This window comes from Marseilla massiliensis (assembly GCF_016899955.1).
Taxonomy (GTDB): Bacteria; Bacteroidota; Bacteroidia; order Bacteroidales; family Bacteroidaceae; genus Prevotella; species Prevotella intestinigallinarum.
This window is the reverse complement of sequence record NZ_JACJJL010000001.1, coordinates 57,672-115,342: the sequence shown is the minus strand read 5'-3', so window position 1 is coordinate 115,342 and position 57,671 is coordinate 57,672. Positions and strand designations below refer to the sequence as shown.

Annotated in this window: 50 protein-coding genes and 1 tRNA gene (1 of these 51 only partly in view); 30 read left to right on the top strand and 21 right to left on the bottom strand. The window is 53.4% G+C overall.

Annotated features, from left to right (window positions below; all coding sequences use genetic code 11):
* The first annotated feature begins 25 nt into the window (after positions 1 to 25).
* The 6 genes from H6B30_RS00475 (at position 26) to H6B30_RS00450 (ending at position 5,547) form a co-directional block, all read left to right on the top strand.
* Positions 26 to 913, top strand: a complete 888-nt coding sequence (locus tag H6B30_RS00475; RefSeq protein WP_205106817.1) for a carbohydrate kinase family protein — start codon at positions 26 to 28, stop codon at positions 911 to 913.
* Between the two features lie 413 nt (positions 914 to 1,326).
* Positions 1,327 to 1,752, top strand: a complete 426-nt coding sequence (locus tag H6B30_RS00470) for an Hsp20/alpha crystallin family protein (protein ID WP_205106815.1) — start codon at positions 1,327 to 1,329, stop codon at positions 1,750 to 1,752.
* 288 nt (positions 1,753 to 2,040) lie between these two features.
* The gene (locus H6B30_RS00465) at positions 2,041 to 3,372 is read left to right on the top strand and encodes an MATE family efflux transporter (RefSeq protein WP_205107123.1); all 1,332 of its coding nucleotides are present in this window, start codon (positions 2,041 to 2,043) and stop codon (positions 3,370 to 3,372) included.
* A gap of 5 nt (positions 3,373 to 3,377) precedes the next feature.
* Positions 3,378 to 3,707 carry a hypothetical protein gene (locus H6B30_RS00460; RefSeq protein WP_205106813.1) on the top strand — a complete coding sequence of 110 codons (330 nt, stop codon included), beginning with the start codon at positions 3,378 to 3,380 and terminating at the stop codon, positions 3,705 to 3,707.
* Positions 3,670 to 4,227: a four helix bundle suffix domain-containing protein gene (locus H6B30_RS00455; RefSeq protein WP_205106811.1), complete on the top strand. Its 558-nt coding sequence runs from the start codon at positions 3,670 to 3,672 to the stop codon at positions 4,225 to 4,227. The genes H6B30_RS00460 and H6B30_RS00455 overlap by 38 nt, the downstream gene beginning before the upstream one ends.
* Positions 4,228 to 4,338: 111 nt before the next feature.
* Entirely contained in the window at positions 4,339 to 5,547 is a 1,209-nt protein-coding gene (locus H6B30_RS00450; protein ID WP_205106809.1) for a THUMP-like domain-containing protein, read from the top strand.
* Positions 5,548 to 5,571: 24 nt separating this feature from the next.
* On the opposite strand, the gene H6B30_RS00445 is transcribed toward H6B30_RS00450, so the two are convergent.
* Positions 5,572 to 6,657: an OmpA family protein gene (locus tag H6B30_RS00445; RefSeq protein ID WP_205106807.1), complete on the bottom strand. Its 1,086-nt coding sequence runs from the start codon at positions 6,655 to 6,657 to the stop codon at positions 5,572 to 5,574.
* A gap of 183 nt (positions 6,658 to 6,840) precedes the next feature.
* On the opposite strand from H6B30_RS00445, the gene H6B30_RS00440 reads away from it, so the two are divergent.
* The 5 genes from H6B30_RS00440 (at position 6,841) to H6B30_RS00420 (ending at position 13,179) form a co-directional block, all read left to right on the top strand.
* Complete coding sequence (locus tag H6B30_RS00440; RefSeq protein WP_205106805.1) at positions 6,841 to 7,986, top strand: N-acetyltransferase; 1,146 nt, start codon at positions 6,841 to 6,843, stop codon at positions 7,984 to 7,986.
* Entirely contained in the window at positions 7,983 to 8,258 is a 276-nt protein-coding gene (locus H6B30_RS00435; protein ID WP_205106803.1) for a hypothetical protein, read from the top strand. Before H6B30_RS00440 ends, H6B30_RS00435 begins: the two co-directional genes overlap by 4 nt.
* 9 nt (positions 8,259 to 8,267) lie before the next feature.
* Positions 8,268 to 10,238, top strand: a complete 1,971-nt coding sequence (locus H6B30_RS00430) for a DNA topoisomerase IV subunit B (protein ID WP_205106801.1) — start codon at positions 8,268 to 8,270, stop codon at positions 10,236 to 10,238.
* Between the two features lie 287 nt (positions 10,239 to 10,525).
* Entirely contained in the window at positions 10,526 to 12,109 is a 1,584-nt protein-coding gene (locus tag H6B30_RS00425) for a S41 family peptidase (protein ID WP_205106799.1), read from the top strand.
* Positions 12,110 to 12,441: 332 nt separating this feature from the next.
* The gene (locus H6B30_RS00420; RefSeq protein WP_205106797.1) at positions 12,442 to 13,179 is read left to right on the top strand and encodes a hypothetical protein; all 738 of its coding nucleotides are present in this window, start codon (positions 12,442 to 12,444) and stop codon (positions 13,177 to 13,179) included.
* 140 nt (positions 13,180 to 13,319) lie between these two features.
* On the opposite strand, the gene ybeY is transcribed toward H6B30_RS00420, so the two are convergent.
* The 5 genes from ybeY to H6B30_RS00395 form a co-directional block, all read right to left on the bottom strand.
* Positions 13,320 to 13,733, bottom strand: coding sequence for an rRNA maturation RNase YbeY (ybeY, locus tag H6B30_RS00415; protein WP_205106795.1), 414 nt, complete (start codon positions 13,731 to 13,733; stop codon positions 13,320 to 13,322).
* Between the two features lie 5 nt (positions 13,734 to 13,738).
* Positions 13,739 to 14,221: a pantetheine-phosphate adenylyltransferase gene (gene coaD, locus H6B30_RS00410; protein ID WP_205106793.1), complete on the bottom strand. Its 483-nt coding sequence runs from the start codon at positions 14,219 to 14,221 to the stop codon at positions 13,739 to 13,741.
* Between the two features lie 201 nt (positions 14,222 to 14,422).
* Positions 14,423 to 15,466: a Holliday junction branch migration DNA helicase RuvB gene (ruvB, locus tag H6B30_RS00405; protein WP_205106791.1), complete on the bottom strand. Its 1,044-nt coding sequence runs from the start codon at positions 15,464 to 15,466 to the stop codon at positions 14,423 to 14,425.
* Positions 15,467 to 15,677: 211 nt separating this feature from the next.
* Positions 15,678 to 15,779, bottom strand: a complete 102-nt coding sequence (locus H6B30_RS00400; RefSeq protein WP_205106789.1) for a smalltalk protein — start codon at positions 15,777 to 15,779, stop codon at positions 15,678 to 15,680.
* A gap of 68 nt (positions 15,780 to 15,847) precedes the next feature.
* Positions 15,848 to 16,294, bottom strand: a complete 447-nt coding sequence (locus H6B30_RS00395) for an HU family DNA-binding protein (protein ID WP_205106787.1) — start codon at positions 16,292 to 16,294, stop codon at positions 15,848 to 15,850.
* A gap of 281 nt (positions 16,295 to 16,575) precedes the next feature.
* Between H6B30_RS00395 and H6B30_RS00390 the strand changes: the two genes are divergently transcribed.
* A complete protein-coding gene (locus H6B30_RS00390; protein WP_205106785.1) occupies positions 16,576 to 17,451 on the top strand; it encodes a mechanosensitive ion channel family protein in 876 nt (291 codons plus the stop codon).
* A gap of 16 nt (positions 17,452 to 17,467) precedes the next feature.
* Here the strand turns inward: H6B30_RS00390 and H6B30_RS00385 are convergent, their stop codons facing one another.
* The 3 genes from H6B30_RS00385 to H6B30_RS00375 form a co-directional block, all read right to left on the bottom strand.
* On the bottom strand, positions 17,468 to 17,902 hold the full coding sequence (locus H6B30_RS00385; RefSeq protein WP_205106783.1) for a D-Ala-D-Ala carboxypeptidase family metallohydrolase: 435 nt from the start codon (positions 17,900 to 17,902) through the stop codon (positions 17,468 to 17,470).
* A 54-nt stretch (positions 17,903 to 17,956) separates the two neighbouring features.
* Positions 17,957 to 18,388, bottom strand: coding sequence for a hypothetical protein (locus H6B30_RS00380; protein ID WP_205106782.1), 432 nt, complete (start codon positions 18,386 to 18,388; stop codon positions 17,957 to 17,959).
* A gap of 471 nt (positions 18,389 to 18,859) precedes the next feature.
* Positions 18,860 to 20,092, bottom strand: a complete 1,233-nt coding sequence (locus tag H6B30_RS00375) for a M16 family metallopeptidase (protein ID WP_205106780.1) — start codon at positions 20,090 to 20,092, stop codon at positions 18,860 to 18,862.
* A 185-nt stretch (positions 20,093 to 20,277) separates the two neighbouring features.
* Between H6B30_RS00375 and H6B30_RS00370 the strand changes: the two genes are divergently transcribed.
* Positions 20,278 to 21,222 carry a carbohydrate kinase family protein gene (locus H6B30_RS00370; RefSeq protein WP_205106777.1) on the top strand — a complete coding sequence of 315 codons (945 nt, stop codon included), beginning with the start codon at positions 20,278 to 20,280 and terminating at the stop codon, positions 21,220 to 21,222.
* 88 nt (positions 21,223 to 21,310) lie between these two features.
* The gene (locus H6B30_RS00365; RefSeq protein ID WP_205106775.1) at positions 21,311 to 22,495 is read left to right on the top strand and encodes an FprA family A-type flavoprotein; all 1,185 of its coding nucleotides are present in this window, start codon (positions 21,311 to 21,313) and stop codon (positions 22,493 to 22,495) included.
* Between the two features lie 448 nt (positions 22,496 to 22,943).
* On the opposite strand, the gene H6B30_RS00360 is transcribed toward H6B30_RS00365, so the two are convergent.
* The gene (locus H6B30_RS00360) at positions 22,944 to 23,465 is read right to left on the bottom strand and encodes an LOG family protein (protein ID WP_205106773.1); all 522 of its coding nucleotides are present in this window, start codon (positions 23,463 to 23,465) and stop codon (positions 22,944 to 22,946) included.
* Between the two features lie 166 nt (positions 23,466 to 23,631).
* Between H6B30_RS00360 and H6B30_RS00355 the strand changes: the two genes are divergently transcribed.
* Positions 23,632 to 25,467: a DEAD/DEAH box helicase gene (locus H6B30_RS00355; RefSeq protein ID WP_205106771.1), complete on the top strand. Its 1,836-nt coding sequence runs from the start codon at positions 23,632 to 23,634 to the stop codon at positions 25,465 to 25,467.
* A 114-nt stretch (positions 25,468 to 25,581) separates the two neighbouring features.
* Here the strand turns inward: H6B30_RS00355 and H6B30_RS00350 are convergent, their stop codons facing one another.
* Positions 25,582 to 28,305, bottom strand: a complete 2,724-nt coding sequence (locus H6B30_RS00350) for a hypothetical protein (protein ID WP_205106769.1) — start codon at positions 28,303 to 28,305, stop codon at positions 25,582 to 25,584.
* A gap of 779 nt (positions 28,306 to 29,084) precedes the next feature.
* Between H6B30_RS00350 and H6B30_RS00345 the strand changes: the two genes are divergently transcribed.
* The 3 genes from H6B30_RS00345 (at position 29,085) to H6B30_RS00335 (ending at position 34,077) form a co-directional block, all read left to right on the top strand.
* The gene (locus H6B30_RS00345; protein ID WP_205106768.1) at positions 29,085 to 31,094 is read left to right on the top strand and encodes a BCCT family transporter; all 2,010 of its coding nucleotides are present in this window, start codon (positions 29,085 to 29,087) and stop codon (positions 31,092 to 31,094) included.
* A gap of 321 nt (positions 31,095 to 31,415) precedes the next feature.
* On the top strand, positions 31,416 to 32,057 hold the full coding sequence (locus H6B30_RS00340; RefSeq protein WP_205106766.1) for a leucine-rich repeat protein: 642 nt from the start codon (positions 31,416 to 31,418) through the stop codon (positions 32,055 to 32,057).
* Positions 32,058 to 32,067: 10 nt separating this feature from the next.
* Positions 32,068 to 34,077 (top strand): hypothetical protein, encoded by a 2,010-nt coding sequence (locus H6B30_RS00335; protein ID WP_205106764.1) that lies wholly within the window; start codon positions 32,068 to 32,070, stop codon positions 34,075 to 34,077.
* Positions 34,078 to 34,212: 135 nt separating this feature from the next.
* Here H6B30_RS00335 and H6B30_RS00330 read toward each other — a convergent pair whose 3' ends face one another.
* From H6B30_RS00330 to H6B30_RS00320, 3 genes are read right to left on the bottom strand one after another with little or no spacing between them, the layout of a single operon-like run.
* Complete coding sequence (locus H6B30_RS00330; protein ID WP_205106762.1) at positions 34,213 to 35,004, bottom strand: CPBP family intramembrane glutamic endopeptidase; 792 nt, start codon at positions 35,002 to 35,004, stop codon at positions 34,213 to 34,215.
* A 14-nt stretch (positions 35,005 to 35,018) separates the two neighbouring features.
* Positions 35,019 to 36,008, bottom strand: coding sequence for a riboflavin biosynthesis protein RibF (gene ribF / locus H6B30_RS00325; RefSeq protein ID WP_239483421.1), 990 nt, complete (start codon positions 36,006 to 36,008; stop codon positions 35,019 to 35,021).
* A complete protein-coding gene (locus tag H6B30_RS00320) occupies positions 36,005 to 38,590 on the bottom strand; it encodes a calcium-translocating P-type ATPase, PMCA-type (protein ID WP_205106760.1) in 2,586 nt (861 codons plus the stop codon). Before H6B30_RS00320 ends, ribF begins: the two co-directional genes overlap by 4 nt.
* 350 nt (positions 38,591 to 38,940) lie before the next feature.
* Here H6B30_RS00320 and H6B30_RS00315 point away from each other — a divergent pair.
* A tRNA-Ile gene (locus H6B30_RS00315) sits at positions 38,941 to 39,014 on the top strand.
* Between the two features lie 151 nt (positions 39,015 to 39,165).
* Positions 39,166 to 40,434 carry a phage integrase SAM-like domain-containing protein gene (locus H6B30_RS00310; RefSeq protein WP_205106758.1) on the top strand — a complete coding sequence of 423 codons (1,269 nt, stop codon included), beginning with the start codon at positions 39,166 to 39,168 and terminating at the stop codon, positions 40,432 to 40,434.
* 96 nt (positions 40,435 to 40,530) lie between these two features.
* On the opposite strand, the gene H6B30_RS00305 is transcribed toward H6B30_RS00310, so the two are convergent.
* Positions 40,531 to 41,883 (bottom strand): AAA family ATPase, encoded by a 1,353-nt coding sequence (locus tag H6B30_RS00305; protein ID WP_205106756.1) that lies wholly within the window; start codon positions 41,881 to 41,883, stop codon positions 40,531 to 40,533.
* A 636-nt stretch (positions 41,884 to 42,519) separates the two neighbouring features.
* Here H6B30_RS00305 and H6B30_RS16505 point away from each other — a divergent pair.
* The gene (locus H6B30_RS16505; RefSeq protein ID WP_262896789.1) at positions 42,520 to 42,654 is read left to right on the top strand and encodes a hypothetical protein; all 135 of its coding nucleotides are present in this window, start codon (positions 42,520 to 42,522) and stop codon (positions 42,652 to 42,654) included.
* Position 42,655: 1 nt separating this feature from the next.
* On the opposite strand, the gene H6B30_RS00300 is transcribed toward H6B30_RS16505, so the two are convergent.
* The 6 genes from H6B30_RS00300 to H6B30_RS00275 form a co-directional block, all read right to left on the bottom strand.
* Positions 42,656 to 44,491, bottom strand: coding sequence for a DEAD/DEAH box helicase family protein (locus tag H6B30_RS00300; protein ID WP_239483420.1), 1,836 nt, complete (start codon positions 44,489 to 44,491; stop codon positions 42,656 to 42,658).
* 374 nt (positions 44,492 to 44,865) lie between these two features.
* Positions 44,866 to 45,069 carry a hypothetical protein gene (locus H6B30_RS00295; RefSeq protein WP_205106752.1) on the bottom strand — a complete coding sequence of 68 codons (204 nt, stop codon included), beginning with the start codon at positions 45,067 to 45,069 and terminating at the stop codon, positions 44,866 to 44,868.
* A gap of 23 nt (positions 45,070 to 45,092) precedes the next feature.
* Complete coding sequence (locus tag H6B30_RS00290) at positions 45,093 to 46,067, bottom strand: BT4734/BF3469 family protein (RefSeq protein WP_205106750.1); 975 nt, start codon at positions 46,065 to 46,067, stop codon at positions 45,093 to 45,095.
* Positions 46,068 to 46,258: 191 nt separating this feature from the next.
* The gene (locus H6B30_RS00285) at positions 46,259 to 46,696 is read right to left on the bottom strand and encodes a hypothetical protein (RefSeq protein WP_205106748.1); all 438 of its coding nucleotides are present in this window, start codon (positions 46,694 to 46,696) and stop codon (positions 46,259 to 46,261) included.
* Between the two features lie 209 nt (positions 46,697 to 46,905).
* The gene (locus H6B30_RS00280; RefSeq protein ID WP_205106746.1) at positions 46,906 to 47,259 is read right to left on the bottom strand and encodes a hypothetical protein; all 354 of its coding nucleotides are present in this window, start codon (positions 47,257 to 47,259) and stop codon (positions 46,906 to 46,908) included.
* 250 nt (positions 47,260 to 47,509) lie between these two features.
* Positions 47,510 to 47,851 carry a hypothetical protein gene (locus H6B30_RS00275; RefSeq protein WP_205106744.1) on the bottom strand — a complete coding sequence of 114 codons (342 nt, stop codon included), beginning with the start codon at positions 47,849 to 47,851 and terminating at the stop codon, positions 47,510 to 47,512.
* Positions 47,852 to 47,983: 132 nt separating this feature from the next.
* Between H6B30_RS00275 and H6B30_RS00270 the strand changes: the two genes are divergently transcribed.
* From H6B30_RS00270 to H6B30_RS00230, 9 genes are all read left to right on the top strand, one after another.
* Positions 47,984 to 48,166 (top strand): hypothetical protein, encoded by a 183-nt coding sequence (locus tag H6B30_RS00270; RefSeq protein ID WP_205106742.1) that lies wholly within the window; start codon positions 47,984 to 47,986, stop codon positions 48,164 to 48,166.
* A gap of 491 nt (positions 48,167 to 48,657) precedes the next feature.
* The gene (locus H6B30_RS00265; protein ID WP_205106740.1) at positions 48,658 to 49,332 is read left to right on the top strand and encodes a hypothetical protein; all 675 of its coding nucleotides are present in this window, start codon (positions 48,658 to 48,660) and stop codon (positions 49,330 to 49,332) included.
* Positions 49,333 to 49,419: 87 nt separating this feature from the next.
* Entirely contained in the window at positions 49,420 to 52,035 is a 2,616-nt protein-coding gene (locus tag H6B30_RS00260) for a UvrD-helicase domain-containing protein (RefSeq protein ID WP_205106738.1), read from the top strand.
* A gap of 364 nt (positions 52,036 to 52,399) precedes the next feature.
* Complete coding sequence (locus tag H6B30_RS00255) at positions 52,400 to 52,714, top strand: hypothetical protein (protein WP_205106736.1); 315 nt, start codon at positions 52,400 to 52,402, stop codon at positions 52,712 to 52,714.
* Between the two features lie 1,177 nt (positions 52,715 to 53,891).
* Positions 53,892 to 54,059, top strand: a complete 168-nt coding sequence (locus H6B30_RS00250) for a hypothetical protein (protein ID WP_205106734.1) — start codon at positions 53,892 to 53,894, stop codon at positions 54,057 to 54,059.
* Between the two features lie 306 nt (positions 54,060 to 54,365).
* Positions 54,366 to 55,373, top strand: coding sequence for a DUF3871 family protein (locus H6B30_RS00245; protein WP_205106732.1), 1,008 nt, complete (start codon positions 54,366 to 54,368; stop codon positions 55,371 to 55,373).
* 135 nt (positions 55,374 to 55,508) lie between these two features.
* On the top strand, positions 55,509 to 56,279 hold the full coding sequence (locus tag H6B30_RS00240; protein WP_205106730.1) for a Sak single strand annealing protein: 771 nt from the start codon (positions 55,509 to 55,511) through the stop codon (positions 56,277 to 56,279).
* A 60-nt stretch (positions 56,280 to 56,339) separates the two neighbouring features.
* On the top strand, positions 56,340 to 57,272 hold the full coding sequence (locus H6B30_RS00235) for a PD-(D/E)XK nuclease family protein (protein ID WP_205106729.1): 933 nt from the start codon (positions 56,340 to 56,342) through the stop codon (positions 57,270 to 57,272).
* Positions 57,273 to 57,451: 179 nt separating this feature from the next.
* Positions 57,452 to 57,671, top strand: partial view of a hypothetical protein gene (locus H6B30_RS00230; RefSeq protein WP_205106727.1) — the start only. The gene runs 1,157 nt beyond the window's last position; the window shows 220 of its 1,377 coding nt (coding positions 1-220); it begins with the start codon at positions 57,452 to 57,454; its stop codon lies off the right edge, out of view.

Below are 57,671 nucleotides of genomic sequence, written 5' to 3'. Positions count from 1 at the left end.
GATGTTTTAAAAAATGATATAAGGAATGGATAGATCAGACAATTTCATCGTGGGGCTCGGCGAGGCACTGTGGGATGTGCTTCCCGACGGCAAGAAGCTCGGCGGGGCGCCGGCCAACTTTGCTTACCACACGAGTCAGTTTGGCTTCAACTCTATGGCCGTGAGCGCCGTTGGCGACGACAGGCTGGGCGACGAGACCCTGGCCGCCCTCGACAGCCGTGGGCTTGCCTACAGCATGGCGCGCGTGCCTTATCCCACGGGTACGGTGACGGTGACGCTCGACGCCAACGGCATACCGGCATACGACATACGCGAGAACGTGGCTTGGGACAACATTCCGTTTACGCCCGAGCTGGCCGACGTGGCAGCCAACTGCCGTGCGGTGTGCTGGGGGTCGCTTGCGCAGCGAAACGTGGTGTCGCGCGAGACGATAAACCGTTTTCTCGACGCCATGCCCGACGGCGGCGGGCGGCTTAAGATATTCGATGTCAACCTGAGGCAGCACTTCTATTCTGCCGAGGTGCTGAGAGACTCTTTTCGTCGCTGCAACGTGCTGAAGATAAACGACGAGGAGCTGGTGGCCATTGGCAGGCTGTTCGGATACCCAGGCCTTGACATGCAGGGCAAGTGCAGGCTGATGCTCGGCAAGTACAATCTTGACGTGCTTGTGCTTACCTGTGGCGTCAACGGCAGCTATGTGTTTACGCCTGGGCATGTGTCGTTTCAGGCCACGCCGCGAGTTGAGGTGGTTGACACTGTGGGGGCAGGCGACTCGTTTACGGGGGCGTTCTGCGCCGCCATGCTGCGCGGCATGGCTGTGGAAGAAGCCCACAAGGTGGCTGTGGATGTATCGGCATATGTGTGCACTCAAAGCGGAGCTATGCCGAAGCTGCCGGAGAAGGTGATTGGCTGATAGGGCTGGGAGGACTGGGAGGGCTGAGAGAGCTGAGAGGGCTGGGAGAGCTGAGAGAGCTGGGAAGACTGGGAGCTCTGGGAGGGCTGGGAGCTCTGAACTGTAGAATTGTTGTGGCAGTACTCTCAGTACTCCCAGAGCTCCCAGTCTTCCCAGCTCTCTCAGCTCTCCCAGCTCTCCCTGTCTTCTTGTCACCAAAGCTTAATTATTTTAATCTTTGCTGACTATTTGTCACTGTTTGTCGTGGTTTGGCGTGTTTTTTGTCGGGTGGCACGTTAGTTGCACTTACGTTATCGGGAGTTGCGAGCAAAAGCGAGGGCTTCCAGCAGGCCGAGGGGCCGGGCCGTATGGTTGGGCTGCCGGGGCCGCTACATTAACAACAAAGGGCAAAACAAAAAATAGGAGGATTGATTATGTTACCAGTATTGAACAGAAACTCATGGATACCTGATGTGTTCAGTGATTTCTTTGACACCGACTTCATGCCGCGCACCAAGGCTACGGCACCGGCCATCAACGTGAAGGAGACCGACAAGGCTTACGTGGTTGAGGTGGCTGCGCCGGGATTGAAGAAGGAAGACTTTGAGGTCAACATCGACGATGACGGCAACCTGCACATCAAGATGGAGAGCAAGGCCGAGAAAAAGGATGAGGACAAGAAGGAGCACTACCTGCGCCGTGAGTTTGCTTACAGCAAGTATGAGCAGACGCTGCTGTTGCCCGACGACGTGGTGAAGGACAAGGTGGCTGCGCATGTCGACAATGGCGTGCTTACCATTGACCTGCCTAAATGCGAGGAGGCTGCCAAGAAGGCCTGCCGCAAGATTGAGATTGGTTGACGCCATGGCCTTTTGGCCTGGGCCAGGATGGTAAGGCGTGGTTTTCTTGACTGGGTTTTTAAGTTATATATGGTGCTTTCCCCGCTGCGGACATCGTTCCGCGGCGGGGATTTTTCATTCCAAACGGCATTCGGCCACCACTGTTCGTCCTGTTGCCGTCGACCGGTCTGTGGCTTGAAGCATGGGTGTGGCGGCGTTGGCCCATGGCTCTTTATTGTCCTTCCAGCCTAAAAAACGCGCAGTGGCTTGCCTGTTTGGTGTCATTGTGCTAACTTTGCGCCCGCTATGATGAAATATGCTTTCTCGAGGCATTATTCGCCTTTGATTTCGCTTGGGGTGCCAATTGTTGTAGGGCAGATAGGCAACATCGTGCTCGGTTTTGCCGACACGCTCATGGTGGGGCACCACAGCATGGAAGAGCTGGCGGCAGCCAGTTTTGTAAACACCATGTTCATGCTTTTCGTTATCTTTGCCATGGGCTTCTCGTACGGTCTGACGCCCTTGGTGGGCTACAGTCACGGGCGTGGCGAGACGGCGGCCATAGGTGCCACGGTGCGCGCCGGGCTTGTGGGCAGTACGCTGCTGGCGGTGCTGCTGCTTGTTGTGCTGTCGGGCCTTTACTTTGGGCTCCACCTGTTGGGCCAGCCCGACGAACTGTTGCCGCTGATGCGCCCTTATCTGCTGGTTAACATGGTTTCGCTCCCTTTTGTGTGCTGGATGAACACTTTCAAGCAGTTTTTCGATGCCGTGGGTGACACGAAGACCCCCATGGCCGTGCTTGTTGGCGGCAATGTGGTGAACATTGCAGGCAACTGGCTTCTCATATACGGTGTAGGGCCGTTCCCTGAGCTTGGGCTGCTCGGTGCCGGCATCTCGACGCTGGTATCCCGCGTGGGCATGGCCGCGGCCTTCGCCCTGCTGTTCTTTTTCTCACCGCGGTGTTCGGCCTACAGCGAGGGGTTCCGTGCGGGCGGCCTCGACAGGCATCTGTTGTGGCGTGTCAACGCCCTGGGTTGGCCTCTGGCCTTGCAGATGGGCATGGAGTCGGCTGCATTCTCGCTCTCGGCGATACTGGTGGGTTGGATAGGTACCACGGCGCTCGCCGCCCACCAGGTGATGCTCACGGTATCGCAGCTGTTCTACATGGTGTACTACGGCATGGGGGCAGCCGTGGCCGTGCGCGTGAGTTACTTCAGGGGGCAGGGCGACCTGTCGGCGGCGCGGGCCACGGCGTCGGCCGGTTTCCGCATAATCCTTGTCATTGCTTGTGTGGTGGCTGTGCCCATATTCCTGTTGCGCGGTCAGCTGAGCCTTTGGTTCACCGACAGTGGTGAGGTGTGTGCCCTGGTGGCCCAGACGGTGATACCGCTCATGGCTTATCAGTTTGGCGACGGGTTGCAGTGCACGTTTGCCAACGCCTTGCGCGGCATGGCGCATGTTAAGCCTATGATGTATATTGCCTTTTTCTCTTATTTCATTGTGTCGCTGCCGCTTGGCTGGTTTCTTGGCATAAGGCTGGGGTATGGCCTGGTGGGGGTGTGGTGGGCTTTCCCGGTGTGCCTGACGTGCGCCGGGGTGCTTTATAGGATGGCTTTTGAGAGGAGGCTGAGGGAAGGGTGAGAGTGATGGGAGAGCTGGGAGAGCTGGGAGTGCTGGGAGGACTGGGAGAGCTGGGAGAGCTGGGAGGACTGGGAGTACTGGGAGAGCTGGGAGTGCTGGCTACCTCATCATCAAAATGCAGCTTTATGGCGTTATGCCGCAAGGCAAATTCGTCTTGGCTTTTCTTTTATTGGCTTATTTGTATGGTTTTTGCGGCTTGGGCGTATTTTCTAAAGAAAAAAGCTTTGCTGTTGCTTGATTTTGGCTATATTTGCATATTGTGTCTGACAATCTTAATGTTAACGAAATCAATGTCTTATGCCGAATGCTTTCTTACCGCAGTTGGGACATTATGAGGAACTGATAGCTTACAAGAAGGCTGAGTGTATATATGATGTCACTTACTTTTTTGTAAACCACTATCTTTCCAGGGGAGACCGGACGGTTGACCAGATGTTGCAGGCTGCACGCAGCGGCAAACAGAACATTGTGGAGGGCAGTGCGGCGGCAACGGCATCGCGAGAGACTGAAATTAAGCTGTACAATGTGGCCAAGGCCAGTCTGCAGGAGTTGCTGGCCGACTATGCTGACTATCTGCGTGTGCGCAACCTTGAGCTGTGGCACAAGGAATCGCCAAAGGCTGTGCAGACGAGGAGGGTGTGCAGGGAGCACCCTGACTCGGCTTTCTACCGTGAGCGGATGGAGGGGCGCTCGCCCGGGGCTATTGCTAACATTGCCATTGTGCTCATCCACCAGGCTGACTATCTGCTGGCCAGGCTTATCGATACCGCCAAGAAACGATTCCTGGAGGAAGGGGGGATAAGGGAACAGATGACCCGGGCCCGACTGGAATACAGGAAGGGAAAGAGGGGGTGAGGAGTGCTGGGAGAGCTGGGAGCTCTGGGAGAGCTGGGAGCTCTGGGAGGACTGGGAGCTCTGGGAGACCGGATGGTGGGGCTTTGAGCTCTGAAACCATAAACTACTGTCATGAATCAAGAAACTTTATCATTTATCAATGAACATGCCGGTGACGATGTGCGCCGGCTGGCTTTGCAGGGCGGGCGGCATCCGGGGGTGGACATGCCTTTTGCCCTTGACCAGATTGCCGGGCGGCAGATGGCGCGGCGCAAGTTGCCGTCGTGGGCTGCCGTTGACGGCATTGTATATCCGCCTCACCTGTCGATGGAGCAATGCTCGGGCGAGGCTGCTGCTGCATACAAGGCTGCTGTGGCACGCAGGGTGGCCGGCGGCGGGCGGTTGGTGGACCTCACCGGCGGCTTTGGCGTCGATTTTGCCTTCATGGCTCCTGCCTTTGCGTCGGCGACGTATGTGGAGCGGCAGCCTGGGCTGTGTGCCATTGCCTCGGCCAATTTCGGGCTGCTGGGCCTTGGCCAGGCGGAGGTGGTGTGCGCCGATTCCGCCGAATATCTGGAGCGCATGGGCCCGGCGGGCCTGATATATGTTGACCCTGCCCGCCGTGATGCGGTTGGCGGGCGCACTTTTGCCGTGAGCGACTGCACGCCCGACGTGGCCGCGCTGCGCGGCACGATGCTTGCCAAGGCCGACAGTGTGATGGTGAAGCTGTCGCCCATGCTCGACTGGCGCAAGGCCGTGGCCGACATGGGTGGCGAGGTGGGCGAGGTGCACATTGTGTCGGTGGGCGGCGAGTGCAAGGAGCTGCTGCTTGTGATGGGCAAGGGCTGTGGCGTCGGGTTGTCTGTGCATTGCGTGAACGACGGTTCGGACTTTGCTTTCGATGCCTCAGGGATTGGCCCCGTGCCGTCCACGCCCTGCGGCTTTGCAAGTCTTGATGGGCTTCGGGGCATGATGGTCTACGAGCCCAACGCCTCGGTGATGAAAGCCGGTTGCTTCGGGCTGTTGGAGCGCCGCTTCGGTGTGAGAGCCCTGGGCCGCGACAGTCACCTGTTTGTGTCGGGCGGGCCCGTTGACGGTTTTCCGGGGCGCGGCTTCGTGATAGAGCGGGCCACGACGATGAACAAGCGATTGTTGCGCGAGGCGTTGTCGGGCATCGGCCGTGCCAACGTGGCTGTGAGGAACTTCCCCTTGACTGTGGCCGAGTTGCGCCGCCGCCTGAAACTGGGCGAGGGTGGCGGCGTTTATGTCTTCGCCACCACCCTCGCAGACAGGACCCACGTCCTGCTCGTGTGTTCAAAGGCCACCCCGGTCAGGGGCTGACCCCAGCGTGTTGCCTTTCCGGTGTCACTTTACCGGGCCGATGATAATGACGCAGCGGTTCTTGTCGTTGTCGGCAAACGGCTGCACGGTGTCGCCCTTGGCGTCGGTGATTATCCGTGAGGCATTGATGCCATAGTTCTTCACCAGTTCGTCCTTGAACTTGTTGGCGCGCTCCTGCGAGTACTTCTTGTTTATCCTGGCGTTGCCGGTTCCCTTGTCGGCGTATCCCGTGATGCTCACCTTGGCCTCGGGGTTGCGCTTCATGAACTCGGCCACGGCCTTGAGCTCTTCGGTAGCCTTTGCCGGGTCGGACTGGCGTATCTGGTAGAACACCTCCTCCTTCAGCGTCTCGGGCTTGGGCTCTGGCTTCGGTGCCGGTGTGGGCTGGGGCTTGGGCGCCGGTGTGGGCTGCGGCTTGGGCTCCGGGGCGGGTTCGGGCGCAGCCTTGCGCTGGTTGTACTTGTGGCCGAAGCGGAAGCTTACGCCGAGTTGTGCCGTAATCATCCAGTCGTCGCTGTTGTTGTATTTCGAGTTGAACCTGTCGTCGAGGCTGTTTGCCGTCACCTCGAGCGACACGCCCACGGGTTTCGTCACGTCGGTCTCGATCCTTATTCCGGCCCTGATGTTATGGCTCAGCCGGGTGCCGTCCCATGCGAATGGCATGTTGAGCTCCGGGTTGTCGGCCAGCTTGAGAGCCTCGTCGTTGCCCCACGAGGTGTTCAGTCCGACACCTCCGATGAGCATGGCGTTGACGGCGTGGTTTTTCTTGCTGAAAAGCTTGTTGAGGTTAAGCATCAGGTCGATGTCGGTGGTAATGTAGTTCCACTTGTAGTAAGAGCTCAGCCCGGCCCTCTCGAACCCGCTCTTGCCCTGCCATCCGCTCACGTGCAGCCTGGCTCCCACGGCAGGGGCGAAAAACCTTCCGAACGACAGCGATGTCATCGGCGTTATCAACTTGCTGTTCTTTGCATCGGTGGGCGTGAACTGCATGCCGCCCTGCGCCTCCACGAAATTGTAGGATTTCAGCCCTTCGTTGCCGTTGTCCTGCGCCATTGCCGGTGCGGATAAGAGCAAGCCAAGAGCAAGCGCGAACATAGTCTTGTTATTCATTGTCCCAAATTTTGATGTTGTTTCGCAATCGTCTTGTTTGGCTACAAAAATACTCTAAAATGTTGAAATTTCCAAATATTTCTTTCTCTTTTTGATTTTTATGCCTACCTTTGCAGTGGGCGCGGCGGAATCGTCAAGCTTCCCCATGCGCCACGTGTTTTAAAAGTAAACATTGCTTTCAAAATGTCATCAGTAAGAATTGTAAAAGTGGCCGACCGCAAGGGCCTCGAGGAATTCATCCAGTTTCACTATGACCTGTACCGGGGCGACCCTTATGATGTACCCAACCTTAGGAGCGACGAGCTGCGCACCCTGTCGAGGGACAAGAACGCCGCTTTCGACTTCTGCGAGGCAGACTATTTCCTGGCCTACAAAGACGGTCGCGTGGCGGGCCGCGTGGCAGCCATCGTCAACAACCGCGCCAACGAGCGCTGGCAGCGCAAGAGCGTGCGCTTCGGCTGGATTGACTTCGTCGACGACCGCGAGGTGTCGTCGGCCCTGTTGAAGGCTGTCGAAGACTGGGGCCGCGAGAGGGGCATGACCGAGATAGTGGGCCCGCTGGGCTTCACCGACATGGACCCCGAGGGCATGCTGACCGAAGGCTTCGACCAGCTGGGCACCCAGGCCACCATATACAACTACCCCTACTACCCGCAGCACATCGAGTCCATGGGCGGATGGGAGAAGGACAACGACTACGTGGAGTTCAAGATGTTCGTGCCCGACGAGATACCCGACAAGTACACCAAGGTGGCCCGTATGGTTGAGCAGCGCTACAACCTGCACGTGAAGAAGCTCACCCGCCGCGAGGTGCTGCGCGAGGGCTACGGCCAGAAGATATTCGAGGTGATAAACGAGACATTCAAGGACCTTTACGGTTACTCGCAGCTCACCCCGAGGCAGATAGACCAGTATGTGGACATGTACCTGCCCATGGCCGACCTCAACCTCATCACCCTGGTGGAAGACTGGAACGCCGACCGTAAGCTGGTGGGTGTGGGCATCACCATCCCGTCGCTGTCGAGGGCATTCCAGAAGTGCCGCGACGGCAGGCTGTGGCCATTTGGCTGGTGGCACGTGCTGCGGGCCCTGAAGTTCCACAAGACCGAAGGTGTCGACCTGCTGCTCATGGGCGTGCTGCCTGAGTACCGCATGAAAGGGGCCAATGCCCTGATGTTTGCCGACCTGATACCTTGGTACAGGAAGTACGGCTTCAAGTGGGGCGAGAGCCAGGTGGAGATGGAGACCAACGAGAACGTGCAGAGCCAGTGGCAGTATCTGGACAAGGTGCAGCACAAGCGCCGGAGGTGCTATAGGAAGGGATTGTGAGAGGACTGGGAGTTCTGGGAGTTCTGGGAGGGCTGGGGGCTTTGGGAGTTCTGGGAGTTCTGAGAGTTCTGAGAGGGCTGGGAGTTCTGGGAGCCCTGGGAGTTCTGAGAGCCCTGGGAGTTTTGGGAGTTCTGGGAGCTCTGAAACAGATTGAGCGGCGTAAACAGCTCTCTCAGCACTCCCAGCTCTCTCAGCACTCCCAGCTCTCTCAGAACTCTCAGTCTTCCCAGCTCTCCCAGTCCTCCCATCAATTAGCCTTCTCTATCAAATAACCAGCAAGCATGAATGAAAACGACATAAACACAGACATCATTGGAAATGGCGGGCAACAGCCCGTGGAATACACAGACGACAACATACGCCACCTGTCCGACATGGAGCATGTGAGGACAAGGCCGGGCATGTATATAGGGCGGCTTGGCGACGGCTCGCTGCCCGAGGACGGCATCTATGTGCTGCTCAAGGAAGTCATCGACAACTCCATCGACGAGTTCAAGATGCACGCCGGCGACCGCATAGAGGTTGACATCGAAGACAACCTCCGCGTCAGCGTGCGCGACTACGGCCGCGGCATACCGCAGGGCAAGCTCATCGAGGCCGTCAGCGTGCTCAACACCGGCGGCAAGTATGACTCCAAGGCTTTCAAGAAGAGCGTGGGGCTAAACGGCGTGGGCGTCAAGGCCGTCAACGCGCTCAGCTCGCGCTTCGAGGTGAGGTCGTACCGCGACGGAAAGGTGCGCCGGGCCACGTTTGAGCGTGGCGTGCTCACCTCAGACTCCACCGAGGACAGTACCGACGAGAACGGCACGTACATATTCTTCGAGCCTGACGCCACACTGTTCACGGGCTACTCCTTCCACGCCGACATCGTGGAGACGATGCTCCGCAACTACACATACCTGAACACCGGGCTGGCAATAATGCACAATGGCCGCCGCATACTCAGCCGCCACGGCCTCAAGGACCTGCTCAACGACACCATGACCACCGACGGCATATACCCCATCATACACCTGACGGGCGAGGACATCGAGATTGCCTTCACCCACACCAACCAGTATGGCGAGGAGTACCACTCGTTTGTCAACGGACAGCACACCACGCAGGGAGGCACCCACCAGAGCGCGTTCAAGGAACACATTGCCCGCACCATCAAGGAGTTCTACGGCAAGAACTTCGAGTACACCGACATACGCAACGGGCTCGTGGCCGCCATAGCCATCAACGTGGAGGAGCCCATGTTTGAGAGCCAGACAAAGATAAAGCTCGGTTCGCTCACCATGGCGCCGGGCGGCGGGGTGAGCATAAACAAGTATGTGGGCGACTTCGTGAAGACCGAGGTGGACAACTACCTGCACAAGCACGCCGACGTGGCCGACGCCATGCTTCAGAAGATACAGGAGAGCGAGAAAGAGCGCAAGGCCATGGCCGGGGTGACCAAGCTGGCCAGGGAGAGGGCCAAGAAGGCCAACCTGCACAACCGCAAGCTGCGCGACTGCCGCATACACTTCAGCGACGCCAAGAACGACCGCAAGGAGGAGAGCTGCATCTTCATCACCGAGGGCGACTCGGCCAGCGGGAGCATCACCAAGAGCCGCGACGTAAACACCCAGGCCGTGTTCTCGCTGCGCGGCAAGCCCCTCAACTCGTTCGGGCTCACCAAGAAGGTGGTTTACGAAAACGAGGAGTTCAACCTGCTGCAGGCCGCGCTCGACATCGAGGACGGCCTTGACACGCTGCGCTACAACAAGGTGATTGTGGCCACCGACGCCGACGTCGACGGCATGCACATACGGTTGCTCATCATCACCTTCTTCCTGCAGTTTTTCCCCGACCTGATAAAGAAAGGCCATGTCTACGTGCTCCAGACACCGCTGTTCCGCGTGCGCAACAGGCGCACCAAGATAAAGAACCGCGCCGTGGTGGCCGCTGCCGACGCCAGGGCCGACGCTGGCAAGAAGACAGACTTCATCACCCGCTACTGCTACACTGAAGACGAGCGGGTGCGCGCCATTGCCGACCTTGGCCCCGACCCGGAGATAACCCGCTTCAAGGGTCTTGGCGAAATATCGCCCGACGAGTTCAAGCACTTCATCGGGCCCGACATGCGCCTCGAGCAGGTCACTCTGCACAAGACAGACCAAGTGCAGAAGCTGCTTGAATATTACATGGGCAAGAACACGCCCGAGCGCCAGAACTTTATCATAGAGAACCTTGTAATAGAGGAAGACCGCCCGGAGGAAGAGGATTAAGTATTAAGTTATTAATGATTAAGGATTAAGGGGAAGGTGATGGGAAGTATTAAGTATTAATGATTAAGGGGAAGATAATGGGAAGTATTGAGTATTAATGATTAAGGGGGAAAAGGGGAGGAAGCCGTGCCGGCGGATAGTTGCGGCCATAAGTCGAAACTATTGTCTTAACTCCTTAACTCCCTGACTCCTTAACTCCAAAATAACTCCTTCTAACTCCTTCTAACTCCCCAAATAACTCCTTCTAACTCCAAAACACCTCCTTCTGACTCCTTAAAACGAAACCAATGAAACCATCAAAGATAATAGCCGCCGCACTGCTGTTGCCATCTCTTGCCTCGGCCCAGTTGCGGATAAACATGGGGCCCGACAGCCCTATGCGCAAGCTACAGATAGCCGAGGTAGCCATCAACAGCCTATACGTAGACAGCGTCGACGAGCATAAGCTCGTAGAAGACGGCATACGAGGCATGATAGAAAAGCTGGACCCCCACTCATCATACTCCACGGCCAAGGAAGTGAAGGCACTCAACGAACCGCTGGCCGGCAACTTCGAGGGCATAGGCGTTCAGTTCAACATGATAGAAGACACCCTGCTCGTCATCCAGCCCGTCAGCGGAGGGCCTTCGGAGCGCGTGGGCATCGTTGCCGGCGACCGCATCGTGACAGTCAACGACACCGCCATAGCAGGCGTCAAGATGCCCCGCGAGGAAATAATGAAGCGCCTGCGCGGCCCCAAGGGCACACAGGTGCGCCTCGGCGTGACAAGGCGCGGCATCTCCGGCCGGCTGTCGTTCACCGTCACCCGCGACAAGATACCCGTCGAGACCATCGACGCCGCCTACATCATACGTCCCGGTGTGGGGTATGTGCGCATAGGCAGCTTCGGCGCCACCACCCACGCCGAGCTCACCTCGGCCATGCAGCGGCTGCGCAAGGAAGGCATGGAGAGCCTCGTGCTCGACTTGCAGGACAACGGCGGCGGCTACCTGCAGGCAGCCGTCGACGTGGCCAACGAGTTCCTGGCCAAGGGCGACCTCATCGTCTACACCTCCGGCCGCGCGGCCCCCCGCGTAGACTACAAGGCCAAGGGCGACGGCAGTTTCACCAGCGGCCGCGTGGTGGCCCTGGTCAACGAGTACACGGCCTCGGCGGCCGAGATTGTCACCGGAGCGCTGCAAGACCAGGACCGCGGCACCGTGGTGGGCCGCCGCACCTTCGGCAAGGGCCTCGTGCAGCGCCCCATCGACCTGCCCGACGGTTCGATGATACGCCTCACCGTGGCCCACTACTACACGCCGGCCGGCCGGTGCATACAGAAGCCCTACGTGAAGGGCGACGCCAAGGACTACGCCATGGACGTTTACAACCGCCTGAAGCACGGCGAGCTGACAAACGCCGACAGCATACACTTTGCCGACTCGCTCAAGTGCTACACCCTCCGCCGCCACCGCACCGTGTATGGCGGGGGCGGCATCATGCCCGACCTCTTCGTACCGCTCGACACCACCGTTTACACACGCCTGCACCGCGAGCTCTCGGCCAAGAGCATAGTGCTCAACGCATACCTGCACTATGTAGACCGCCACCGCAAGTCGCTGAAGTCTGCCTACAAGACGTTTGCCGCCTTCAACAAGTCGTATGCCGTGCCCGGTGCCCTCACCGACAGCATCATCAGCCAGGGGCGCCGCCAGGGCATCGAGCCCAAGGACACGGCCGAGCTGGAGCGCACGCTGCCATACCTTAGGCTGCAGCTCAAGGCGCTCGTGGCTCGCGACCTGTGGACCATGAGCGAGTATTTCGCAGTGATGAACGAGCAGAACCCCATCGTGCTCGAGGCCGTCAGGCTGCTGGAAAAGGAGGATGACTGACGGCTGTCGTGCCGGGTTTCACAGCCGGTCGACGTACGCACAGGTGTTTTTCACCGCGCGTACGTCGACCGGCTGTTTTTTGTTGTGGGCATTGGGCCGCAGGCCCGGCTGTTGTCGCCCGGGTTGGCGCGGGCTGTGCCACAGCGCGCGGCACAGCGGTTAAATAAACATAAAAAAACGCTTGTATGTGTTCTCTTTTACTGCTATTTTCATAAATTTGCCCTGTTTTTGTGACAAAGTGCAATGTTTTGGTTCATATTTGGACACAACCATTGGGTAAGATAAGAAAAGAGAGAACATCAAACATTAATAACAAAACTTGTTAGAGCATTATGAAGAAACTGTTTACTTTGTGTGCTGCAGCCATCATGGGCAGTGTGATGGCCTTTGCGCAGAGCGATTACACCCCGACCGAAAACGTTTTCCAGTTTGTTGACGAGGACGGGGCTGTGGTGGCCGACGGAACAACATGGGAGGTGTATGAGAAGCACGACAGCTTGATAAATATCCCGGGGCTTGACCCCATAGACCAGGGCACGATGGTGCTTTCCGGCCTGTCGGTGAAGAATACTGCCGAGGGAGATGTATATTGTGCCGTAGACTATCAGGTGACACAGATAGACGGTGGCACTTTCCAGATATGCTTCCCCTCTCAGTGCCAGGCATCAAGCGGTGTGACCGATGTGCTGAGCACCGATGCCGGCATTGTGTCTGCCGGGTCAACGAAGGACATGCTGACGGAGTGGGTGATAAGGCCGGCCAATGGCAATACCGAGGTTACCGGTGTATGCAAGGCCACGTTGCAGCTCAAGACCATGCGCCAGGTGCAGACCGGCGAGGTGGGCGGCTACCCCATCTATGGCTATGAGCTTGTGGCCATGGGCCCGAAGGTGGACATCATATTCCACAACGACGGCACTAACGCCGGCATCTCCGGCGTGGCCCCTGCCGGTAAGCAGGAGGCTGAGGCTTACTACTCGCTCGACGGACGCCGCAGGGATGTGCCGCAGAAGGGCCTGAACATTGTGAAGTATGCCGACGGCTCTGCCAAGAAGGTGATTGTGAAGTGATGGGCTGAAGCAAGCCCGGGGGTTCCGCCCCGGCCGCCACTCTATCGAGGGCGGCCGGGGCGGATTTTTTTCTGGGAGAGCTGGGAGGACTGGGAGAGCTGGGCTGTTGGCCGGAAGCCCGGCTGGGCTTCCGGTGTGGACTATTTGAGCATGGCCAGTGCTTGGTTTTCGGCGGCCTCCATCTGTTCGCGCTCGCCGGGGCCTTTGTCGTTGATGCCGCAGAGGTGGAGGATGCCGTGAATGATGACGCGGTGGAGCTCGTCGGAGTATTCCTTGCCGAAGAGCTCGGCGTTTGACCTTACGGTGTCGAGGCTGATGACGATGTCGCCGTTGATGCGGTCGCCCTCGTCGTAGTCGAATGTGATGATGTCGGTGTAGTAGTCGTGGCCGAGGTACTCGCGGTTGACCTCGAGCATCTTCTCGTCGCCGACGAACATGTAGCCTATCTCGCCCACGCGACGGCCGTATAGCCCGGCCACGGCTTTTATCCATGCCGTGGTCTCTCGTTTCTTTATTGACGGCATCTTGACGCCGTCTGCGTTGTATGTTATCATAATCGTTACTTTGATGTTGCTTGCCTGGGGGTGTGCTGCTCTTGGGGCGGGACGGGTATGAACTCGCTTGCGTCTTTGCCGAAGTGTATCAGTTCGCGTACCATGCTCGACGACACGCTCTCGTATTGTGGCTCGGCGTAGAGCAGTATGGTGTCTACACCGCCTATCTTTCGGTTGATGTCGGCTTGCTCGCGCTCGTACTCGAAGTCTTTGATGCTTCGCACGCCCTTGATGATGAACTGGGCTCCCTCGCGACCGGCGAAGTCGATGGTGAGGTCGTTGTATGACTTTACTTCTATCTTTGGCTCTGAGGCGTAGAGGGCCTCTATATGCTGGAGCCTCACCCGGGTGCTGTACATGTATTTCTTTCGCTCGTTGATGCCGACGCCGATGACTATCTTGTCGAACAGGGGCAGGGCCCTGCGGACGATGGCGTGGTGGCCGGTGGTGAATGGGTCGAAGCTGCCTACGAATATTCCTATTTTCATTGTTGGATGGTTTTTTGAGGGGAGGGCTGGGAGAGCTGGGAGAGCTGGGAGCTTTGGGAGCTCTGGGAGGTCTGGGAGGACTGGGAGAGCTGGGGGCTTTGGGGCACAGCCTGTGGCTGCGACTATTGGCCAGAGCGGATTTCGCCCCTTACCTTTAATTTTTCATTTTTTATCCTTCATCCTTAGCACTTAATCCTTAATTTAAATTTTGTCGTCGAACAGCGATTGCTGCATTATGTTGCCGGAGTAGGGGTTGCGCCCGAAGTGGCGGTAGGCCAGTTCGGTGGCCATGCGCCCCCGGGGCGTCCGTTTGATGAATCCCTCCATGATGAGGAATGGCTCGTATACCTCTTCCACCGTGCCGGAGTCTTCGCCTATGGCGGTGGCTATGGTTGACACCCCTACGGGGCCTCCCTTGAACTTGTCGATGATGGCCAGCAGAATCTTGTTGTCGGTCTCGTCGAGGCCGAAGCTGTCGATGTTGAGTGCCGAGAGCGACAGCGTGGTTATGTCGATGTCTATGCGCCCGTTGCCCTTCACCTGCGCGAAGTCGCGCACCCTCCTGAGCAGGGCGTTGGCTATTCGTGGCGTTCCGCGGCTGCGTCGCGCTATCTCCATGGCGGCCTCGTCGTCTATGGGCACGTTGAGTATGCCTGCCGACCGCTTGAGTATCTTCATGAGCGTGTCGGGCTCGTAGTACTCCAGGTGCAGGTTGATGCCGAAGCGTGCCCTGAGCGGCGCGGTGAGCAGTCCGCTGCGCGTGGTTGCCCCCACGAGGGTGAACGGGTTGAGGTCTATCTGTATCGACCGTGCCGAGGGCCCCTTGTCGATCATGATGTCTATGCGGTAGTCTTCCATGGCCGAGTAGAGGTATTCTTCGACCACTGGCGAGAGCCGGTGTATCTCGTCGATGAAGAGCACGTCGTTGCGCTCGAGCGAGGTGAGTATGCCGGCCAGGTCGCCGGGCTTGTCGAGCACCGGCCCGCTGGTAATCTTGAATCCCACCCCGAGCTCGTTGGCGATGATGTTGCTCAGTGTGGTCTTGCCGAGTCCCGGCGGCCCGTGCAGCAGCGTGTGGTCGAGCGGTTCGCCGCGGTACTTGGCTGCCTCTACGAACACCTCGAGGTTTTCGACCACCTTCTGCTGCCCGCTGAAGTCGCCGAAGCGCAGCGGGCGCAGGGCGTTCTCAAACTCGCGCTCGGCTGCCGAGACATGCTCCTGCCTTATGTCAAAGTCTGCGTCCATTGTATGTAGTGGTTTGCTTATCGGTGTGCAAACTTACAAATATTTTCCGAGATACGCGCCTTTGCCGGCTTCAAAAGTGAGTTTTTTGCATGCCCGTGGCCCAAGCGGGCGGCCCCCGCCGCGGGCGCTCCGTGCACGAGAGTGCAGCGGTCGCTTCGCGGCGGGGGCCTGCGTTTTCCTGTTGGTCAGGCTGCCTCGGGCAGCCCCGGTATCAGAATGCCGCCTTTGCGGCGGTGGCTCCCAGTGCTCCGAGCAGAGCCGAGGCCACGGCGATGATCACCTTGATGACTGTTTGCCAGGTGTTGTTTTTCATGTATAATGCCTCCTTTCCCCTTTAGTTGTTACAGTTGGTTGAAGATGCTGTGCCACGTGCGCCCGTCGTCACTCGTCGGCCTTGGCGTCGCCTCCGTCCTTGGCGTTGCCGCCCGGCAGCTCCGACACCTTGCACCCGTCGATGAACGACTTCGTGCGCCTGCCGTTCTTGTCGATGTGCAGTTCGGGCTGGAAGAGCACGTGTATGTCCTTCACGTTCTGCGCCGCGGTGAACTCCTTGGCCGAGGGGCTCGGCCCCGTGGCCAGCCCGAGCTTGAACGTTCCGAAGTGGTCGAGCTTCACCCTCTTCGAGCTCTGCAGTTCCTGCTTCATGACCACCACCAGTTCGCTGAGCACCGCGAGCACGTCGGCCCGCTTCACCGTGCAGTTGGCCTCTATCTGCTCGGCCAGCCTGTTGGTGTCGACCGTGTCGACCATCACCGCCCTGGCATACCATTTCCCGAACTGCTTGCTCCTGGAGTTGTTGTTCTGGTAAAGTTTGTACTGTACTGCCATAGTCTTGTTTCCTTTCTTTTGTTTTTTGTTGATTATTAAAGTTATGCTGCCACCGGCCGGATGACATTGCAAAGATACGTCGCGGGCACCGCCCTGTCAATAGCCCCGCGGGGTACAATTGGGGGTACATCCCCCTTTGGGCCTGCCCCGCGCGCCCGGCAGGCACTCCCGTAGCGGAACAGCGCGTAAAAAAGGCGCCCCCGCCATGCCCGCTTGTGCAGAAGTTTTATTACCTTTGCATCCGCACGCAATGTTGCGCCTGCGCTAAATGAAGCAAAGAAATGAACCTGAACGAAATCCTCGACACCACCGTCTTCGGCCTCTCGCTGCGCTGGGTGGCCATGTTCTGCCTTAAGGCAGCCGTCATCTACCTGTTTGTGCGCGCCGTGACGGCCTTCATCAAGTACCTTTTCCGCCGCTCGCTCAGGCGCCAGGGCAAGCTGGCCATCGACGAGACCAAGGCCGGTTTCGTGAGGCAGATAGTGGTGGCCGTGGTCTACATCATAGGCACGGCTGCCGTGCTGTCGCTCATACCGGGCATGGAGAAGGTGAGCAACTCGATACTGGCCAGTGCCGGCATCGGCGCCATGGCCGTGGGCCTGGCCTCGCAGGACGCCCTGTCGAACATCGTTGGCGGCCTGTTCATCATCTTCTCGCGCCCGTTCAAGGTAGGCGACTTCGTGATGGTCGACGACATAGTTACCGGCACGGTGGTCGAGATAACGCTTCGCCACACGGTGATACGCAACGCCGAGAACCGCATGATACTCATCCCCAACAGCAAGATGAACTCGAGCACCGTGGTCAACTCGTCGTATGGCGAGACCGACACGTGCGCCTTTGTCGAGGTGGGCGTGTCCTACAGCACCGACCTTGACCGCGCCATGGCGCTGATGGCCGACGAGGCCCTGCGCCACCCCCTGATAACCGACCACCGCAGCGAGGCCGACCGCAAGGCCGGCATGCCCCAGGTGGTGGTCAGGGTGATGGCCCTGGGCGACTCGGCCATCACGCTTAGGGCCTGGGCCTGGGCGGCCACCCCCGGCGGTGCGTTCACGATGAAGTGCGACCTGCTCAAGTCGGTCAAGGAGCGCTTTGACCGCGAGGGCATCGAGATACCCTATCCCTACCTCAACGTGGTGAAGGCCGAGGGCTGACGCCCCTGGCCCGTTCTCACCGCCAGTCGAGCATCGCCTGGTGGCGGTTGGGCCGCCGGGTGGTGAACGACACGTGCAGCCACCAGTATCCCCCCTTGATCCTGCGCTCGAAGAGCAGCTGGTCGAAGTCGGTGTGCAGCCTGATGAAGTCGAACACCTTGCGCCCCACCTCCATGTTGGATATGTGCAGGTCGGCGGCCTCGCCACGGAGGTGCTGCGAGTCGGGCGCCCCGCCCACGGCGGCGTTGAGGGCCTGGCTCCTGAATCCGCTGGTGATTCGGGTCACGCCGAACCGGCGCCTGACGGGTTCGAGCACGTTGCGGCACAGTTGCCTCATGTTTTCCACCTGCTCTTCGTCGGGGTTGTTGTCTATCCTCATCCTGATGGCCACTCCCGAGCGTGTCATCTCTTCGAGCGAGAAATGCTCGCTCAGCATTTTGTTGTCTTCCATGGCTTTTTCCCCAATCATTGTTTTGCTTGTCGGTTTGGTAAGTATTGCATGGCGTCAGAGGCTGTATTGCAGTCTCCTGAGGCCCGTTTTGCCGTCGGCGCCGGCCGCCAGCCACAGCCTGTAGCACTCGAGCAGCGAGTTGCCCCTCATGCCCTTGCGCATGGCAGCCCTGGCGGCCCTGCTCCTGGGGTTTCTCGGCACGCCGATGCCCATGCGCCGGCATGTCAGCTCGACAATCTGCCTGAAGGTGAGCGGCTGCCCGTCGGCATGGCGCAGGCATCCCTCGCTGTATGCGTTGTGGGCGGCCTCCATGAGGTCGGTCACCGAGGCCTCGCAACGTGCCGCCCCGGTGTGTGTCCCTGTGAGCAGCATGGCCAGGTCGGCGGCCATGATGCGGCGCGCCTCCCTGGTCAGTCGGGCCTCTTGGGCCATGTGTCTTTCAATGGCGGCCTGGCATGGCCGCGGCTGGTAATAGATTTTTTCCATTTCTTGCGTTGATTTTGGGTTAATTACAGTGGGGGCTGCGGCGCCCCCGGTGTCGTGGTGCAAAGGTAGGGGACGGCTATGCACAAATGGTTCACGATGGCGGCGGCGGTTAAAGATGGTTAACGGATGGATGGAGCATGGTGGCAATGCTGAGGGCGAGCCAGATACCTGTAGGTAAGTGCCAACTGCAATATATTTCTATAAATATATTGCAGTTGGCACTACCACGGACAGGCATCGAGAGAGAAAGGGCTGGGAGGACTGGGAGGGCTGGGAGAGCTGGGAGAGCTAAGAGAGCTGAGAGAGCTGGGAGTGCTGGGAGAGCTGGGATAGCTGAGAGAGCTGGGAGAGCTGGGAGAGCTGGGAGAGCTGGGAGTGCTGGGAGAACTGGGAGAACACTTTCGATTTGGCTGAGTGGGCGGTTGGCAGCCGGGAGGGGTGTTGGGGCCTTCCCGGCTGCCGGCGTTTCTGTCAGGGCTTGCCGTAGATCAGGGTGGTGAGGCGGTCGGGGGCGAAGAGCTCTTGGGCCACTTGCTGTATGGCGGCTGGCGTGATGGCGTCGATCATGGCGAAGAGCTCGGCGGGGTCTTTCTCGCGGCCGTAGTGGAGGTAGCCCTTGGCGAAGTCGAGGGCGAAGCTCTCGCGGCTGTCGCATGCCACGGCTATCTGCCCTTTTATCTGCTTCTTGGCGGCGGCGAGCTGTGTCGGGGTGAGTGGCTTCTGCATCATTCGGTCGAGCTCCCGCCTTACCAGGCGGCGGCAACGCTGCACGTCGTGGGTGTCGCACCCGAAGTAGATGCACCACGAGCCGGTGTCGGAGTAGCTCACCATTGAGCTGTCGACGGTGTATACCAGTCCGTTGCGCTCGCGCAGGGCTATGTTGAGCCTTGCGTTCATGCCCGGTCCGCCGAGCATGTTGTTGAGCAGGTAGAGGGCCATGCGCCTGTCGTCGTGGGCGCTGTAGGCCCTTGTGCCAATCATGACGTGGGCCTGGTGGGTGGCCCTGTCGGCCGTGGTCTCGCCGGGTGTGTAGGCAGGCATTGGCCCCGACGGCCTTGGCCCCCGTGGCGCCGCCGGGGGGAAGTCGGCCGTGGCCTTCTGGAGTAGCCGCGCCGCCCTGCGGAAGTCGATGTCGCCATATGCGAAGAACACGGCGTTGTCGGGCCTGTACAGCCTTGCCGTGAAAGCGAGCGCGTCGGCCGGTGTGAACGTGCGCAGCCTCTCGGCCCGTCCCAGTATGTTGTGGCCGAGCGGGTGGCCAGCGAAGAGTCGGCTGTCGAACTCGTCGTATATGAGCTCGGCCGGCGAGTCGTTGTAGCTCTCAATCTCGTCGCATATCACCTCGATTTCCTTCTCCACCTCCTGCTGCGGGTATCGGCTGTGGAAGACGATGTCGGTGAGCAGGTCGACGGCCCTTGGGAAGTGGTCGCGCAGGATTGCGGCGTGGTAGACGGTGTCTTCCTTGGTGGTGAAGGCGTTGAGGTCGCCCCCCACGCTTTCGAGGCAGTTGATGATGTGCCACGACCTGCGCCGTGCGGTGCCCTTGAACGTGGTGTGCTCGCAGAAGTGGGCCATGCCCTCTTGGCCTGGGCCCTCGTCGCGCGTGCCGGCCGCGATGCAGTAGCCGCAGTAGACCACCGGCGACGCCGACGGCAGGTGTATGATGCGCAGCCCGTTGGGCAGCGTGAGCGTGTTGTATTCCATAATGGCGGCAAAGATACAGCAAAATCCCGACAGGGCGAAGTTGGCGGCATGTTTTTTTGTGCGCGGCCGCCCGTGGCGTCGCCCGCCCGTGGCCATCGCTGAAAATTAACTTTTGTGAAAAAGTGGCGCGTTGCTTGCCGTTTTGCCAAAAAATTCAGATATTTGCAGCTTGGAAAGGATTCAGTATGCGTAAAGTAGTTGGAATAGGGGAGACTGTGCTCGACATAATCTTCAAGAACGACCAGCCCATAGGCGCCGTTCCGGGCGGTTCAGTGTTTAACGGCGTGATATCGCTCGGCCGCTCGGGCGTCGACGCCACGTTCATCAGCGAGGCGGGCAACGACCGCGTTGGCCGCAAGATAGTGTCGTTCCTCAAGGCCAACGGCGTGAACGCCGACAACGTGAGCGTATATCCCGACAGCAAGTCGCCCATATCGCTGGCCTTCCTTGGCGACGACAACAGTGCCGAGTACATTTTCTACAAAGACCACCCCCACGACCAGCTCGACTTCGCCTACCCCGACGTGGGCCCCGACGACGTGGTGATGTTCGGCTCGTTCTATGCCGTCAACCCCGTGATACGCCCCCAGGTGGTTGCGTTCATAGAGTATGCCCGCAGCCGCGGCGCCATACTCTACTACGACGTCAACTTCCGCGCCTCGCACCGCACCGACCTCATCAAGGTGACGCCCAACATACTCGAGAACCTGGAGTATGCCGACATAGTGCGCGGCAGCACCGAAGACTTCGGCGTGATGTTCCGCAAGTCGGACCCCGACACCGTCTACCGCAGCGAGATATCCTTCTACTGCAAGCACTTCATTTGCACCCAGGGGGCAGGCCCGGTGGCCCTGAGGGGTGCCGGCGGCCTGAGCCGCGACTACCCCGTGGAGCACACCGATACGGTGAGCACCATAGGCGCCGGCGACAACTTCAACGCCGGCTTCGTCTACGGGCTGATAAAGTATGGCATCACCCGCGCCGACATCGATGCCGGCCTCAGCGACGGCCAGTGGGACAGCGTGATGCACTGCGCCCAGCTCTTTGCTGCCAACTGCTGCCGCAGCATAGGCAACTACGTTGACGAGGACTTCGGGCGGCAGATGAAGGCCGCCCTGCGGCAGGCCTGAGGAGCCCGCCCGCGGCATGGATTGATGGCGGCCGCAGGGCGGCATGCAAACGACAAGAGGATAACCATAATTCATCATTTAAACATATATGCAAGAGATAACAAACAATATTTACTACGTTGGCGTGAACGACCGCAACAAGGCCCTGTTCGAGGGGTTGTGGCCGCTGCCCAACGGCGTGTCGTACAACTCGTACCTCATAGTGGACGAGAAAGTGTGCCTTGTAGACACCGTCGAGGTAGACTTCTTCGTGCCCTTCATAGAGCGCATACGCGAGGTGATAGGCGACCGGCAGATAGACTACCTCGTAATCAACCACATGGAGCCCGACCACAGCGGGTCGATAGGGCTCATAAAGAAATACTACCCCGGCCTGAAGATTGTCGGCAACAGCAAGACGTTCGACATGATGAAAGGCTTCTACGGCATAGCCGACGGCACCCACCTGGTGAAGGAGGGCGACACACTGAGCCTGGGCAGCCGCGAGCTGCGCTTTGCCATGATACCCATGGTGCACTGGCCGGAGACCATGGTGACGTTTGACACGTCGGCGGGCGCCCTCTTCTCGGGCGACGCCTTCGGCTGCTTCGGCGCCCTGAACGGCGGGCTGGTCGACTCGCAGATCAACTGCGACGAGTTCTGGCTCGAGATGGTGCGCTACTACTCGAACATTGTGGGCAAGTATGGCACCCCCGTGCAGAACGCCCTGAAGAAACTCTCAGGGCTGCAGATAAACTACATCTGCTCGACCCACGGCCCCGTGTGGCACGAGAACATAGACCGCGTGGTGAAGCTCTACGACCGCATGAGCCGCTATGAGACCGACCCCGGCCTGGTGATATGCTACGGCACGATGTACGGCAACACCGAGCGCGCCGCCGAGGTGGTGGCCGCCGCCGCCAGCCGCGCCGGGCTGAAGGACATAGTGATGTACAACGTGTCGAAGACCCACCACTCGTACATCATACGCGACGTGTTCCGCTACCGCGGCCTCATAGTGGGCGCCCCGACATACAACGCCGGGCTGTACCACGAGATGGAGGTGCTGCTCTCCGAGCTGGCCGGCAAGGACATAAAGAACCACTGCATGGGCTGGTTTGGCAGCTACGCCTGGGCCGGCAAGGCAGTGGCCAAGATAAAGGAGTGGAACGACACGCGCCTGCACTATGAGGCCGTGGGCACGCCCGTGGAGATACGCCAGAGCCTCGACGCCGCCACCCACGCCGCCTGCGAGGCGCTGGGACGCGACATGGCCCGGAGGCTGCTCGGATAGGGGGTGTTTTCAGGAGTCTTTTTTGGGAGTTCAGGAGTACAGGAGTTCAGACAATAGCTTTTGTGTAAAATGGAGTTTTAGGGAGTTTTAGGGAGTTATAGGGAGTTATAGGGAGGTAGAAGGAGTTAGAGGGAGTTAGAGGACAATGGCATTGACTATCTCTTCCCATTTTACCCATGCCCCCAGGGGGACGTGCTTCCAAAACTATTGTCTGAACTCCAGAATTCCAGAACTCCCCAATAAGCCCCAAAGCTATTGTCTTCTAACTCCCTCTAACTCCTTCTACCTCCCTATAACTCCATTGTATACAAAAGCTATTGTCTTCTACCTCCCTGTAACTCCTTCTACCTCCCTATAACTCCATTGTATACAAAAGCTATTGTCTGAACTCCTGTACTCCTGAACTCCTGAACTCCTAAAACAAACTCCTTATTTCCCCATTCGACGCTCAGAGCGGCAGCTCCGACGCCGACGATGCCACCGTGATGTGGTTGCGCCAGCTGCCCCTGACGGCCCCGCGGGCCTCAAGGTCGTCGAGCATGGCGATGAGGCTGTCCCAGTAGCCCTTCAGGTTGTACAGGCATACAGTCTTCGAGTGGTAGCCGATTGTGGCGGCGGCCACCACGGTGAACACCTCGTCGAGCGTGCCAATGCCGCCCGGCAGGGCTATGAACACGTCGGAGCGCGCCATCATCAGCTCCTTGCGGTCGGTGAGGTCGGAGCATGGTATGTGTACATCCATGTGGGCGCTCGTGTGGCCCCGCTCCTCGACGCGCACCGGCACCACTCCCGTGACCCTCGCGCCGGCGCTGCGCGCGGCCCCAGCCACACACTCCATGAGCCCCATGTCGGTGCCGCCGAACACCAGCGAGTGGCCCCTCAGGCCAATGATGCGCCCCAACTCTTCGGCGGCACGGTAGAAGTCGGGGTCGAGCCCGGCGTTTGCCGAGCAGAAAACACAAATCTCCATAGTGCTGCAAAAGTAACAATTTTGGTCATGGCTGCAAAATAATTCAGCTTTTTTGTATAATGCTCGGTTATTTTCACTACCTTTGCAGCCGCAAGCGCCGCACGCCGTCGTCAGCAGTTGGGCTGGGGCATGGGGCGATAATACGTATTATTTTATTTTTTTTAGATTGAAGACATTTGAAGAATTGGGCGTCAGCGAAGAGATTCGCCGCGCCATCACGGAGCTGGGGTTCGAGAGCCCCATGCCCGTACAGGAAGAAGTAATCCCCTATTTGCTCGGCAACCGCAACGACGTAATCGCGCTGGCACAGACCGGCACGGGCAAGACAGCCGCCTTCGGCATACCCGTGCTGCAGCGCATAGACACACGGTGCCGCGACACCCAGGCGCTGGTGCTCAGTCCCACGCGCGAGCTTTGCCTGCAGATTGCAGACGACCTGAAAGACTTCTCCAAGTACATGGGAGGCGTCAACATCGTGCCCGTCTACGGCGGCACGTCGATAGAGAACCAGGTGCGCGCCCTGCGCCACGGCGCCCAGGTCATCGTGGCCACCCCCGGCCGCCTCATCGACCTCAAGAACCGCGGCGTGGCCAAGCTCGGCGGCGTGGGCAACGTGGTGCTCGACGAGGCCGACGAGATGCTCAACATGGGCTTCTCCGACAGCATCAACGAGATATTCGAGAGCCTGCCCGAAAACCGCAACACGCTGCTCTTCTCGGCCACTATGAGCCGCGAGGTGGAGAAGATAGCCAAGTCGTACCTGCGCGACCACAAGGAGATAGTGGTGGGCAGCCGCAACGAAGGCGCCGAGAACGTGAACCACGTCTACTACATGGTGAGCGCCAAGGACAAGTACCTGGCCCTGAAGCGCGTGGTAGACTACTACCCCCGCATATTCGCCATCATCTTCTGCCGCACGAAGCGCGAGACGCAGGAGGTGGCCGACAAGCTCATACGCGACGGCTACAACGCCGAGTCGCTGCACGGCGACCTCTCGCAGCAGCAGCGCGACCTTACGATGCAGAAGTTCCGCCAGCACCTCACCCAGCTGCTCGTGGCCACCGACGTGGCCGCCCGCGGCCTCGACGTTGACGACCTGACCCACGTCATCAACTTCGGCATGCCCGACGACATAGAGAGCTACACCCACCGCTCGGGCCGCACGGGCCGCGCCGGCAAGAAAGGCACCTCGATAGCCATAGTCCACTCGCGCGAGCGCAGCAAGATACGCGCCGTGGAGAAGCAGATAGGCAAGCAGTTTGTTGAGGGCAAGCTGCCCACGCCCCAGGAGATATGCACCAAGCAGCTCTACAAGGTGATGGACGAGATAGTGAAGGTAGACGTCAACGAGGAAGAGATAGCCCCGTTCATGGACGAGATAAACCGCCACTTCGAGTTCATCGACAAGGAAGACGTGATAAAGAAGATGGTGAGCCGCGAGTTCGGCCGCTTCCTGGCCTACTACGCCGACGCCCCCGAGATAGAGCAGTCGGCGGGCCGCGGCGAGAAGAAAGAGCGGCGCAAGGCCGAGCAGGGCTACCGCCGCCTGTTCATCAACCTGGGCAAGGCCGACGGCTTCTACCCCGGCGAGGTGATGCAGTTTGTAAACCGCAACGTTGACGGCCGCCAGGAGGTGGGCCACATAGACCTTTACGACAAGTTCTCGTACATAGAGGTGCCCGAGCGCGACGCCGCCCGCGTGATGCGCGCCCTCGACGGCACCCGCTACCGCGGGCGCGACGTGCGCTGCAACGACGCCGACGACACCCAGGCCTCACAGTCTCGCGGCGGTCGCGGCGGCCGCGGCCAGGAGCGTGGCGGGGCCTTCGCCCGCTTTGACCGCAAGCCCAAGAAGCGGCGCGCCGAGCGCGGCGGGTCAGCCGATGGCGGACGCCAGGACGACTGGCGCCAGTTTTTCCAGAACGACGGCGTGAGGCTCAAGGGCGACGAGCCCGACTTCTCAGAGGAGGGGTGGGCACGCCGCAAGCCACGCAAGAAGTGACACACGGGCACACGGAAGGGGGCCGGCGCGCCGATGGCGCGCCGGCCCCCTTTGCCTTTCGCTCCTTAATTCTTAATTCTCAACCTTTCATTCTTAATTCTTTTCACTTTCGCCTCACGGCCTGTAGACCACGGCCCGCCCGTCGTAGCTGATGCCCTCGGCCGAGATGGCAATCTGCTTGCACGACGAGTTGTTGTAGAGCTCTATCCGCGCCCGCCCGTCCTTGTCGGCCTTGACGGCGGGGTTCCAGTAGAGCGTGCGCCTGTGGTCGGCCATGGGCGGCATGAGGCTGTAGTCGGGCATCTGGAACGTCTCCACGCGGCTGTAGCCGTCGAAGTGGGTGTGGCGCAGCCCCTTGCTCTTGGCCGGGAACTCATGGTGGGAGTAGAGGAAGATGGTGACGGGGCTGTACCGCGCCAGTTCGGGCGCCTCGACATAGTTGCGCCATATTTCCTCGTCTTCAGATATGTAGACGCTCTTGTACTCGTCGAGCCAGCGGGGCATCTCCTCGGACGTCTCGGCCCTGATGTTCACAATGTCCGCCGTGCTCACCCCCCGCGTCGACGTGCCCATGTAGAACGTGTTGTTGAGCACCCACACAATGGGCCTGTTCTTGTATGACATGCCGTCGCGCGTGAGGAAGCCCCTGTACTGATCCTGGGCGCTCTCCGTCTGCATGTCTTCCATCTGGCTCACCTCCGTCTGCAGATTCCCGCCCTCGTTGACCATCGAGAGCTGCTGCTCCACGGGCAGTTCCTGTGGCTCGGCCAGCCCGTAGCCCTCGTCGCCCTGGTCTACCTCGTTGCCTCCGAAGAAGGGGTTTTTCTGTGCGAGCCACTCGAAGATGGTGGGCGTGTCATCGCCGGCGTCGTATATCTCGTCGGCGGCCCGGTCGCAGTCATACCTCACGTAAGCCTTGAACGCTCCGCGCTGCTCGTTTTCCCATCCGGCCCTCGCCTTCTCGAAGAGCCGCTTGCCCTTTACCTTCACCTCCCTTATCATGTGCACCCGGTCTTCCATCGACAGCTTCGTGGCCAGCGTGTCGAAGCCCGCCTCGGGCACCGCCAGCTGCCTGGCCTCGCCCAGCGGCACAGGCTCGGTCTCGGCTGGCCACACCGGGCGCGGTGCCGGGGCGAAGTTGCGGTCTATGCCCACCCTGTAGTTCTTGGCCTTGCCCTCGGCGTTGGTGGTGTTGAGCAGCAGTGTGTACTCGCCTTCGCAGTCGGGCAGCCTGAAGGCATACATGCCGGCCGAGTCGGTGGTGGCCTTTCCGCCCATGGCCACCCCCTGCCTGTTGTAGAGCGTGGCCGTGAGCTTCACGCCGGCCGTCTTGTTGCGCCTGCTGGCCTGGTGCAGCTGCCCGAACAGGTAGAGCCCGTCTTCCATGGGCTGCCTCCTGACAAACTCCTTGCTGCCGGCCATCTGCGCCACGTCGTAGCGCCGCCACCCCTGCACCATCATGAGCAGGTCGGCGGCCTTGCGGTGCTCCTCGTCGTCGGCCTCAAGATAGTATTGCGGGTTGCGTATGTAGCCCTTGAGCTCCGACGACAGCAGCAGCCACGTGGCGGCGTCGGCGTCGGCCCCGTTGGCGTCGGCGGCCCTGTCGCGCACGGCCAGCGAGAACGTCACCCCCGGCGTCGTCTGCGCCTCGAGCGCCAGCTTGCCGCATGGCGCGAGCGAGCCCTCGGCCCTGAAGGCGATGGTGTCTACCCCCGCCTGCGGGCTCACGAACACCATGCGTTCGGCCACTATGTCTTCGTTGCGGTCTATCAGCGCCACCTGGCTCACCCCCGGCGCCATGTCGGGGCGGAAGAAGCGCCTGCGCGCCGTTCGCTCGCCAGGCATCAGGATGTCGGCCGCGTCGACGTTGCCCCCGTTGACGAGCACCATGGCCAGCGGTTCGTCGTAGCCCTTGGAGCGCGTCACGGCCACGTTGACATAGTCGCCCTCAATGGCCCCCACCGTGAGCACGCAGCCCTCGGCCTCGGCCCCGGGCAGCTCAAACTCGTGCCACCGCCCGGCCGAGTCGGTGAGCGTTAGCGTGGCGCTGCCCTCGGCGGGCGTGTAGTCGAACACCCCTCGGCCCTCGCGCAGCGTCTCCACTGCCACGCGCCTGCCGTCGGCCATGGTGAGCGTGCCCCCGGCCTGCAGCGGTTCGCCGCCGGGCCCGGTCACGTCGAAGGCCACCCGCGAGGGCAGTCCCATGACGAGGCGCCCGCCCTCGGGGAAGAAGCGCACCCGGGCCTTGCCGTCGCCGGCCTTGGCCCTGGCCGAGGGCATTCGCTTGCGGTAGTCGTGGGCGGCCATGGTGGGCTCCGAGTAGTCGCCCTCGGCCTTTGGCGCCTCGAACACCGGCAGCACGCGCGAGAAGGCCCATGCGGCGTCCCAGTTGAGCATGTAGCGCGTGTAGGCCCTGATTTCGTAGAATCCCGAGGTGAGCAGCTTGTCGAGCTTGAACGAGCCCGAGCCTCGGCCATGGTCGAGCTTCACCTTGCGCGTGGCCACCGTCTCGCCCGTTGGGTCGAGCAGGTCGACGTAGAGCACCCGGCTCATGTCTGTGAGGGCAGGGCGGTCGGCCCTGACCACATAGGCGCTGAACCATATCGTTTCGCCCCTGAAGTAGGCCGTGTTGTCGAGGTGTAGGTAGACCTTCTCTTGCGGGAAGAGGCGGTTGAATGTAGAGATGTTGCCGACAAAGCGCTCGAGGGTGGCTTTGGCCCCCGGCCCTGCGGCCACTGTCGTAGCGGTTGCCTGCGGCTGCTGTGCCCCGGCTGTTGCACAGCAAAGCATGGCCGCCATGGCCATGCAGCATATCAGCGAAGTGTGTTTCATAATCATTGCGTATGGTTGTTAGGTTTTCGTCTTTGCCCCAGCCAAAGGCTTGGGTGCCACAAATATAGCCTTTTTTGCCGAAATGGCCAAGCCGGCGGGCAAAAAAAACATTTTCAGGAGTTAGAAGGAGTTAGAAGGAGTTAGAAGGAGGAAGAGGGAGGTAGAGGACATTTGCTGGAGGAAGAAGGAGTTAGAGGAATTACCCGCTAAAACCGCTGTCTGCCGACTCCGGGCTACAGCAAGAGGAAGCCTAACAACCGTCAGCTACCTATAACTACTTGGCTACTTGCATACACTAATATGTCCTCTAACTCCTTCTTCCTTCTTCCTTCTTCCTTCTTCTTCCTCCTTCTAACTCCTGAAAAAGCCTTAACTCCAGCAAATGTCCTCTACCTCCCTCTTCCTCCTTCTAACTCCTTCTACCTCCTGAAAATGTCTTCTACCTCCTGAAAAAGTCTTCTTCCTCCTCACATTTGGCAGCATGCGGATATTCATAAAGCTATCGCCGCGGGGCTATGGGGCGTGGCCGTTATGGTGTGGCTTTGTGCCTGTTTGTCGGAAGATGGCATGTTGCCGTCCCGTTTTTCGCATTTTTTCTGTATTTTTGCATAAAGCGTGCGGCAACCATGGCAGGGGCTGTGTTGTATGGCTGCCGCGCATTTTCTCACCGAGAGCCTTCCGCCGCCGTTCCCTGCCCGCGGCCCGAGGCCGCCCCCGGCGCCATCCCTCTTGCGGCTTGCGCCCGCGCCCCTTTGGGGCATGGGGGTCAACCCATTATCGATGCAATGAACATACTGAAAGAAAAAACTACCTTCACACGGACCGTGGCCATTCCCGGCCTGCTGGTCCTGCTGGCCCTGTCGCTGCTGTGCGCCCTGTGGCCCGACCGCACCGAGCAGGCCCTGCTCGCAGTCCAGTCGTACGTATACCGCAAGTTCAGCTGGGTGTACACCATGCTCGTATCGCTCTTCTTCATCTTCCTGCTGGTGCTGGCCTTCGGCAAGGCCGGCAACATACGCCTCGGGCCCGATAACTCAAGGCCCCAGTACAGCTTCTTCTCATGGATAGCCATGCTCTTTGCCGCCGGCATGGGCATCGGTCTCATGTATTTCGGCGTGGCCGAGCCCATGTCGCACTACGTCCATCCGTCGCTGCCCACCGTGGCCAACCCCGCCAAGGAAGCCATGCTGGCCACGTTTTTCCACTGGGGGCTGCACGCCTGGGCCATCTTCGCTCTCATGGGGCTCATACTGGCCTACTTTTCCTTCCGTTACCGCCTGCCGCTGTCGATACGCAGCGGCCTCTACCCCCTGCTGGGCGAGCGCATAAAGGGTGTGGTAGGCAACGTCGCCGACACGTTTGCCCTGGTGAGCACCTTTTTCGGCATAGCCACGTCGATGGGCTTCGGTGTGGTGCAGCTCAACGCCGGGCTGGTGCACATAGGCCTGCTGGGCCACACGAGCTTCGCCCTGCAGTGCGCAATCATAGCAGCGGTGAGCGCCGTGGCCATACTCTCGGCCGTGGCGGGCGTGAGCCGTGGCGTGAGGCGGCTCAGCGAGGCCAACCTGTGCCTGGCCGTGCTGCTCATGGCCTTCGTGCTGCTGCTCGGGCCCACCACCTTCCTGCTGAGCGCCTTCAGCGAGAGCCTGGGCTACTATGTGCAGCGCCTTGCCGGCCTGACGTTCAACACGTTTGCCTTCGAGACCGACGGCCGGGGGTGGTTTACCAGCTGGACCGTCATGTTCTGGGCGTGGTGGATAAGCTGGGCCCCGTTTGTGGGGCTGTTCATAGCCCGCATATCGAAGGGGCGCACCATACGCGAGTACATAGTGGCCGTGCTGCTCGTGCCGTCGCTCTTTGTGTTCATGTGGATGACGGTGTTCGGCGCCGGGGCCATCCACATAGACAGCCACGTGGCCGGAGGGGCCCTCTCGGCCCTGGCCGACCAGCCCGACATACTGCTCTTCAGCTTCTTCGGCCAGTTTCCCATGGCCGGGGCGCTGTGTGTGCTGGGCATAGTCATGATAGCCGTGTTCTTCGTCACGTCGGCCGACTCGGGCATTCTCGTGATGAACAGCATCTCGTCGGGCAACGCGCCCAACTCGCCCAAGTGGCAGAACGCCTTCTGGGGATTGCTGCTGGCGCTGATATCCATGGCGCTGCTATACGCCGGAGGGTTGCGTTCGCTGCAGACGATGACGCTCGTGATGGCGCTGCCCTTCGGCCTGATAATGCTGGTGCTGTGCTTCTGCCTGGTGAGGGCCCTGCACACCGACATGCTCTACCACAGCTCAAACCTGCCCTACGGCAGCCGCAACTGGGACGGCAGCCACTGGCGGGAGCGCCTGACGCAGATACTCACCTTCTCGCAGAAAACCGACATACAGCGCTTTTTCAGCCAGAAGGTGAGGCCGGCCTTCGCCGAGCTCGCCGCCGAGTTTGCTGGCCGGGGCATCGACGTGGAGGTGAACGAGGGGCGCCGCGGGGCCCTGTCGGTGGAGATTGTGATAAGGCACGAGAGGATATGGAACTTCAGGTATGGCGTGGCCGCCGAGCGGCGCAGCATATCGGAGTACCTTATCGACGAGGAGAACACGCCCGACGTGAGCACCAACAAGCAGTACATCCCGGTGACTTACTACAGCGACGGGCGTTCGGGCAACGACATTCAGTATCTGAGCCAGGAGGAGATAATTGCCGACGTGCTGCGAGAGTACGAGCGCTACATCAGTGCCGTGGCCGACGACAAGAAGGCCATGATGTATGTAGACAAGGGCGGGTATGCCATAAAGTGACGTGCCGGGATAAGCGGGCGGCCGTGGCGGACCGGGCATGGCGGACAATGGAGTTCGCCATAGAAACAAGACGGGCGGGCGATGCGATTTTTTAAAAGTTAAAATCGGATAGTTTAACAAAGTATAGCGATGAAATAGCTATTTTTGTAGATGAAGGTTTGGAAGTCCTAGGTTGCCTAGGCCTCCTAGGACTCCTAAGAAGCCTAGGCATCCTAGGAATCTTAGGCATCCTAGGAATCTTAGGAAGCCTAGGCCTCTTAGGCCTCTTAGGAGGCCTGGGAGCCTTCGTAGACAGTAATAACCACATTAAATAAACAGTTTATGAAAAAGACGTTACTATTAGTTGCCTTGGGGGCGATGGCAGCCGCAGAGCTGCACGCCCAGGCCACTGTCAGGACAACCCGCGGGATTGGGGTTGTGCAGGCCCGTGAGTATTCGCCGGAAGGAATGCTGGACAATGCCATCCCCGACAACGCCTTTGCTGGCGCCGCATTGCTGAGGGAGATCATCCTGCCCGACAACATCACGTCGATAGGGGCGGGGGCCTTCAGCGGATGCGACAGGCTCGAGAGCGTGGTGATTTACAGCCTTGACATAGCCCACGTGGGCGAGGGGGCTTTCCCCGACCGCGACGGGCTTACCATCACCGTGCAGACGGACGGGGTGAAGGCCCGCGTTGAGGGCGACAGGGGCTTCAGCCACACCAAGGTGGTGGTGCTGCACCCCACGGGAGTGGCACAGGCGGGCGCCGGCAACATAGGCTTGTCGGCAGGGCCCGGGGGCATGCTGACTGTAAGCAACGGCGGCCGTGAAAGCAGCGACGTCAGGGTCTACGACATGTCGGGACGGCTGGTGGCCGGCGGCACTGCCGTGGCCATGGGCGCATACGCAGTGAGGCTGGACGCTGGCACGTATGTGGTGACAGTGGGCGGAAAGCCGTATAAAATAACCGTAAAGCAATGAAAGGAGGACAATGATGGGCAAGGTATATTACAGAGTGCTCGTGGCCGTGGCAATGGCCATGGCGGCATTGCATGTCAGTGCACAGGAATTGATGGTGGCCACCGACCGGCCCGGTGAGCTGGAGGAGAAGGTGGGGGCCGTGGCCGACGGCATAAGCTCGTTGTCGGTGGAGGGCCTGATAGACTATTCAGACATCGATTACCTCAGGGCTCTGGCCACGGGCAAGAGCCTCGAGAGGATAAACATAAGCCAGGCTGTGGTGTCGTCGGGCAAAGCCACGGCGTTCCCGACGTTTGCCTCGTGGCCGGACACCGAGACCATCTGCCGCGGCATTGGGCAGATGCCTATGAGCGAGGTAGACTCGAGGGAGAAGCAGCTCGGCAGCAAGCGCATGCAGGACATCGAGGCTATATACGAGGGGATACTGAGCTACTACAACTCGTCGATAATGTTTTATGAGACCACCGACCCGCAGAACCCATACAGGTATTACCTGGTGGACATAGAGACAAAGGCGGTGAAGCTGGCCTCGCTGCTGTTCAGGCCGCTGACCTATGCCATCTACCCCATTGCCGACAGCTACGACTGGGGGCTTAACAAAAACTTCGAGGAACTGGCCGCCGCCAACGGATGGAAGGCGCTCGAGAGCGATGGCGACGTGTTTGTGTTCAACAAGGAAGGCATGCCCGTGCAGCTCGAGGTGACAGCCTGGAGGCACAGCGACGATAACGTTTACGCGCAGATGAAGTTTTTGCCCAAGGCCGAGGATGTGGCCTACGACCTGCAGAGCCCCGACCTGGATGCTTTTGGCGTGGCAGAGCCCGCCGCCCACATAAAGGCTTACGAAGAGGGCCTCGGCAACACGGTTGAGACCTACGGCGAGACGTCGGCCCTGGGCGAGAGCTTCGTGGTGAGGTTTGGCGACGGCACCCATGTGTCGCGAAAGTACCAGCTGGCGGAAGGCGACTACAGTCTGATGTCGATAGTGGAGGAGTTTGAGAAAGACAAGGAAGGCATACTGAGCCCCGACAACACGTCGTTCAGGAAGTTCCTGTCGGACAACGGCTTTGAAGACTCTGACAGCGAAAGCAACGTTTACTACAACAAGGCCAGGGAGATAAGGCTTGAAGTGAGGTCTGCCGACGACAACAACGGCAGGTATGCCACCATGACCTTCACCTCGACGCGCCTGTCGACGTCGGGCTACACCATGCCGCTGCTCAACTTCGAGGCCTCGGTGAGAGACGTGCTCGTATACGAGGGCAGGCGCGGCAGCAAGCGCGAGGAGGGCAGTTCGCTGGGCACTTACGTATTCACATTCACAGGCAAGTCGGAGTTTGCCCGTGCCGTCTACGAGTTTGTGGGCGACAGGCTCACAGTGGTCAGGCAGTTTGCCTCGTCGAAGGACATATTGCTCACCGGCGAGTTTGCGGCCATGTTGCGCGATGCCGGTTTTGAGCAAGTTTCTTCCGACATGTTTGCCACCGTTTACCGCGACAAGGCAGGCAAGGTTGCGCTGACTGTGTTCAACGACAGCGGGCTGATGGAGTTTAAGAAAAACAAAGACGACGGCCCGGGCACCGGCGGCGGCCAGGTGTTTGAAAAAGACGAGAACGGCTACTTCCTGCCGCTGTTGTGCTTCAACGTTGACGACCCGATGACCGCCATCAACGCCTACGAGGAGTCGGCCGGCCACAAGGTGTCGGAATGGATGGACAACATGTTCACTGTTGACAAGGCCGAGCCCAAGAGGCCGCTGGTCGACATAGTATACGTGCTGACCGACGACAAGTCGATGCTCAGAGAGGTGATTGTTGGGTGCAGCGCCGACAACTTCAGCAAGGGCGACTTTGAGCAATTCTTGGCATCAAAGGGCTTTGAGGCAATCGGCGGTGCCGACGGCATCTTTGTGGAGCAGAGGTATTACAACAAAGAGTTGAAGGTGCTCGCCCAGGTGGACATATCTATAGGCAGGAGGATAATTTTCAGCTATAACGAAGCTCCTGGAACGGGAGAGTGACTTGAGAATGGCTGGGAGGACTGGGAGAACTGGCCAATAAAATGCATGAGGGCCTGCGGGATTGTCCCGCAGGCCCTCATGCATTTTATTAGCAGGCAGCAGCCTGCTAAGCGATGAGGCTGCTGTGGCCGCGCGTCAGCGCTTCCATGTCGGGGTGGGGCTGCCGCCGGCTTTCTTCAGCCTGAGGTTGAGCTGGATGATGGCCGGCACGAGTATGCAGAGCGAGAAGCCCACGGCCATGAGCACCCGCGTCTGGCTGCCGCCGAAGATCTGTATTAGAGTGGCGTCGGGGGCGGGCAATACATTGTATAGCACATAGGCTATGGTGTTGTTGGCCCAGTGGAAGGCCACGCCCGGCACGAGGCTGTCGGTGCGGTAGTACATCCAGCCGAGCAGCAGGCCCACGAGCATGGCGTGGGGCATCTGGGCCGGGTTGCCGTGGATGATGGCGAAGATGACGGCCGAGATGGCTATGGCCACCCAGTGGTTGCGCATGCCGCGGAGCAGCGAGCGCAGTATGGCACCGCGGAACACTATCTCTTCGGCCACTGGGGCGAGCAGGCCTATGGCCAGGTAGCCCCAGCGGTCGCCCATGAGCATGGAGAACTCGTCGAGCAGGTAGTTGGGCAGCTCGGGCATTTGCTCCTGGAGCCATGTGGACGGAATTACGGCGCCGACGGAGGCCACCACGCACCACGCCAGTGCCGTCCAGGGGCGGGAGCGCACGTAGCTGCGGGCTACCTCGCACCACCGCGCGAGCAGGAAGATGGCTATGGTGATGGCACTGAACAGGGTCATCGACACAACGAGCATCATAGTGGTTATGTCGGGGGAGCCGGTGACCATGCGCCACACTTCGCGCACGCCTATGCTGACGCCGCACTGTATGGCTATGAAAACTATTAGGTATATCAGAGCATTCTTCATTTTTTTCTTCTTTTTTATTTTTGGGAGTTCTGGGAGGACTGGGAGGACTGGGAGGGCTGGGAGCTTTGGGAGGCTGCCAGGGCTTCGCGGGTGTGGCCTATGTCATGGCGGAGCTGTGAGGCGAGCTCGGCCGGTGTGCGGAACTTGCGCTCGTCGCGCAGCCTTTTGACGAAGGCTATGCCCATGCGGCGCCCGTAGAGGTCGGCCGAGTAGTCGAGCACGTGGGCTTCGATGGTGGTGGCGGTGCCGTCGAACGTTGGGCAGGTGCCGATGTTGAGCATTGCCGGCAACGGACGCTCCTCGCCCTCGATGGAGGCCTCTACGGCATAGACGCCCGCCGCAGGCACCAGCTTGAGGGGGTCGTCGGGCACTATGTTGGCCGTGGGGAACCCAAGCGACGTGCCAACATGACGCCCGTGGGCCACGGTGCCGCTCACGGTGTAGTGGTAGCCCAGGCAGCGGGAGGCCATGTCGACCTCGCCGGCCAGCAGCAGCGAGCGCACCACCGACGAGCTTACACGCACGCCCCCCACCTCGAGGGGCTGCCACTGCTCAACGTCGATGCCTACGGCGCGGCCGTAGCGGCGGTAGTCGTCGAAGCCTTCGGCGCGGTCGTGGCCGAAGCGGTTGTCGTAGCCTATTACCAGGTGGCGCACGTTGAGTTGCCCGAGCAGCACGTCTTCGATGAACTGCCTGGCCGGCAGCGCGGCCATGCGCGAGTCGAAATGGAGCACAAAGCACCGCGCGGCTCCCGTCTGCCCGAGCAGCGCCAGCTTCTCGGCCGGCGTGCTGAGCAGGGCGGGGCGGTAGTCGGAGTGCAGCACCTGGCGCGGGTGGTTGTCGAATGTGACCACGGCAGGCTCAAGCCCCTTGGCCCCAGCCACGTCGATGACGTGGGATATGAGGTAGCGGTGGCCCCTGTGCACACCGTCGAAGAACCCTATCGTGGCGGCGCAGGGGGGCGGCAGCGGTGTGCCGGGGGTGAGAAACGTGGTTTGCATCATGGCCTGTGCTTCAGTCGTGACACGGCGCGCATCAGCTCGCCAATGATCATCACGGGCGAGGTGCACAGTATGATCCATCCCCATGTCTCGGCCGTGAGCGGCTCGGTGCGGAACATTCTGCCGCCGTATGTCACAATGACCCACTGGCCCACGAGTATGATGAGCAGCACTATCATGAGCCCTTTGTCTTCAAAGAAACCGTGGAAGGCCGAGTGGCTCGAGCCGAGCGACTTGGCGTTGAACAGGTTCCACCACTGCAGCATGACAAACACGGTGAAGAACACCGTGAGCTGGCCTACGGTGACCTCGCCCCGGCCGTTGAACCATACCAGCATGCCGAGCAGGGCGGCGAAGAACAGTATGCCCACAGAGCAGATGGCCCACGCCATGTGGGGGTTGATGATGAAGTCGGACTGCTTGCGGGGCTTCTCGTCCATCACCTCGTGCGACGGCGGCAGCGATGCCAGCGCCATGGCGGCGAAGGTGTCCATGATGAGGTTGACCCACAGTATCTGGGTGATTGTCAGCGGCAGCTCGGTGCCGGCAATGGAGCCTCCGAGCACGAGCAGCAGCGCCGTGACGTTGACCACGAGCTGGAAGAAGATGAACCGCTGTATGTTCTTGTACAGCGAGCGGCCCCACTCGACGGCGCGCACGATGCTGCCGAAGGAGTCGTCGATGAGAGTCATGTCGCTGGCGTTCTTGGCCACGCTCGTGCCCGAGCCGAGCGACAGGCCCACGTGGGCGTGGTTGAGCGCCGGGGCGTCGTTGGTGCCGTCGCCCGTTACAGCCACCACCTCGCCGCGCTTCTGCAGCAGGTTGACCAGCCGTTGCTTGTCGGTAGGCCTGGCCCGGCTCATCACCCGCAGCACATGGGCGCGCTCGTAGGCCTCGTCGTCGCCCAGGGCCTCAAACTCGGGGCCCGTTATCTGCGCCTCGGCCGGCGTGGCGTCGTCCCACGCGCCTATCTGGCGCGCAATCTCGATGGCCGTGGCCGACGTGTCGCCGGTGACAATCTTCACGTCTATTCCGGCCTTGCGGCACTGGCGCACGGCGTCGGGCACCTCGGTGCGCAGCGGGTCGCTGATGGCAGCCACGCCCTGCAGCGCCAGGTGGGCGTCTGCCGGCGAGAGCTCTACCTTGTCGACAGAGGCGCCAAGGGGCTTGCAGGCGAAGGCCAGCGTGCGCATGGCCTTGTTCTGGTAGCCCAGCAGCCGCTCGCGGAGGGCGGCGCGGTCGGCCTCGCCCATGTCGCAGTAGCGGGCCACAATCTCGGGGGCACCCTTCATGAACAGGTAGCGGCGGCCCTGCACCTCGGCGATGGTGGCCATATACTTGCGCTCGGTAGAGAACGGCAGCTGCCACACCACGCCGTTTTCAGAGCGCAGCCGGCGGTAGTCGTGGCCCTCGCGGTGCATCCACAGCAGCAGAGCGCCCTCCGTGGGGTTGCCTATGGGCTTGTCGCCGTCGAGCTCGGCCGTCGAGTTGGCGGCGATGGCAGCGCGCAGCAGGCCGGCGTCGGCACCCTCGGCCCACATCTCCTGCACCTGCATCTTGTTCTGCGTGAGCGTGCCCGTCTTGTCGGTGCAAATCACGGTCACGGCCCCCATCGTCTCGCAGGCATGCAGCTTGCGCACCAGGTTGTTGCTCTTGAGCATGCGCCTCATGTTTAGCGCCAGGGCCAGCGTGACGGCCATGGGCAGGCCCTCGGGCACGGCCATGACAATGAGCGTTACAGACACCATGAAATAGCGCAGCACGGTCTCGGCCATGCGCAGGTAGTCGTCGGTGTGCCACAGGCTGTTGGTCATGATGTCGTGGCCCAGGAATATTACAAAGGCAGCCACGGCCACGCCCGTGCCCACCTTGCTGATGAGCTTGGCCAGCCGGTCGAGCTGCATGTTAAGCGGCGTCTTCACCGACGTCATCTCCGTCGACTTGCGGGCCACCTTGCCAATCTCCGTGGCGTCGCCAACGGCCGTGACCACCATGCGCCCGCTGCCGTTCATCACCATCGTTGAGCGCAGGGCCATGTTGGAAGGGTAGGTGGCGCCGTCGTTGCGCACGTCGGTAAACTTCGAGATGATGGGCTCGCCCGTCAGCGCCGACTCGTCAATCTGAAGGTCGGTGGCCTCGAACAGGGTGCCGTCGGCCGGCACCTCGTCGCCCACGCCGAGCAACACCACGTCGCCCACCACAACCTCGCGACGGCCAACCTCCTGCACCTTGCCGTCGCGCAACACCTTCACCGGCGACTCCTCGCCGATGGCCGTGAGCACGTCGAACTTCTTGGCGGCGTCGCGCTCAAAGTAAAAGCCGATGGTGGTGGCCAGGAAGATGGCCAGGAAGATGCCTATCACCTCTACAAACTCGTTCTCGATGATGGCCAGGGCCAGCGACACGGCCGCGGCCACGAGCAGCACCTTGATGATGGGGTCGTTGTATTTCTCCAGGTAGAGCTTCCACAGCGGTGTGCGCTTGGGAGGCGTGAGAACGTTCTCACCATGCGCGCGGCGGCTCTCCTCGGCCTGTGCCGACGATAGCCCGCGCCTGACGTTTTCCGTGATACTTTCTTTTTCCATTTATTGATATTGAGTGTTTGGTTTCTTTTTTCTTATCATGCGGCGGCCACGCCCGCAACGGCCGCGCCCGACAGCGCCGCAACCCGGCGGCAACCGCCGCCGACAGGCATAGGCATCAATCGTACATGCCCGCCGCAACGTTCCTGCATGCCCGCCGCGGCGCTTTGTCGGCCCGGCCGACAAGGCCGCCGCCGGCCCGCAAACGGCCAAATGATGGGCAAAGTTAGTTAAAAAAGGCCATACACCTAATATAAAGGCATCATATTTTAAAACTTTTTGCAAAAAACATTTGGTTATTTGATTTATTAAGTGTACCTTTGCATCCGAAATCAGAGCTAATCTGTTTCACCGGGCTTTTAGCTCAGTTGGTTAGAGCAACAGACTCATAATCTGGAGGTCCCAGGTTCAAGCCCTGGATGGCCCACCGAAAAGGAAGTGCTAATTACTTGAAGTTCAGGTAGTTGGCACTTTTTCTTTTGTTTCGGTTGATGTTTCGTCCGCTCAAAATATCAGCGTTTTATATGCCATTTGTGTTGTTTGTTGACTAATTGTTGACTAATTAAAATGCGTGTAACATGCTGACAATCAAGGCAGAAATTAAGAGTGGAGAGCAGAAGGTTGACGGAACGTACAATGTAAAGTTGAGATTTACGTTGGACAGGAAGGTGAAAAGACTGTCTACAAGTCTGTTCGTAAAGCCCGAGGAACTGACAAAGACGGGTGATTTCAGGAAAGGTACTGCGGTTTACAAAGAGATTGGGAAACTTGTAGCGGCTTATCAGGAAAAGTGTAACGTCATGCAAATAGACCTTAACCGTTACTCGTTGGATGACATTTTCGAGAGGTTGAGGTTTGAAGAGCGGAAAGAACAGGATATTGACTTCATCGCCTTCTCACGTAAATGGATTGAAAACACGGCAATCAAGGGCGTCAAGAATTATGCTACGGTGATTAACTCGCTTGTTTCGTTCATGCAAAGGGATTACCTGCCAATATCGGAAATCAACCATGCATTCCTGAAAAAGTATTCCGATTATCTTAACCAACGAAGGAACGAGAGAATAGCACGGATGAGAACCACAGGCAAACGCATTCCGTCAAACAGGATGATGTCGCTTTATCTCGGTAGCATAAGGCATTTATACAAGGAAGCGCAGAATGCTTATAACGACTATGATAGCGGCTTTATCCTGATACCCGGTTCACCCTTTGATAATTTCAAAATTCCTAAACAAGAAGCTACAAGGAAACGGGCATTGGACCGGAACATGATAAAAAGCATTTGGAAACTGCCATATAAAAACAAGGTGAAAGGTTATAAAAGCACCTGCCGTTATGATTTGGCAAAGGATTGTTTCATCATGTCTTTCTGTCTTATGGGCATGAACTCCGTCGACCTGTACAATGCCACTGAATTTAAGGATGGCAGGATAATCTACAACCGCACCAAGACAAAGGACCGCCGATTGGACAGTGCAAGGATGGAAGTCATTGTCCCCAAGCTGATATTGCCACTGATGGAGAAATACAAGGACAAGACAGGCCAGCGACTTTTCAACTTCCACCATTACTACGCCGACCATAAGGCATTCAACAAGGCAATCAACTACGGCCTGAAGGAAATCGGCTCACAACTCGGTATAGACGACTTGGAATATTACGCTGCGAGGCATTCATGGGCGACAATAGCCTTGAACAAAGTCGGCATTGATAAGTACACAGTCCATGCAGCCCTCAACCACGTAGATGAATCGATGAGGGTGACAGACATTTACATTGAGCGCGACTTCGTTAACGAGAACAAGGCCAACGCAAAGGTCGTAAAATATGTGTTCGGAAGGTAGTCTCTATCTTATATGTTTATTGTGTTTATTATAGGAAAGAGCCATGTCCAATCCTTACTTCTTCATTGCAATGGTATGGCTCTTCCTTTACTCATTTCAGTCTACAGCATTCTCAATCTCGGCCAAATTCTTCAATATTCGTGACACCTGAGTTTCATGTTTTAGCCTTTCTATGCCTTGATCATGATACTTCTTGACAATTTCCTTCAACGTCATTCCCGCGCTTCTATCCTTTGACATTTCAACGGCAACATCATACGTAACGATACTTACCATCCTGACACCTATATCGCCCGATTTACATGAATTGTCAGTTTTCTTTACAGGCCTTTTCTTTCGTGGAAGGACATTGCATTCGTCGTCAAACCTGAGAAATTCAACATGCAGGAACGGCTTTTCTTCTTTACCCAAGACGGCGACCTTGTCAGTGGTGCAATCATGTCGTGAGCATATAACCTTGAAGAGAACCTCGTTTCCTGTTCTTGAAGGAGAAATGGCCGTTATGCTATCCATACCTGTCGTAAGACTGTCCGCAACGGCAAAATCCTTAAGCGTTATGGGGGTGTATGGCTGCCTGTCGTTACCCAAGTGGCAGACAAGAATGAATGTTACCACAAAACCGTTTTGCTTGGCTTTATTTTGCAAGTTCTTTATGCCGTCAAATAATTTTCTTGCCGTAACCGGTTGGGTCATATTGGTATTTAACCTTGTGACATTATCAAGGATTACCGTCATGTCTTCAGCCTCATTGCCTATGACGGAGCCTACGTCCTTGAGCCATGTATTAACGGTAAACGCATTGTTTTTACACCGCTTTACACCGGGAAATTTATGCCCACACCTGCCGTTACGGTCCTTCAGTGCATCCTCCTCCATTTCGAGGTCATATATAAACACTTTTTGTCCCGCTTGACCACTTGACGTACATTTTTTACCTTCAACCCAGCTGCTGCAAGCCTTGCCACTGGAAATACCCTCGGCTATGGTAGTCACGACAATCGTCTTGCCTGAGCTTTTCGGACCGCCAATCAGGTGTATGCCGCCTTTCTTGATGAAGTTGCCGAACAGCATTTCCGAATGTCCTCCTTCATGTTTGTACACGGCATCGTCAAAGTTTTCCCATTGGGCAGGCGTATATTCTTCCAGGTCACATCCGGCATCATTATTCTTAAGTTTTTTCTCTGTATTTGGCACGGTTCCTTTTTTAGCCTGTATTTCATCCATCCTGTTTTTGTGGTCAGCTTCCTGTTCGGTCATTCTGTTTTCATGTTCAAGCCGTTTAACATCTTTTTCCCCACTTGTGCGGATGAGCATTAACACGTAGTCAACACCTAATAATAAGAGTAAGCATGTTCCAATTACAGCAGCTCCCTTTTTACTGAACAACTTGCCTATGTCCATTTTGTCAACTACTACTGGTGCTATATCTGTGATGAGTTTTTCTGTCATAATTTTAATTTTTAAAAACAGCCACAAATATATAAAAAGATTTTATACGAAACACATTTTTCAGGAAATTAAAAAATGAGAAAACAAGATTTGTATTAAATCCATAACCGCCAATATCCCAAGGTCGGAAATTTGCACCGGAAGAATCAATGCGTTTATTCATTTACAACTATGACAATCGCAAAACCATTTTTACACTAAAAAATAACATATTGTAAAAATGTCACGGCGTAACTATCTTGGAATCAGTGTTTTAACATATAACATATATTATCAAGGGTGGGTGTGTCTTGTCATATCACCCAGTCCTATACCTGTTACGTTATTCCTATTATGGCAATTTTTTTAGATGCTTCTTCCCCTTACTATAGCTGCCGATTACTAAGTATTCCTTAACATAAAAAAGTCAGTGAAAGGCACAATGACAACATGGATTGATTAGGGACAAAAATAATTGCCACCCTCTATTGGGTGGCTTTTTCGTGTCCTTTTTTTTGTTGGTGTAGACTTGTCTAACATGGGGTGTGAACTGTCATTAGGAGGGGTGTAAATCAGATGTCAAGTGTCAATGTTATCTGTCTTTACTTCCCGACTTAATGCATTGTTATACAGTGTTTTACCGATATAAAATTATATATGGATTATATAAGACTGGTAGTTTACACCCCTGATTTTGCAATATACGGCAGATTACACGATGAAAGGCGGTCAAACGGAGGGCAATATGTGGTCTTTTACAAGGCGGTTTACGGCTTTTTACAACACGGTTAAATTACGGCAGTATCTCGTAACCTTCCTTCCTGTTGCCTTCGTCATCGGTAATCATACGTTCCTTTGCATTAAGGTAAGACCCTAGTTCCGTTGATTTTGCCTTTCTTCCTATAAGGCCAAGACTGTCATAAATATTCTGGAGCATTCTTTTCACTTCAGCTTTTGTGTAAAATCTGCCTGTCTCGAAAACGTTTCTGCATTCCTGTGCAATCGGCTCATGATTACAAAAACTGTTGTATTCCTGCTCAACTTTCTGTTCATCAAAGTTAAGGCGTGCAAGTTTATCATAGCCCAATTTACCATACCAATCGTGATAACGTATGTCGATGAACGGGTTTTGCAGGATGAAAGGATCGTATTCTGTATATGTATTGCGAAAATCCGAATAGCCTTTGAGCCTGTCATTATCTTTTGCCGAGTAATACCATGCCTCAAAGTTCTTTACTTCATTCCGGTTTACGTTCTTCGCTATGGCCGACTGTATGCTTGCCATCAGCTGGCATGAATTGTTGTAATAGTGGCTGCGCTGGTGCCATTTGTTCCACATCGCCATCTGTACGAGAGTGTTTATCCCGAGTGTCTGCCTTCCGTTTACCTGCAACACGTCGACATAATCGTCAATGAACTTCTTGTCGTCTGCCCTGTCACGGACTAATTTTATCAGTCTTTCCTTCATCGAGTCAGGAGCGTTGTTGAAGCCGTTGATGAATTGTTCTGTTTCAAGTTCCATCGCCGTTTGTTGCAACCTGAATTCTTGTTCCGAAAGGCAGTTCGGTTTTGTCTTGTAATATATGACCGCATCGTGTCGGAACGGGTTTATGTCGAGCCTTTGCCTACCGAGTATCTGCGGTATGTCGAGCATTATGTCCAAGGTCTGCCACTCCTTCCCGGCATTTATGAATACGTAGGTCATGGCGTTTGTAGAGTAAAAATCAACTCCCTCGAACGATGCCTTGGTGCAGAACGTGAATGTCTTGTTCAGTGGATTGTACTTGTCTGTGCACAACCCTCCTGCCTTGAACCCCTTTGGTAATCCTGATACCTTTCCGTCGGAGCACAATATCGTAACCTCGTCGGGCTTAAGGTTGTTCTTCACGATTATGTTTATGATTGACCGTACTTCATTAAGGAATATGCAGGCTTCTGTTGAATAAACAACTTGTCCGTTTACCACTTTCCTCGCAAAATACCCGTTAGTCTTAAAGTCACGGATTATATTACTACAGATTTTCTCCGCGCTCTCGTCCTTCTTCATCTGTATCTCCCTGACGTTTGGTTCTTCAAGCACGGCTTGGTCCCATTCGAGCTTTATGTACGGAAGGCCCTTAAATTGTGGAACAAAGTCAAGGAACATGTCTTGTATGGGTGTCGCTGAGAGGTAGCAGATATTTTTAGCCTCGTTGTCAATCCGGATGAGGAAGTTCATGTCTGTTGTTCCCTTGAAAGTGGCATCACCCATGAGGCACTGGAACTCGTCAACCACGAAAAGGAATTTATTGATAGCAGCATTCTTTTTCAGCACGTCAATCACCTTGTCGCATGAATCAAGTGTTACGAGTACCTTTGCGTATTTCTTATTTGTGAACGGTGTACTTCCGCAAAAGCTTATGTAATTGTTCAACTCCGACATCAACCTCTTTATGTCATCCGCCCTTTTCCCGTTGTTGGTATAGGGTGAATGGAACAGGAATGTGTCGGGATGTTGTTCGTGTTTGTCCTTCAGCGCCTGCAAGCGTGGGGATATTATTACTACGTCGATACTTGAATTTAAGAACAACGATGTTCCTCCACAGCCTGTAACGGTCTTGTTGAGTATGAACTTATTGAATTGTTGCAAATAAGTAAGAAGATTTGGGTCTTCACTCATATACCTGCAACCTTTGGGCATATCATAATATTTTTCCATTTTTTCTATCTTTTAAATTGTTATTGTTGTACGTTCCACCAATATTTACAAGGTTAACGGAACGCATTGTTGTTTTACTTTTATTATTCATTTGCTTAAGCCTCATTTGCTTAAGCGGCGCAAGCCTACTTCAAACGAAAGAAGAAAGATGTTGTGGTTTGTATTTTGCCTCGGTGTTTATATTTGTTCCATCCATAAAAAAGCTGCACATTAACGAACTCAAAGTTAACAGGATGCAACTGTTTTACCATTGGATTTCATTGTATTTAAGTATCGACCTGTATTTCATTAAAAAAAGCTGCACCTTAGTCTGCTTCATGGTTAACAGTATGCAACCTTTTATCTCCAAATATCCTGCATATATAAGTATCACCCCATAATTTATGGAAAAAATCCTGCACTTCTTTTTCTCTTTTCGTCAGATGTAGGCCAACGCCGCATGAGTTGGTTATCCTATTGTTTTTTACCATTACATGACATACCTGCCTTCGGCTTACTTTGAACTTCATCTTTTGCAATGTTTTTTGTCATGTTATTTGTAAAATGTAAAATCAACAGTACCGAAGTTGTCTTTCTCTGTTTTATAGGCATTAGTTACATGACCTGTTATTTCATCTTCCGTCATTGTTTCGCTTTCCCAGCCTGTGATAAAATACTCCAAAGCCAAATCCTCTTCAACACCCCATCTGCAAAGTTTACAAGCCAAATAGAAGATACTGCAAGCCCTATGTCCTTCCTGCCAGTATTCAGGATGGTTCTTTTTACAATTAGAGTTCATTATGCTTATTATGCTCCTGTCAGATATTTTCTTTCCTGTTTGAGCATAATGATTCTGAGGTTGTGCTTGCCTTACTTGCTGTACTTGGATTATCGGTTTTATTGTAGGTACGTAATGGTAAGGCACGGGATTAGGATTCACCCATATGTTCGGGTCGTAGCTAAGGTAGTTTCTTCTTGCCAGGTCTCTACAACTCGTGTCAGGGTTTACAATGTTGAACCTATCCAATAACTGGTTGTACAAGTCTCCATGCATTGCCGGGTCTGTGTTGTCGTGAAGAACCAAAGCCTTCAATCCCCTTCCGCTCGGTGTAACGAAAACGGAATATACGCAGGGAGTTATTATAAGCCTTCTCCATAAATGGTACATTTCGTCATAGTTGTGAATATCGTCAAAGTCCATGGCCGTAATGTTTGAATATTGCGTAAGATGATGCCTTTCCATTTCCGAGAACAAACCATTATAGGCCACGGCAGGTAACAGCCTTGCTTTCCATTCTTGTCGTTCTGCTTTTGTTTTCAAACTCCGGATGTACTCTACAGCCTGTTTTATAATGTACTGTCCATATCTATAATCATTTATCAAGATATTTCCTTCCTTGATGATTTTCACTACATCGTCAACTGTTGCATAACCGAGGTTGAACTTTGTGTAGTTGATACGCTGGGTTAATGTTACTTGTTGCATTGTCTTCATCTTGTTCTTAATTTTTAAATTTAATTCTTCCATAATATATCTTTTTTTTAATTCACAGGTAAGAATTTGGAGGCTTCAGAATTTCCCTTTTTGTCATTTTGCGCAATAAAACGACATTTTTATTGTAAAACAACTTGTAATTTTTCAAGAAAGAGAAAATAAAAACCGCCAAGAGGGTAACTCCTGACGGCACGTTGTTCTTTTTACTACGTTTTTACATTTTGTCAATATACCAGTTTTAACTTGACATACTCTGGTGTTATCTCCAGTTTGATGTCTTTCATCCTGCTTGCGCCCAACATCCTTGCAGACTTTTTGTAGCTTTCAATAAAATCGTCAATTTCGATGAATGTGTTGAAATAACTTCCGAACGGTGCGCTTGGATATGGTTCTGGCATTCTGAAACCATTTAGTCCTGTGCCTGTTATGGTATCGGCATCGGCGGAGTTTATTTTGGCTTCCTCAACCAAGTTCTGCAAGGATGTGCGGTTGAATGTAAACTCGAATTCATTGTCGGACGGATTGCAAGCGGAGAAAACCACCCTGCGCTCACCTTCATCTTCAGTAACACTGTCAAAAACATTCTGGATTTCCTGTTGTACACTCATGATTGTGGCCGGTTCCATCTCGTGAACCTTTGCCACTAAAAAGATTTTCTTCATCTTGTCTTTATTATTTGATTCTTAAATTTATTCCGTAGCTTCTTTTCAAATATTCTGTAAGCCCTTTGTAAGCATCACTACGACTTTCTCACGCGGACATATTACAAGTATTTCCTGCAAGGTCGTTTCAATGCAGAGTCCGGTTTTCAAGCCAACCGTAAATACATCGCCAATAGAAAGTGGACTTATATTAAACGGCTCCTCCATATTCACAAGTCAGTTTTATCTTCATATTCATCATTGACAGTATGTTCCTCCTCATAAAAATACTCTTCTTCATAATAGGAATCCTCTGTGTCTGAGTCCACTTCTTCGTCGTCATCCTTCATATCGTCAATCACCACCCAGTCGTCCTTGTGCCTCATTAAAAGGTACTCATAAAACGACCATACGTCATCCTCGGTGAAAGATTCTTGGTTACAGCCCGACGATTCGTTTTCAATGGCAATGAGGTCCTCCCTTATCCGGTCCAGCAACTCCGACTTGTACTTTACTTCTCTTATGTCACCATTGCTCATTATGACTCTTGCTTTATTATCGTTCTGTCTTTTTATTTTCATCATATTATTCTTGGATTTTTATTTCTTATCTGTTTGTAATTCATTGTTATTTGTCATTTTGCATATCTGTAGTTAATGGGTTTGGCACCCAATTGAACCACTATTCTTGCCTTCATGATTAAAGGAACCAAGCCTTGTTAACCTGTTCCCATCTTCATGGTCTGTAAACTCCTTTTCCACCAATAAACCGTCTTCGGAGATTTTAATCGATTTGGCAAAGTGTTTACAGGTTCTTACGCCGTTCCTTACCTTTTCATTTTTCATGAGTATCTCCTCTCTGCTTTTTTGAGTTGATAATCAAGTCTATCCCGAACTCGTCTTTAAGGAACTTTACTAATGTGTTATAAGCATCAGTCCTTTTCCTATCCCTCGGTATTACTGTAAGAAGCTCGGACAAGTCAACCTTAATGCAGAGTCCACTTTCAAGTTTTCTGCCGATGTAAGTTTCAATTGCTTCTATATCCCTCTTGAATTTGTCCGGCACTATTACTGTGTTTTCTTTGTTTGTGATTACATCTGGAGAAACACAATCCTGACGGTTCCCTGAACACTGTACTTCATCAGAGAATAATTTGTTTAAACATTTTATTATCATAAAACTTGAATTTTTATCTTATCTCACTAATCAGTCTTTAAGACTTATTTAAGCGCGTTTTTTCACTTTCAGACGCTTTATGTCTTATTCACTGATTAGGTTTTGAAGGGTTGTGATGTGCGTTTTATCGCTTTGGATGACAAAATAGAGATACTGAAATGCCTGATTGAGAACCGTGCTCTCGCCTCTTCGCACGCAGTATTGGAAAAGGAGCTTGGCTATAAGGGCAGGATGACGATTTACCGACTTATGGACAGCAGCGTAAAAGACGGCATTATTGACAAGATGTGGAACATTCTTTATATATCTGTCTAAATTATTGAAATACAGGTATTAAAACAGTTATGAGGGTGTTGAAATAACAAAATGAGATTCAATGATGGTGATTTATTGGAACTAATAAGAATGAATAGAGTTGTTCAATTTATCAATATAAGGCAATGGAGTTTGTTCATGTCAAAGACATTAGCTATATATTTATATAAATATTTCCTTAATCGGAAAGAAAATCATCCAAAGACAAGCGTTTATCATAGAATTTAGCTACTTTTGTAATCGGATTGAGGCAACTCTTTCCAAGACATACGAGAAAAAAAAGAAGAAGCGTTATGCTTATCTTGTGATTTGGAAACGTAGGAAACTTTCAAATTTAGCACAAGGAAGGCATAGTGGTTCTCACGCTATAGCGTGGGCTGCTATTGTTACATCTGTATCCAAGGTTTCCTACGACCTTCAAGTAAAGAGTGTGGCATACAGTTCCACGCTTCGTGATTTTGGATAGTACTAATTATTAGATAGAGTAGATTATGAAGAAAACTATTGTAACCTTTTCGCTCTTCGCAGTTGCATTAATTTTGGCTTCTTGCACACCCTCCAATGAGGAAAAAGCAGAAAAATTGGTTAAAGAAACGCTCAAAGATTATCTTTACCACCCAGATTCTTATGAGCCAATATCAACAAGAATTGATAGTATGTTCATTGATGTAACTACTATCGAGCCAATTATGAAAATTAGTGGCGAAATCAGCGATTTAATATCTAAAATAGACAAATGTAATATGGATATTGAATCTGCTGAGACCTCTATGAATATATATGCTCCTGATGGCTATTCTTCTCGGTTCACACGTGGAGAGTATGCACGAGCAAAAAAAGAAAAGGAGGAAGCTCAATCAGATTTAGATAAATATGCCAAAAAACTTTTAGGAGAAGTTGCTTCCTTAAAAGAAAATGTCGCAAAATATCACAAAGGGGAATTTACTGGTTGGGCAGTAAGCCATAGATTTAGAAGTCTTAATGGTGCAGGTTCATTGACCATTCCGGGAGAAATGATTTTCTTTTGCGATAAAGAGTTTACAAATTGTATAGGTTATGAAATGGGTAAATTCAAGGAATTTGCAAAAATTTTGGAAATTGTAGATGAAGCAACTTCTGATGAAGATATAATGGACTATTTTAAGGATAATAGCTTTTTGCTATGATTTATCTTTTTATAGAAAGTTAAAGTATCTCACTATACACTGATTTTATGCAGTGTGAGTATTGTCAACAGAAAATCTTTTCCCGATATGCAGTCATTGTTTATTTTAGCTATTTGTATTATTGCTATTTCACTTGTTGTAATAGTTTTAGTACGAATACGCCTAAAAAACAGATCCAAAGAACTGTCGGAACGGATTACAACCATTACTCCTTATAGAGATATACAAGAAAGTAGAAAAGAAGAATTAAGGCAAAGCAATAAAAGTATCTTCATTGATATTGAAACTGATTTAAGGGACAGTTTTAATGGGCATATAATATCTTCTTCGGAAGAAGAACAATTTACGAGATACTATACAGAGTTCTTTCATGAAGTCAATTCCTTGCTAAAAAGTCTTGAAGCATTCCATATAGAACCGTCCGAGACAATCTTAAAATTCACGCATGATTTCGGAAACATCCACTCAATTGTTAAAAGACATAATGAACAGGTTATCCAAGACACTCTTGCCACTAACAAAAACTTTTTCGACCATTGCCTTAAATATCCATTAGACAAGCAGCAAAGGCGTTCAATAGTATCAGAGGAAGATAATTGTTTGGTGATAAGTAGTGCTGGAAGCGGAAAAACATCATCCATCATAGGGAAGGTAAGGTATCTGATTGACATCAAACACATCAATCCTCAAAACATTCTTCTTATCAGCTATACAAACAAGGCTGCTGCCGAGTTAACAGAAAGGATGGATATTACAGGGCTAAGAGGATACACTTTTCATAAACTTGCCATCGACATCATCGGGAAAGCAACAGGACAGAAGCCCTCAATTTGCGATAACACGGACGCTTTGTTTGTGAAAATCTATCATAAGTTATTGGAAGATGAAGATTTCAAAAAGAGTATCATTGAATACTTTGTTGACTATCAAGTGCAAGAAGCGGATTGGGAGCATCGTAAAAATGAACGCAGACAGCAACTCTCCGAATTGAAAGAAGTACGCTTGAAAGCTCAATTTCCCGACATGGACGGGAAAACTATTTATGTTCGTAGTGAACAGGAACAGAAAATCTGTTTTGTATTATCTTCTTTAGGTGTGAAATTCAGGTATGAAGAGCCTTATGAATATCCATTGAATGATGAAATGCACTCACAATACAAGCCCGATTTTTCCATTTACATTGAGCAGGAAGGTAAGACAAAACGTATTTATTTAGAGCATTTTGGTGTGGACGAACATGGGCTTGTTCCCACATGGTTTGCAAAAGACAAAGGCATTACTTATGAAGAAGCAAACCAAAAATACAATGACGGAATAACATGGAAAAAAGCAGCCCATGAGAAGTTTGGAACTGTATTGATGACAACTTCAAGTGCGGATTTTCATTATTCAGATATTCGGCATACATTAAAAGCTTCGTTGGAAAAAGTTGGTGTTCCTATTCAAGAAAAAACAGATGCCGAATTATATGATCTGGTTCTTCCTCCAAACAGCAAGCAGGAAAAGGCATTTATTCGGCTTGTTGTAACTTTTGTGACATTGATTAAGTCAAGTTGCAAGTCTATACAAGAGGTTCTAAAACAGGCTAAAAGTATTGGAGACGAGCGCAGCCTATTCATTATTAAGAGAATATTTATGCTTGTATATGAACGATATATTGAAGAACTGAAAGACAATAATCAGATAGACTTTACCGACGCTATCCTGCAAGCCACGGAAATATGCCGTTCCTCCCATCCTATAAGGTATGAGTATATTATCGTTGACGAGTTCCAAGATATATCAGTTGACCGTTACAATTTTCTGAAAGTACTCCGAGAAGGCAATCCCCCTGCAAAATTGTATTGTGTGGGCGATGATTGGCAATCCATATACCGCTTTTCAGGAAGTGACATGGCTCTTTTCAATCAATTCCAGGATTATTTCGGTCCCACAGAAATCAATAGAATTGAGACGACATACCGTTTTGGAGAACCTTTGGTAAGCCTGTCCTCACAATTTATTCAACGGAATAAGGCACAGCTAAAAAAGGATATACACCCATTCAATCCACAAGCCAAAACCGAACTACAATTCTGCGCTTATGAACGGCGTGACTATTGTAACGCAATCGGACAATTGGTAGCGTCTATTCCTACAGACAAATCCATTTTTTTGTTAGGACGTTATTCCTTTGATGACTATTACTTATCGTTTCTGTACAAATCAGTGAAAGAGGGCAATCGCTTTTACTACTTAATTGGAGACAGAAAAATTGAATTCTTAACTGTTCATAAATCCAAAGGTCTTGAAGCTGACTATGTGATAATACTCCAATGCAACAAAGACACCTATGGATTTCCCTCAATGGTAAGTGATGACCCTGTTCTTGATTATGTCCTGACTAAAAGCGACCAATATCCGTATGGTGAAGAGCGTAGGTTGTTTTATGTGGCTATTACCAGAGCAAAAATAAAGACATACGTTCTTTATGACAGGCGCTTCCCGTCCGTTTTTGTTAACGAATTCTTACACCCCGAAAAGGTCACGGAAGTAAGTTACGCTAAACATCCCAATGCCAATAAGAAATGGACACGCAGTGCTGACAAATTCCTACTCACCCTTTACCATGAAGGAAAGAGCATAAAGTACATTGCAGAGAAAATGGGAAGAAGTCAAACCTCTATCGTGATGCGGATAGGAAAATTGGAAGGTAGGCAATAATAAAAACGCCTATTATTCTTTTCATTCGATAAATTGTACTACTTTTGCATAACAAGAGTTGTTTGACAGAAAGAAACGCAACGCATATCGCAGAATTTGTAACCGTTGCCAAGTCATTACCTCGTTCTTTGAGAAAAGCTCATAAGTAGCTCATTTCTAATATATTCTTATTCTTTTATCGGATTTTTATATAAAAGAAGAACGTGTTTCTTCATTTGAAACATATAGGTATATCAATAACTTCTTCTATTTAATACCTTTAATGTTCATTTCTATGAAATGCAAGTTCTTTAAACAGATAAGGCTAATAGCCTGTATAGCTTTGATTTTTTCATTATATACAACTTACTCTCTCAGACTAAGAATGTCAGGACTTGAATATCAAGAACGGTTTAAGGAAGTACAGATGGTTAGTAATTATATGCAAGCAAATTCATCAAAAAGTGTACTCATTTGTGAGAATATTCTTCTGTACCAAAATATGTGCGATGATGACTTTAGTGTATGTGATATTAGGCTTTGTAACAAGTTGAACACAAGTTGCCAAACGGATTACTATTTATTGTTGTCGGATTTAGATTATTTGAAAGAAAGATATTCATTAAATATGGATTTGCAAGAGTTTTATCCTGTAATGATTTTAGATGAAGGTAAATATCTATATAAGCGTAAAAACTGATAAAGAAGTATATTACAGCCCATTTCTTAATCTTTAAGGCACGCCCATAGTATTACGACAAGGCAGCAAATTACCAATACTATTGTCGTGAATCTGAGCTATCCGCTTGACTACCAAATGTCTTCATTCTTTCGAAGGTGTTTGGCTAACTCTTTACTATGTTCATTCAAGAGTTTCTTCTCAGCCTTGATGTGTTGGCCTGAACTTGGTTACAGAATAAAACTTGAAGATTTTACCGTTGGATAATCCTGTTGTGCATATCTTCTTTATTACATTTATAACTCACGCTCTTTTATATCAGTAACTTGTTGATTTTTCAAATATTTATCGCTTAGTTTATAAAAGGCCATGTTTTAGCTTGCAATAGACCACCTTTTAACATTCAATATGCCGTGTTTTATGATGTGGTTTACCGTCTTTCAGAAGCCATGTAAAAACGACAGATAAAATAACATCCAAAGCCTTAATAATGAGGGATTACGATACGACAATATCACCCTTATCCGACAGTCAAGAAAAACAGCTGGTTCGGATTATCGTTTGGCTTGTAGGAATAAGATACAAAAACAAATCTATGGGCTGAACAACAATCAGGCAAGAGGCACCACTATGAAGAATCTGTGGAAAAGGCAACCAAGAAAAAGTTGTCAGTTCAAGGCCTTGGTGACGAAGCGTATGACCAGCTTTTACCTCATGTGTAGATTTTTGGAAGTACGTGGAACCTAAAGCGGAGGTCGGGACATTGTGTGAAGAGCATGGTGTTTCGGCTTTTTTATTTTTTCTCCATCATTTCTTGTGTTGCTTGTGGATACTTTCTACCTAGGGTGTTGCTAGTGAATAATTGAAAATAACAAAAATTCTCACTGAAAATACCAAGTTTCTTATATAAAGGGATTATCTCAGTTAAAAAAAGTGTTATACCCTTATCTCACTAGAGGAACTACGTTGGAAATATCCATGAACACTACTTTTCCATCGTCTTGTAAAATAACATTGTTCCTCACCGTCACTTTACCTTTTTACTTTTTTAATCTCACCTTCTCACCCTCTCACCTTCTCACCGTTATTTCACTTTTTCACCCTTTCACCTTTCTAAATTTTTCCGTCTGTAATCCCCTGAAAGCCTTAATTGTGTATTAGGAAAACAACATTATTAATCATTTTAAACAACAAAATCATGGAAATCAGGAACATTTTAAGGACAGGTTACAAAGTTTTAGTAGTGACCGTGACTTTAATCGAGGCCATTGACTTGAGCAGAAATCTCATTGGCAAGTACAGAAACAAGAAAACTACCGCTTCATTGGATTCGGTAGCAAAAACAAACAGCGTTGAGAGTGCTTAAGGAAAAAGACCTCGACGTTCTGATTAATTTCCTTGAGGGCATTGCTACGCTCTTGAAGGGGATAAAGAAATTACAGGGGGTAATCGTGAAACTATTGGAATCGCGGGAGCCTCCTTAGTTTTTCATCGTTTAAAATCTTTGGAACATGGAAAAGACAAAGAAGAACAAGACATCATGCAGTATAGTTTCAATCAATGAACAAGCTGCAAATCGACTGGATAATAAGGCAATAACAATCAAAATGCCCCAACGTCCAGCTCTTTATTTCTTCAACATCGGGTAAACAACAATCAAAACACAAACAAAATGAGAACAAAAGACAATCAGGTACAGACGATAACCATGCCATTCGAGGGTGAGGTTATAACAAATGACGATGGAGCAAAAGGTAAAAGGCATCCTAACTTCATCGAGAGTAATACACAAGAAATATCGCTTGAAGAACTGACAGAGAGAAATATCATACCAACGTTTAGCGACAACAGCCTTACAATATCGCACCAGAACTTCATCGGAGCGGTTACAAAAGTGGCAAGCAATGTATTCGGTGAGCTTACGCCAGTTGAGTTAAGGGTTTCACATCCAATCATAGGCCGTGTTCCATCAGCCCAACACAAGAAAGCATACGAACTTACGGAAAAAGAGAAAACCGTATTTTACCAACGAATGGCTTTCTGCTGTCACGTACTTAACCTTACAAGGACAATCAACGGACAAACTGTACATCTTTGTATTGGAGGAGTAAGAGCGTACAACGAGGACAAGTTATACAGCAGGAAGTCGGCGATGAAGTTCAAGGTGTTCGTAGGCTGGCAAGTAAGGGTATGCTCAAACTTAATGTTGACCTGTGACGGATATTCAGGAACGATAGAATGCTTGACCGAGGCGGATATCATGCAAAAGACGTTCGAGCTGTTTAACGGTTTTGAGCCGAGGATGGAGGATACATTGCAAGTCCTTCAAGACCTCAAATCGACAAGCATATCCGAGGAAATTTTCTGCCAGATAATCGGGCGAATGAGGCTTTACCAGGTATTGCCAGTCAGTGAACAAAAGAAACTACCGCAGCTTACAATTGGTGATTCGGCAGTCAATGCAATGGTAAAAAACTATATCTCAAACCCTGACTTCGGAATAACAATCGGAGACGACTTTACTTGCTGGAACCTTATGCAGTTGGGAAACGAGGCGGTGAAACAAAGCTATATTGACAAATGGCTTGAGAGGAACCAGAACTGCACCGACTTTGCGATAGGTATACAGAAGGCGATAAACGGGGATGATACAGAGGGCTATTCCTGGTTCATTAGCTAAGGAACGGCTAAACAAAATCAATTACAAGGAGAGATACACAATAAAATAAAAACAAGTGTGTCCCTCCTTTTTTGTTTGGTTCGACTTAATTCAACAACAAAACATTATTATTCACAACTTTAAAACAAAACGATTATGACCAAAACAAGATTTGAAAGACCAGTATTACCGAAGGACGCGACGGAAGAATATAGAAGGAAAGCAATGTTCGACGCCCTTTATTCACTAGACCTATCCGACAAACTTGAAAGACGGGAGAACGACAAGTTAAGCTACCTAAGTTGGGCAAACGCTTGGGCAGAATTCAAAAGGGCATATCCAAACGCCGAATACAGGATAATAAAAGACCCGACGACAAACCTGCCATATTTCAACGACCCTGCTATTGGAATAATGGTTTATACAGAGGTTACGGCAGATGGACAGACTTACGAAATGTGGCTGCCTGTAATGGATGCAAAGAACAAGGCGATGAAGGAACAGCCATACACCTACCAAGTTTACGACAGCTACAAGAAAACCTACGTTGAAAAGACAGTACAGGCAGCAACCATGTTCGATGTCAACAAGGCTATAATGAGGTGCTTAGTTAAAAACTTGGCCATGTTCGGGTTGGGACTTTATGTCTATGCCGGGGAAGATTTGTCAAATGAAGAGAACCTTGTGGCTGAGAACAATCTACAAAGGAAACAACAGCCTAAAAGGACAAGAGCAACGGTTACTACTCCGACCGCAACATCCCAACAACAAGCAGACAAGTATTCGGGGATAAGGACTGCTCTTTCTTTATGTAACGACAACACCTCGCTCATGAACCTTTACAGACAGCACCAAAACGAGGTTGAGGGTAATGCTGAAATAAAGGCCATGTTCACTCAAAGAAAGAACCAGTTGAAAGCAGCATAAGATTTAAATTAAAAATTAATAATGAAAAATCAAGTAAAACAACAACTAAAATCAATAACAATGAAAACGACAAGGATTGAATTAAAAGACAGCGACGTACTTTTCAACAAGGAGCGTCACGAGTATTGGTTGGGAAACAGACAGCTATCGGGAATTACGGGGATGCTACAAAGGCAACTGTTCCCTGATGAGTTCGACAATGTACCCGAAGAAGCAATAAAAGAGGCAGCAAGGTACGGGACTGAAGTTCATGAGAGTATCGAGCTTTTTGATTCAAGCTGGATAAACGACGGAACACAAGAGGTATTGGACTACATCGGACTGTGCCAAGAAAACGACCTCGTTCATGAAAGGTCTGAATACACAGTTACGGACGGGGAGAATTGGGCAAGCAACATAGACAAGGTTTACAGAAGTTCCGATGATACTTTTTCTTTGGGTGATATCAAGACTTACGGAACAATGACATCTGAGAAGTTGGAGAAAGCGAGATGGCAGTTATCAATCTACGCCTATTTCTTCGAGTTACAGAACAAGGGAGCTAAGGTCGGTAATCTGTTCATACTCCATATCCGTAACAAGGCAAAGCAGGACGGAACATTTGAACATATAAGAAATATCATGCCGGTGGAAAGGATACCAAGTGACATCTGCAAGGAACTTCTTGATACAGACCTGCAAGGAAAACAGTTCATAAACCCTTATTCCATCCCCGAAAAGTACAGGGAACAGGAGGACTACATCAGGCAACTAATCCAGACCAAGGACGATGTAGAGGAAAAACTGAAAATCCTGAAGTCAGAAATCTTGGAGGATATGGAAAGCATGGGTGTGAAAACTTGGGATACAGGCACAATGAGGTTGACGAGAAAACTTCCGACCACAAGGCTATCATTCAACGCGACCCAATTCAAGGCAGACCATCCCGAACTTGACTATTCGCTATACGAGAGGACTTCAAACGTTTCGGGCAGCCTTCTCATCGCTGTCTGATTAACTGTAAAGAGCAAAGAATGCAAAAGTAAAAAGAAACAAGACAAAGCAAAGACAAGAACAACCCACTAACCAAACCAAAGGGCGGGGCATTTCACTGAACAATAAAAGAATAGTGGAGTGTCCTGTCTTTTTTCGTTTTACCAATTTCAAGTTTAACCATTAAAAACAGAACGACTATGTTATACTACAATTTCGACGGATACGAAGGCTTCAACTGCCGCTTCGGAATAATCGAACATGACAACGGGAAGAAAACAAGAAGGAACAGGATACTGCTCGACTTCATAAAGGACAGGAAGCTACTACATGATGCAATACGGACAAACAATTTCTCGCTTCTCAACATCTCCAACATGGCGGACCTGAAGAAAATAATGTTCGAGAAGATAATGGATT

Excerpts from the sequence above, each read along its gene's own strand:
- H6B30_RS00475 (WP_205106817.1), top strand. The coding sequence starts at position 26 with ATGGATAGATCAGACAATTTCATCGTGGGGCTCGGCGAGGCACTGTGG.
- H6B30_RS00470 (WP_205106815.1), top strand. The coding sequence starts at position 1,327 with ATGTTACCAGTATTGAACAGAAACTCATGGATACCTGATGTGTTCAGT.
- H6B30_RS00465 (WP_205107123.1), top strand. The coding sequence starts at position 2,041 with ATGAAATATGCTTTCTCGAGGCATTATTCGCCTTTGATTTCGCTTGGG.
- H6B30_RS00460 (WP_205106813.1), top strand. The coding sequence starts at position 3,378 with ATGGGAGAGCTGGGAGAGCTGGGAGTGCTGGGAGGACTGGGAGAGCTG.
- H6B30_RS00455 (WP_205106811.1), top strand. The coding sequence starts at position 3,670 with ATGCCGAATGCTTTCTTACCGCAGTTGGGACATTATGAGGAACTGATA.
- H6B30_RS00450 (WP_205106809.1), top strand. The coding sequence starts at position 4,339 with ATGAATCAAGAAACTTTATCATTTATCAATGAACATGCCGGTGACGAT.
- H6B30_RS00445 (WP_205106807.1), bottom strand. The coding sequence starts at position 6,657 with ATGAATAACAAGACTATGTTCGCGCTTGCTCTTGGCTTGCTCTTATCC.
- H6B30_RS00440 (WP_205106805.1), top strand. The coding sequence starts at position 6,841 with ATGTCATCAGTAAGAATTGTAAAAGTGGCCGACCGCAAGGGCCTCGAG.
- H6B30_RS00430 (WP_205106801.1), top strand. The coding sequence starts at position 8,268 with ATGAATGAAAACGACATAAACACAGACATCATTGGAAATGGCGGGCAA.
- H6B30_RS00425 (WP_205106799.1), top strand. The coding sequence starts at position 10,526 with ATGAAACCATCAAAGATAATAGCCGCCGCACTGCTGTTGCCATCTCTT.
- H6B30_RS00420 (WP_205106797.1), top strand. The coding sequence starts at position 12,442 with ATGAAGAAACTGTTTACTTTGTGTGCTGCAGCCATCATGGGCAGTGTG.
- ybeY (WP_205106795.1), bottom strand. The coding sequence starts at position 13,733 with ATGATAACATACAACGCAGACGGCGTCAAGATGCCGTCAATAAAGAAA.
- coaD (WP_205106793.1), bottom strand. The coding sequence starts at position 14,221 with ATGAAAATAGGAATATTCGTAGGCAGCTTCGACCCATTCACCACCGGC.
- ruvB (WP_205106791.1), bottom strand. The coding sequence starts at position 15,466 with ATGGACGCAGACTTTGACATAAGGCAGGAGCATGTCTCGGCAGCCGAG.
- H6B30_RS00400 (WP_205106789.1), bottom strand. The coding sequence starts at position 15,779 with ATGAAAAACAACACCTGGCAAACAGTCATCAAGGTGATCATCGCCGTG.
- H6B30_RS00395 (WP_205106787.1), bottom strand. The coding sequence starts at position 16,294 with ATGGCAGTACAGTACAAACTTTACCAGAACAACAACTCCAGGAGCAAG.
- H6B30_RS00390 (WP_205106785.1), top strand. The coding sequence starts at position 16,576 with ATGAACCTGAACGAAATCCTCGACACCACCGTCTTCGGCCTCTCGCTG.
- H6B30_RS00385 (WP_205106783.1), bottom strand. The coding sequence starts at position 17,902 with ATGGAAGACAACAAAATGCTGAGCGAGCATTTCTCGCTCGAAGAGATG.
- H6B30_RS00380 (WP_205106782.1), bottom strand. The coding sequence starts at position 18,388 with ATGGAAAAAATCTATTACCAGCCGCGGCCATGCCAGGCCGCCATTGAA.
- H6B30_RS00375 (WP_205106780.1), bottom strand. The coding sequence starts at position 20,092 with ATGGAATACAACACGCTCACGCTGCCCAACGGGCTGCGCATCATACAC.
- H6B30_RS00370 (WP_205106777.1), top strand. The coding sequence starts at position 20,278 with ATGCGTAAAGTAGTTGGAATAGGGGAGACTGTGCTCGACATAATCTTC.
- H6B30_RS00365 (WP_205106775.1), top strand. The coding sequence starts at position 21,311 with ATGCAAGAGATAACAAACAATATTTACTACGTTGGCGTGAACGACCGC.
- H6B30_RS00360 (WP_205106773.1), bottom strand. The coding sequence starts at position 23,465 with ATGGAGATTTGTGTTTTCTGCTCGGCAAACGCCGGGCTCGACCCCGAC.
- H6B30_RS00350 (WP_205106769.1), bottom strand. The coding sequence starts at position 28,305 with ATGATTATGAAACACACTTCGCTGATATGCTGCATGGCCATGGCGGCC.
- H6B30_RS00345 (WP_205106768.1), top strand. The coding sequence starts at position 29,085 with ATGAACATACTGAAAGAAAAAACTACCTTCACACGGACCGTGGCCATT.
- H6B30_RS00340 (WP_205106766.1), top strand. The coding sequence starts at position 31,416 with ATGAAAAAGACGTTACTATTAGTTGCCTTGGGGGCGATGGCAGCCGCA.
- H6B30_RS00335 (WP_205106764.1), top strand. The coding sequence starts at position 32,068 with ATGATGGGCAAGGTATATTACAGAGTGCTCGTGGCCGTGGCAATGGCC.
- H6B30_RS00330 (WP_205106762.1), bottom strand. The coding sequence starts at position 35,004 with ATGAAGAATGCTCTGATATACCTAATAGTTTTCATAGCCATACAGTGC.
- ribF (WP_239483421.1), bottom strand. The coding sequence starts at position 36,008 with ATGATGCAAACCACGTTTCTCACCCCCGGCACACCGCTGCCGCCCCCC.
- H6B30_RS00320 (WP_205106760.1), bottom strand. The coding sequence starts at position 38,590 with ATGGAAAAAGAAAGTATCACGGAAAACGTCAGGCGCGGGCTATCGTCG.
- H6B30_RS00310 (WP_205106758.1), top strand. The coding sequence starts at position 39,166 with ATGCTGACAATCAAGGCAGAAATTAAGAGTGGAGAGCAGAAGGTTGAC.
- H6B30_RS00305 (WP_205106756.1), bottom strand. The coding sequence starts at position 41,883 with ATGACAGAAAAACTCATCACAGATATAGCACCAGTAGTAGTTGACAAA.
- H6B30_RS16505 (WP_262896789.1), top strand. The coding sequence starts at position 42,520 with ATGGATTATATAAGACTGGTAGTTTACACCCCTGATTTTGCAATATAC.
- H6B30_RS00295 (WP_205106752.1), bottom strand. The coding sequence starts at position 45,069 with ATGAAGTTCAAAGTAAGCCGAAGGCAGGTATGTCATGTAATGGTAAAA.
- H6B30_RS00290 (WP_205106750.1), bottom strand. The coding sequence starts at position 46,067 with ATGGAAGAATTAAATTTAAAAATTAAGAACAAGATGAAGACAATGCAA.
- H6B30_RS00285 (WP_205106748.1), bottom strand. The coding sequence starts at position 46,696 with ATGAAGAAAATCTTTTTAGTGGCAAAGGTTCACGAGATGGAACCGGCC.
- H6B30_RS00280 (WP_205106746.1), bottom strand. The coding sequence starts at position 47,259 with ATGATGAAAATAAAAAGACAGAACGATAATAAAGCAAGAGTCATAATG.
- H6B30_RS00275 (WP_205106744.1), bottom strand. The coding sequence starts at position 47,851 with ATGATAATAAAATGTTTAAACAAATTATTCTCTGATGAAGTACAGTGT.
- H6B30_RS00265 (WP_205106740.1), top strand. The coding sequence starts at position 48,658 with ATGAAGAAAACTATTGTAACCTTTTCGCTCTTCGCAGTTGCATTAATT.
- H6B30_RS00260 (WP_205106738.1), top strand. The coding sequence starts at position 49,420 with ATGCAGTCATTGTTTATTTTAGCTATTTGTATTATTGCTATTTCACTT.
- H6B30_RS00255 (WP_205106736.1), top strand. The coding sequence starts at position 52,400 with ATGTCAGGACTTGAATATCAAGAACGGTTTAAGGAAGTACAGATGGTT.
- H6B30_RS00250 (WP_205106734.1), top strand. The coding sequence starts at position 53,892 with ATGGAAATCAGGAACATTTTAAGGACAGGTTACAAAGTTTTAGTAGTG.
- H6B30_RS00245 (WP_205106732.1), top strand. The coding sequence starts at position 54,366 with ATGAGAACAAAAGACAATCAGGTACAGACGATAACCATGCCATTCGAG.
- H6B30_RS00240 (WP_205106730.1), top strand. The coding sequence starts at position 55,509 with ATGACCAAAACAAGATTTGAAAGACCAGTATTACCGAAGGACGCGACG.
- H6B30_RS00235 (WP_205106729.1), top strand. The coding sequence starts at position 56,340 with ATGAAAACGACAAGGATTGAATTAAAAGACAGCGACGTACTTTTCAAC.